The organism is Lactiplantibacillus sp. YT640 (genome assembly GCF_049745435.1).
In the GTDB taxonomy this organism is placed as follows: Bacteria; Bacillota; Bacilli; order Lactobacillales; family Lactobacillaceae; genus Lactiplantibacillus; species Lactiplantibacillus plantarum.
On record NZ_JBMNVY010000013.1, the window covers coordinates 1 to 57671 of the forward strand.

The window sequence follows — 57671 nt, forward strand, 5'->3', positions numbered from 1 at the left end:
AAGTTGTGGTGACTATATTTTACAAGGACTCAGGCTGTGAGTCTTCTTTTTGATCATTTGTTGCACTTCAATTGTAAATTCGTCACCTAAATTTAGAGAGGAGCAATAAAGATGGCAGAAGATAATCCAGTTCCAACACCTGAACCAGTGCCGGTTACTGATCCAGTACCGACTCCTACGCCAATTGATACTAAACAGGTAGCCACAGAAGCGCGTACCGAATTATTAAAGTCACTTGGGTTCGATAACGAAGATGACTTGAAAGGTGTCGTCGAACAGCATAATAAAGATGTGGCGGCTAATCAGAGTGCATTGGAGGCTAAATCCGGTGAGTTAGACAAGGCTACCAGTAAGCTTGCAAAAGAAACCAGTCGTGCTGACACTGCAGAAGCTCAAGTAGCTGCTCTTAAACAAGGAGTTGATGCTGACCATCTGAGTGATGCGCTGGCGCTCGCTAAAGCCGACTTGGTGAATAAAGCTAATGGCGTTAAAACAATCGATGAGGCATTAACAGGTGTTTTGGCACGGAACCCATCGTTTAAAGGTGCAGAAGCCGCACAAGGAACAGCCGTTGCTGGTCAGAACCTTAGCGGTGGTCAAGGTAACGTTGCGGTGCCAGATTTGTCAAAGATTAGCTATGGTGAAGCTGCAAAACTGAAACTAGAGCACCCTGATGTTTACAAGCAAGCTGTTACAAAACTAACAAATAATTAGGAGGAAATAACACATGGCAGATGAAACAACTGTATTAGATAACCTGATTGATCCACAAGTTATGACTGCGATGATTAGCGCTAAATTGCCTAAGGCAATCCGGTTTAGTGCTATTGCACCTGTTGACACTACACTTGAAGGTCGACCAGGCACTGATGTAACCGTACCTCGATACAAGTATATCGGAGATGCGACGGATGTCGATGAAGGTGGCGCTATTGATTATGCCAGACTAGCAACAGACACCGACATGTTCACGATTAAGAAAGCAGGTAAAGGTGTCAAGATTACTGACGAAGCCGCTCTATCCGGATACGGAGATCCAGTAGGCGAAGGCCAGCGACAAATTACGATGGCAATCGCATCTAAGATTGACAATGACATCTTGGCTACTGCAATGAAAGCACGGCTTACGCTAAGCACTGGCGTTGATGTTACGTCATTGGATATGGTTGATGCAATTGAAGCTGCATTTAATGATGATACGAGTGAATACGCGGTAGAAGATGATTCACCGACCACCGGCGTCTTGTTTATGAACCCTAAAGATGTCAATAAACTACGTAAGGCTGCTGCTGAGAACTGGACGCGAGCAACTGATTTAGGCGACAACATCTTGATTAATGGCACATTTGGTGAGTTACTCGGATGGCAAATTGTGCGGTCACGTAAGATCAAAGAAGGCTCCGCTGTGGCAGTTAAGCCGGGTGCAATGCGTACCTACATGAAGCGGAATGTTCTCTCTGAAAAGGGTCGCGATATGGATCATAAGATCACTAAGTTTAATGCCGATGAACATTATGGTGTTGCAATCTATGATGACACTAAGTTGTTAGTCATTAATCCATTTGATGTCGAAGGCGGTACTGTTATTAACCAAAACGTAACCAGCACTAAGGATGCTACGGTTAAAAAATCCAATAAGGGTAAAGCTGTGGCATCTGATACGCCGTCAAAATAATGCCACCGTCTAATGTTAAAGTAATGCCTACGAATGACGGTGCGAAGATCACAGCAAAGTAGGCAATTAAAATTAGGAGGAATGTAGAATGGCTAAAGTGTTGAATGCTTATCAAAAGGGCAACGAAACGGCAATTGCGACTGGTGATGCAACCAGTGTGGCAATTACTGGCTTAGCAGCTGGCACAGTTGTCGCTACTGGTGACTATCAGGTTGCCTATGTGGACGGTAGCCAAGTGAGTGACAAGGTAGATGTTCTGGGATTTACGGTTCTTGCTGCCAAGCCCGCTGATCCACAAAATGTTAAAGCTGCAGCAACCACTGATGGTGCCAATGTAACTGCTGGTTAGAGGTGATTAGATGCCGATAGTAGATCAAGATTTTTACGCTAACACTTATTTTGGCGAGCAAGTACCAGTAATTATAAATTTTGGACGTTTGGAAATGCGAGCCGAAGAGATGGTCAATCAATACGCAAATTATTATTTCGATTCGCATAATCTTGATGATTTGCCACTTGAGGCTGACCGAATTAACGTGAAGAAGGCTGTCTGCGCTCAGATTGAATGGTTTATTGATTCTGGTGGGGTTGAAGAGCTAGCTAACGCTAAACAATCGGCTAAAGGGATTAGTCATGTAACGATAGGCAAATTTAGTTATGAGAAATCAGCGCCCACAACGCTGCCACGTGGTACGGCACAACGCTCCAATGCGGCAATCAACTACTTACGACCAACTGGCCTATTGTATCGTGGGGTGCATTAAATGGATGATATTATTGATCCAATTCCCATCGAGTTGTTAGATGATGCCATCAAAGTGACACCCTACGACGCTAATAAAGCCAAACAGGATTCATGGATTATAAGCTCAGATAGTAATGGATCTGATGACTACACGATTAGACATGTACGAGTCGAACCTGCAACCTCAGTGTCGGTTCAATCCGTTGGTGGTAATGCTAGTGCACAGGTTGTCACCGGGGCCTATACACTAATTGTGGATTCAACTAACTCGACGCCACTAGATAGGTTGCCCAAGATTAACGACAAGGTTGAAGTACAAAGTACTCACCAATCGCTAATCGTGAAGAGTCTTGATCCTATTTATGATTTCGGTACGCATGTTCATCATTGGGAAGGGGTGCTGCAATGACTAACAAAGTAGACTTGTCACCATTAGTTACACGTTTGAATAATCTTAATGTGCTGACAAACCGACTAGCAGATGTGATTGTGCGTGATTCTGACCAATATGTGCCATTTCTAAATGGTTATTTAGCTGGCCATGTATCGAGAATTCAAACCGGTACTGGCGTTACTATTGTTTGGACAGAACCGTATGCGGCCTATATGTACGGTGGTAAAGTAATGGTGAAGGCACCTGATACAATGGGTCAGCGGAGAGGCTATCACAAAGTAGTGACGAATCGGCCTTTGAATTATAACCACACTAAGCATGCGTTAGCGCAAAAGGGTTGGGTTGATAAAGCCTATTTGGTTAATGGTCACAATTGGGCAGCGCTCGTGGCACACGGATTGGGGGCGACGTAGTGAGTCAAGTTGACCTTGATCTGGATGTTCGGGTTGCTAATTATATTAGTGCTAACGTTAAGCTGTTTGATACGTTAACACTTGGCAATGACTATGCTCCTGGAATGTCACTGAGTTATACATTGCAACCCGCTGGACCGGCAACGCGATATTATGACGGTCGCCGCCGCCGTAGTTTTGCATTTGCAATCACTGCTAAACATCCACACGGAATTGTTTGTATTAACACTCTCAGTGCCATTATGGACATCATGGAGAATGCAACGCCGATATCAATCAAAAGTGAGAATGGAAGTTTCAAATTCATGAGCGCTAAGATGACAACCTCACCGGAGTTTCTAGCCACTGTTCAGGATGACGATGGTCAAGATGCTCAAAAGTATGGCGTCTATCAAGGCGCTTTTAGTGTACAAGTAATTATTTAATTTAGGAGGAATGCAAAATGGCTGATGTTACAACGCCAACAAATGATCCTACCGATAAGAATTATCAAGGATCAATTCAAGAAAATTATTTAGATGAATATTGGGTAGGTAAGACTGGGACAGACAAGACGATTACTTGGATGTACTTAGGTGATGGTATTACAACTTTCACACCTAAATATACTGATAAGAAGAAATCTGCCGCTTATTATAATGGTGGCGGTCAGGAACGGCAGACAGTGACTGGGGTAACGTCATCGTATGATATTTCTGGTGACCGTTCAATTGGTAATCCGGCCCAAGATGATATTGCTGGTATGAAGCAAAAAACCGGCGGTCAACGTGAACGGATGTTCCGGAAAGTACAATGGTTGCAGGAAGATGATGGATCACTTACCCCTAACATGATTGAAACAGGGATGGGAACCTTTACCGATATTGATGATGGTGGTGGTGCCGCTGATGATAATGGTAGTTTCAAAACTACTATGACGTATAACGCTGCTCCAGGTTTAATTGCAAAAACACAAGCTGCTGATATGAAAGCTGCTTTAGCAGATACACCATGTCAAAATGCGCTTATCTTGCATGTCAAAGCTAATTTACCAGATGGCACGTCAAAATAGTAGCACCATCAAGTATCAATGCAATGCCTACAACTGATGGTGCAGTGGTAACAAGTATGTAGGCAAGTGGCGGAGTAATCCGTCATACATAGCACTAAAAATATTAGGAGGTACCAGCATGAGTGATGTAATTAAATTAGAGGTTCCTAGTGACAGTATGACTTTTGAAATTGGTGATAAGAGTTACACGGTGAGCTTTGCGGATAAATCGTTTGCTGTTTTTACAGATCAATATAATGATATTAAAATGGCTGAGGTGAAATTACAGCAGGAGTTACATCATCGATCAGTTGAGTTAACTGATAAAGAAGCTCAATTGGAAAAATATATGATTAATGAGCCAATGACGGCATTAGATCATAAGAAACAAGTCCTACAACGACGCTATTTGCGAATGTACGATGATATTCAGAACAAATATAAGATTGAAGCTAAGGAACGCTTTTATCAATTACTTGATGGCATGTTTGGTAAAGATGCTGGCAAGAAACTATATCATACTTGCAATGATTCCATGGTGGTATTTGCTAAAGTTGTCGCTCAAATCATGGTTAACGTAGAACAACATACGGATATTTCCGATTATCGCGATAAGTACTTACAGTCCATTACAGAATTGCGGAAGAATGAACAATGAGTTTTACCGAGATAAACACTAACAGCATCGTATTTCGGAAACATCGGTATCGTTTAGACCTTTCATTTCGCATGGTGTTGCTCTATTTTAAAGCGATCCGGGATGAAGGTCTCACTATACCAGAGCGTGTAGAAGTCAGCTTAAAAGCGCTGGTATTAGACGATACGAGCAAGCTACGTTTTGAGGACAAGGGTCAGTTACTGTCTGAAATATTTAATACAAAAATCAATAATGACCGCGATCGGGTTCGAGCTAAGGTGCTCAAGTCTGGTAAGCGGTCTTTTGATTTTGATGAAGACGAATCGTTAATCAAGGCTGGGTTCCAACAACAATATGGTATCGATTTAGATCGAGATAGTTCTAGTTGGGAACGATTTACAACAATGTTAGATGGTCTGAATGAAGATACGCAATTTAAAAAAGTTGTCAGATTTCGACTGGCTAAGGTTAGTGATGATATGGATGCTGATACGCAAACTTATCTGAAACAAATGAAGCTGATTTATGGATTAAAGCAAGCTCACACCGATGGCGACGGCAAGCTGACACCAGATGAACTATCTATCGAGCTAGCTAATTTAGATATGCCACACAAGGCGTTACGGATGAAAGAGTTACGGGAGCAAGGGAAAATATAGAAAGGATGTGTGTAGATGGCTGATATTGCTGGTAGTGTCAAGATTAACGTGGACTTAATCGCTAAAGAGGCACTTGCACAAGCCGAAGTTCTTAAGCGAACATTTAAAGACGTGGATGTTAGCCCGAAAGCAGCTACCAATTTAAAAGTGTTGAATCAAGGGTTAGAGACAACTGCAGCCAGTTATAGTAAGCTATCAGCCGCTCAAGAACAAGCAGGGCTGCACATGTCTTCTCAAGTTTCTAAGTTGAACTCTTATAAAGCGCAGTTGCAAGCTAACCGACAAGAGATGACAGCAACAGCTGGTGAAATTGGTCGTCTGTCACGAGCAGAAGGTGATAATTCTGCTCAAGTAGTAGCAGCTAAAAGTAAATATGCTGCCCTTGAACGTGAACAGCAAGCTCTGGTTTTGTCAGCAGGCAAGTTGCAAAAGGGTGTTGGTGCATTAACACCTGAAATGGCTGCCGCAGCTGACAAAGCCATGATAATGGGTACTAAGATACAAAATGCTGGTGAAAAGATTAGCTCTCTTGGAAGTAAGGCCACTATTGGTTTTACGGTACCTATTGTCACAGCACTGGGTGTAGCAACTAAAGCCGCTTCCGATTATCAATATCAATTAGCTGATATCCGTAAGGAAGTTGTTGCACAAGGATACTCTGCTAGCCAAACAAGCTCAATTATGAAGAATCTATCTTCAGACACATTAAAATGGTCCAAAGAATTTGGTGTTGGTACCAAAGAAATCAATGATGGTATGTTTGAATTGGTTTCTAATGGTTACAATGTCAAACAAGCCATGGGAATGATGCCAGAGTTGTTAAAGACTATGACCGCTAATTCCGATCAGTCTGGGGAGTCTATTAAACTGACCGCTTCTATGCTTGAACAATTTGGTCAGAACTTGGGTTCAAACAGTACTGTAATCAAGAATGGTAATAGCTTGATGAATCAGATGACTGAAGCCACCCATAAGTCAGCCATGTCATTAGACGATTTGAAAGAAATTAGTGGTAATGCTGGTGCTGCAATGCACGCCATGGGCGTTAAAACATATGAATTTATGGCAATTGCAGGGCGCTTAAAGTCTGCTGGTATTGACGCTAGTTCTGTTGGTACGGGGCTGTCATCATTGATGACACGAGTTGGAACAGGGACAGGTCAAGCAGCTAAGGATTTAAAGAAATACAATATTCAAGTATTCGATAGCAAAGGCAAAATGAAAGACGTCTTTGATATTCTTGGACAAATGCAGGGTGCCTACCAGAAGATGAATGATAAGCAGCGCCAGTCATTTATGTATAACGTTGTTGGTCAAGAAAATATGAAGGTTGGTATGACCTTGATGGACGCTAATCTTGACCGGTACAAATCGTTATCTAATGAGATCGAACACAGCAATGGAACCGTTGATAAATACAACAAAACCATGCGTAACACGAGTCAGTTCACCATGGCCCAATTTAAATCTAGTTTAAACGCTTTAGAGATTGAATTTGGGCAGAAATTCCTACCAACCCTCACGCCCATTATTCGTGAGTTAAAGAATATGCTAGACCGTTTTAGCGACTTAGATCCGGCAACGCAGAAGCTAATTCTTAATACAGGCTTAGCTGTTGCAGCTGGTGGTCCATTGATTAGCATGTTTGGCAAATTGACCTCTGGTGTAGGGCTACTAACTAGTGGATCTATGAAACTATTGGTTGGTGCTGCTAAACTATCACCGTTATTTGGCACTTTAGTTAAAGATGGCGGTGCGGCCAGTACTGTCATTGCTGGCCTTAGTGGTGGCGCAGAAACAGGTTCAGCATCCTTGTTAGGTTTAGGCGGGTCAGCATTAGGTACAGTTTCAGGATTGGGCGCATTGGCTGCGGCTGCCGCCCCGGTCGTGTTAGGTGTAGCAGCTGTGGGGACAGCAACTTATTTTGCGATTAAAGCCGGCAAGGAGCATAGTGACCAGTTGAAGCGCCAACGTGCTTCGATGGACGAATATGGTGCCAATATTAGTCAAAACTCGCAAAAAGCAATTGGCTCATTCAACGAACTACATCAAAAAGCCAAGAATGATATGGCACTATTGGACACCGCGGTAGGTAAGCAGTCTAAACAATTATCTAGCGATGTGGTTACTAAATACAGTAAGATGGCTGATTTGGTTGAACAACAGTTTTCCAAGACTAAAAAGGCCGGGATGGATGCACTATCCGACTTATCCGGAAGCTTTGGAAGTGCTGGCAATAGCTGGGTAACGCAAGTTGAAAAGGGCGTTGATAAGCGGGCTGATGGGCAAACTAGTAAGCTTGAAAAAGCTAAAAAAACGATGGAGAGCATTTTAAAGTCAGTTGACGGTGACTTCTCAAAGCTGTCTACTACTCAAAAGGCTAAACTAAATGAGGCTGAGGCTTACATTGATTCGCAGATTTCTGCGTTTGGCTTGGCTTACAAGGACCAACAAGCCTTGTATAAAGCTTATGCGCAACAGCATGGAACTATTACAGATGGCATGTATAAGGCAGACGTGAAGTCAGCAGATTCGGCATACTCTAAGACTTACGGCAAGGCAAGTGATAGTTACAAGAAGAGTCTGTCTGAGCTGAAATCGCTAAGAAAAAATGACCAAATTAGCAAAGACCAATACGACCAAGCACTTGCCATGCTTGACGCTAAGCGTAACAAGCAACAAACTCAAGCTTCATTGGAATACATCAAAACTGAAAAGGCGGCTGGCGATGCGTATAACAACAATGGTCGTGAAAGCTTGCGTACTAAGCAAACGCTTGATGATGAATACACGAAAACGATTACCGATGAGAATGGCAAAAAGGAAAAGCTTTATTGGGACGATGTCAGCAACAGCGAAGAATCTGCAGCTAAGTGGATTGCTGATCATAAGAAAGACAATCAGAAGTACATTGATGATCAAGTCAACGCGCATGGGACCATTGAAAAGAATATAGCTAAGTTCCAGAAGTCTCAGGAAAAAGCCTATGAGGCAATGGGGATGGATGCTGACCAAGCTGTTGCTCAAGCCAAAGTTGACGCTGATGACTTACTAGCAACCACTACTAAGTCGGGTGCTGATAACGCCAAAGCGGCCGCTAAGATTCATAGCGATTATATTAAGGCACTGAACAACGGAAGCCTGGGCAGTGCTACGGCAGTTGCTAAGCAATGGGGTCTGGATCTTTCAGACACAACTAGCAAGATTGATCTTGGAAAGTATGGTAAGAAGACAGCTGCCTCGTTTTGGAGTGATATAAAATCGGGATCTAAAACTGGCTTTGAAGAAGCAAAATATTATTTTGCGTCTATTCTTCATGAATTTGAAAATGATGGAAAAGATCAGATAGGTGATTTGTCTAAAAGCGAGATTGAACAATTACGATCCGGTTTATCATCGGGAGTATTATCGCTTAAAAGTTTAGCACCTACGTTTGGTCATTCAATTGTTGGCTTGTTCCCCAATGATATGTCTAAAGTAAGCGATCAGGAAATGAAGACTCTAAAGCAAGGCCTCAAAGATGGCGTAATTACATTATCTGACCTAAATGGACAATTCAATGGAAAAATCATGGGGCTGTTTCCTAAAGACTTATCACAGCTGGGTAAAGATGATATTTCAACATTGAAAAAAGGTTTGAAAGATGGCTCAATTACAGACTCCGATTTAAAGGGTAAGTATGGCAAACAATATGCTGCTATTTTTAAGCAGGATTTATCTAAGCTGGGTAAGAGCGATATTCAATCACTCAAATTAGGCTTGGATCTTGGAATTATTACCAAGAGTGGTTTAAAGACACGTTATGGTAAAGCAATTTCTAATATTTTTGATCATAACTTGAAAAAGATTGGGCAAAAAGATATTGATACTTTAGCAACAGGTATTGAATTGGGTATCCCTGGTGCTAAATCTGCATTGAATAAGCTAAAGTCAGCTGTAAAGAGTGGGGCTAAAATCAATATCACTGGCGAAGGGTCATGGACCATGGATACCCTTAACAAGGCTTATGCTGATAAAAAAATTTCAACTGAAAACTACTTGAAAGTATTAGCAGCGATGGTTAAGGGGAAGACTAATATCGATATTGGTGAAAGCGGCCGTAAGACCATGGATAGTTATAACGATGGTATCAACGATGAGAAAAAGGTGCCTATTAATTCAGTTACAGGGACTGCTCAAACCATCAAAGATGTTATGACTTTGGGGCAAAAAGCTGTTGGTGCTGGTAACGATACAATGGAATCATTCAATCAAGGCCTAGTTGAGAAAGCTGCCGACCCCTTGAAGTCTGCTGGCGGAGTTGGAAAGGGTGTGGCTCATAACCTCGATCAAGGTGGAGCTAGCGTTAATGCATTGTCTAAAGCTGTTGGTGGCAAGAGTTCTTACACAGCAACTGAAAACAAGTTAAGTATAACGACAGGGATACCACATAAAACCGGTACTAATGGTAAAATCACAAGTCCTGAAACTGCAATAGTCGGTGATGGTTATAAGCCAGAATTGATTGATTACGGTAATGGATCATTAGGACTGTCACCGGCTGTTCCAACTGTGACCCACTTGCCTGTCGGTGCTCAAGTCTTTTCAGGTGAGGATACTGAAAAAGCGGCACCATTCCTTAAAATGATGGGGTTACCGATGTTTGCGACTGGTTCTGGTGGTAACATCGTTGATTGGATCAAGAACCTATTTGGTGATGCTATGAAGTTCATGGAGCACCCGATTAAGAACTGGGAAAAATTAATAGATTCAAGTTTTGATATGAACCTATTTCCGGGTGGCTCACAGAACCAGTTTGGCCCAGATACTAAGGACTGGGAAAAGAAACAAACCAATTGGCTAAAGAAACTAGCCATTGAGGGTGCTGGTAATCCGGGTGGCGCTGGTGTAACACGGTAGATTCCGTACATCAAACGAGCCGCCGCTGCTATGCACGTATCGATGCCTGAAGATGGCGTTAAGAAAATCCTTAATACCATCAATCACGAGTCCGGTGGTAATCCAACAGTATTTCAACATGGCTATGTGGATGTCAATACTGGTGTTGACCCTGCCCAAGGGTTGCTTCAATTTATTGGACAAACATTCCGGTATTACGCGGTTAAAGGCCATGGAAACCGTGCTAATGGTTATGACCAATTATTGGCGTTATTTAATGATTCCAACTGGTACAACGATTTGATGTGGAATCGCGGCTGGGCGCCCAGTGGTCATCGTCGTTTTGACAAGGGCGGTGAGTCCTATGAGAAACAGTTAGCATGGGTATCTGAGCATAACCAACGTGAAATTCATATCCCGGATGATCAGTCGAATTACAGCAAGTATTTAACGGACCAAGCTGTCAAGATGTCATTTGGTCAGCAGGCCTTCGTTGCTACAAGTGCGGAGCAGGCCGCTGGATTAAATAGTACCATCCCCTTAGATGTTCCTAAGAACGGTGGGCCCGTCGCAGTCAGTGGTACAGTGGCGAACGGAACTGGTGAGGTATTAGGTGTGGTCAAGTCATTAGTGGACGCAATTACTAGCAAGACAGTTAACATCACTGCCAAACTAGATAATGGCGTCCTTTTTAATGCCCAGTATCCGTTAATTAAGCTGGCTCTAGGCCAAGATGTTGTCATTGATCGAGCGAGAGGAGGCAAATAGATGGAGTTAGATATTCAAGTGATTCAACAGGATGGCAGTAATTACTGGCTATCTGATTTGGGTATTCAAGTAGAAAAGTTTTCACCACCTGCACCAACGTTCACTCGAACTTACACGTCAGTTGGTAAGTACAATGTAGCTTCATCTGAAACACACACGAGTGAACGCAAGATACCGCTAGTTTTTGACGTTAAAACAATTGACTCAGTTGACCAAGAACTAATGCGGTTGAAGCTGTTTGATTTATTTCGTGGTTACGAAGATTTTTATGTTGTTAGTAGCGTCATTCCATCGATTCGTTGGCCAGTCCATGCGGATGATGGTTTTAATGTAGACCCTTATGAAGCGTCACCTATTATGACGGAGGATATCACAGTTAACCTAGTTGTTACTGGTGGATTTGGTGAGACGATTAACACTACTGCTAACATGGAGAATAACATTCCATTAGGATTTGATATTCCGTTTGCATGTTTGCCGCCGTATCGTTTCACCAATCAAAGTGACGTCAAGGTGTTTGTTGGTGGCTCAATTCCGCTGCTGGCTGATGGCAAGACGGCCACATTAACCTTCCATGGAGATGTGGCTAGTCAATTATCGATTACTAACAAAACTACGGGACAAGTGTTTCAGTTAAATCAAGCGTTGAAGAAATCCCAAACTCTAATTTTATATGGCATGGTTCCAGTTGTGGATGGCGTGAATGTCTACAGCAAGGGGAATCATGCCTATTTAGATTACGTCAAAGGGATTAACGAGCTACAAATTGCAGGCGCAACTAATTATGATTTGGAATTTGATACACGGTATTACGTTTAGGAGGTGTGAAAGTGTTTTATTTACGTGATGTAACAGGTAACGAACTACCAGTTATCCCAATTTCAGCACAATTGACTGAAACCGTGAATCAAGTGGCGCAGTTGGAATTGACGTTCATTAACACGGGTACGAATGCGTCTGCCGTAGGCATGTTGCAACCACGCACGCTTTTGCTAGATTCTGATAGTGGTGAAGCTTATCGTATTCAGACCATGAATGGATCTAACATCGGTGGTAGTCGCAATGTTAAAGCAACGTTTCTAGGCGCTGTGCACGATTTAAATGACCATTACGTTGAGAAGAGTATAAAGGGATCCCAGTCGCTCGATAGCTGTATGCAGCTAATTACTGAAGGCACTGGTTTTACGTATACGATTCATGATGATTTCAATCATTATGATTTTCCTGAAGATTTCGGTACTGGATTAGCATTTGATTTATTCTTAAACACTTTGATGTCGGACTTCAATTTCGAATGGACTAGTACGGGCAAGCACATTGATATTTATAAACAAGTCGGTAAGCGTGATGCTTTCGTTTGGTTAGATGGATTGAATCTTAGCTCGTTGACCGATGAGAGTGATTACACGACGATTGCAACTCATATTAAAGGTACAGGTAAGTTAGACGACAAAGAAAAGCCATTGGCTACTGCTGAGTACACGAGTCCTAACGCAACAACGTGGGGTGTAATTGATGCAGAGCCAATTTCTGATGAGCGGTTCACGAATAGTGATTCCCTATTGGCATATTTGAAATCAAAATTACAAGATGTGCCGTTGATTCAGCGAACTGCGACATTGAATGATTTCAAGACTAACTCGGTATCTGGAATGATTAATAACAGTGAGGTTGGAAATTATGGCTATATTCGGGATCGCAATGGTGTTGATGTTGAAACTCGAATCAGTGAAACCGTGATTGATTTGGTTAACCCAGCGACGACTAGCGTGACATTTGGCAATATGACCAAAAGCTTTACACAAATCACCGCGGGATTGCAGACTGCTCATAGTGATTCTGGTAAGCAAATCGCACAGCTAAAGGCCGGGCTTGATGCTGTAGACGGCAATGATTTGATTACTGATGCGAGTACACTAGCAAGACTTAATGCATTGGGTGGTGCCGCGAATGGATAAAATGACGGTGCAACAGGCTATTAATATTCTTTCAATGCAGTTTCCAATTAGCTGGGAGAAGATTGCCAATAAACCAGAGTTAGTTACTAGTGATGACTTGGACCAACGACTAAGTTTAATTGGGCAGTTGACGTCACCAGATGGAACGGTATGGGAACCTGCCATTGATAATGACGGGAAAGTGACGTGGCAAAAGAAGGAGGCGGTTGAATGAGCATTAAATTATTCGCTAATGAATTATCTGCTGTGTATGATGCTCCGCTACGGGAAATGCTGATATCTAATTTTACGATAATTCAAGATGCTTTAAATGAAAACGACTGGGAAACAATCAAATCCCAAGTTAATGATTTAGAAAAAGAGGTCAATCAATTAATTATCCAGCCAGAACAGCTTGAAGCGTTTAAAAACGAGCTATGGGGAGAAATACGAGCAATTGTTTTGCCTGACTTATCACCACTTCAAATTACACAAGAAGTGTTGACGTTTAGAACTGATTCACAAGGCCAGCAACAAGCTTCAATGAGTGACCGGCTGATGGCTGAAATTAACTATCTTAAAGGTATCACCGAGATATGGCAACGACCCATCACGGTTGACGATGCGGGCCGAATTAGCACTGATTACTTGGCGCTTTCTACTACTGTTAAAAATGCTAAAAATATTGGCATTATCGGCGATAGTGTCGCACATGGTCATCTTGCTGACGTCAACTTTGGGGATGTTTTAGTGAAAGCTTCCGGGGCCAAGATTAATAACGTATCAAGCAGCGGTGCTCATATGATGAACAATGATGATAACAGTATTTACGCTCAGAGTAAGCAAATTGCTGGCTGCGATTTAGTAATCATTCAAGGAACTGATGATGATTGGTTAGCAAATTCCCTCGTCGGTACTAAGTCAGACGATGAAAAAACTTCTTACATTGGTGCCTTTTACCGTGTCGTTGACAATATTCGCTCGCTTAATCCACAAGCTAAAATTATTGTCATGACAGCGACACTGCAAGTACCGGTTAATGGTACTACAATTCGACGGACAGACCGCACCAAAAATGATCTAGGTAAGGATTTGCATGATTACATGGACGCACAAAAGTTAGCTTGCACCGATTTGGATTTACCATACGCCGACTTCATGCAACCGGCATTATTTCAGCCGATGAACCCAGCCTTTCGGAAAAAAATGATGCCAGAAGGCTTACACCCGAATAGTGTTGGTCATCAGCTTATTGCCCAAGAATTAGCCAAGCAACTATATTATTTCTATGGATAGGAGTGAACTAAATGGCAAACCAAGATTTAGTGTATGACATTACTAAAGTACCAGATAACCAAGTGACCAAGCAAGCCATTTATGCCAGGGTTGGCGATGGTGGCCTCAAGGCTGTTACCGTGAAGCTGGTTTCTAATGGTGGAAATTATGATCTGACTGGAATTAACGTCGTGTTTGAAGGGGTCAAAGCTGACGATACTCATATTATTGATAATAACGGTGGAACTGTCTTAGACCCACAAGGCGGCATCTTTAGGTACGTATTCCCGCCGCAAGCTTTTACGGTTAAGGGGGATTACAAACAAGCATTTTTCAAATTAATGCGTGGCGATCAAGTCGATACGACCGTTGATGTGGCCATTCATGTTGATTCAAACATTGTTGAAATGGGGATTAATAGTAAAGATTATCTCAGCGATTATGATGCTTTGGTTGCGAACGTTCAAGCCAAGTACGATGCTAGTCTTAAAGATTTACTAACACAAGAAAATAATTTTGCCACCCAAGTCAAGGGTGTCCAAGACGCTGCCAAGAATGCTCAAGACGCAATTGATAATTTGAACGTTCAAATTAAGGCTGGCAACATTGTCAAAACCAGCGATTTAGACACTAAATTAGCTCCATTTGACACGGTAATTTCTTATGATCCAAATCAGAGAAAGCTAGTGTAGGAAGGAAGTTTTAGTAAATGACACAAGAATATTTCGATCAACTCGTCGATAAGGATGGCAATCCAACCAATCCTTATACCTTAACGCAAGCGATTAAGGACGCAACTGATAAATTAGTCATGACTAGCGGTAACCAAATGGCGATTGGTGGGACGAAGAACTTCACCGATCAACTAACGGTTAATGGGCGTAATGTGCTACTAACTGGGGACGCTTTCAAGGATGCGGTAGCCGTGCCAAACAATGATATTCAAGCGATTAATGAAAGTGGTTTATATCACTACCACAGCACTGAAAATAATTTGCCACATATGGATAATGAATATGCTAATGGATTTATTGTAGCTGTGTTTACTGATGACGGTGATTATGGCATTCTGCTGTTTATTGGTAGTCTAACCTATATTGAAAAGTATCAGGGTAAGTGGCGAGATCCTCATTCTGTTATGCCCGTCAAATTGTGGGAAGGTTCAGCTAAGCTTGGCGATACAGTTAATTTAAAATCATCTATCAATGAATTTGATGATTTACAATTTTTTGTGAATACAGCATTAGGTCAAACACGCCTGAGAACTTCAGCAACAAATGGTAAAACGCGTTATATTACACAAGTCGGCCAAACTCATGATGGTAAAAATACCCGTTCACTTGAGCTTACGATAGACCAGAGTGATGATGGTAACAGTATGACGATTTCTCAAGTATTATTTAATCCGTCACCAGGAAATTCAACTCAAGTTACAGATACGGTTTTACAACGAATCGAAGGAATTAGGGGGTAACGTGATGCAGTTATTAGTCGATCAACAACAACAAATTACGAGCTATGCGTCTTTTGGAAGCTTGACAGGGGGAATCGATTATACGGGTCAAATCCCGGACGAGTTTACGGTTGACTTTCAGCCTGGACGGTATTTATTAAAGCAGAATTTGATTGTCATTAATCCAGACTACACGGCGCCAACAGAGACACCGGCAATGCCCACAACTGAGCAACAATTACTGATGCAACAGGAAAAAGACATTATCCAATTAAAACAATTAGCCATGGATCAAGAAGCAAAGATTGCAACTTTAAGCAAAGGGAGTGCTAAATAATGACTATTTATGAAGAATGCCAACTGTTTAAATCTTGGGGTCAAAATGACGCTAACTACTATAAGGTGTTTGTGGGATTCGGCTTGACAGCCGATCAATACAAAGAAATCACTGGTGAGGATTATGTGGCACCAACCACTAAATAACAGGAGGCGATGACATGACAAAGACACTTGAATTTGCGTATGAAACACCGCAAGAGGTTAAAGTCGGCGATGATGAAACCACGTTTACGCTGGTCTGTAAAAATGAAGACCTACCGGTTGACCTGACAACGGCGAAATTAATTACTGTCAAGATTGGTAACCGTAGCGGTTATCTACGTGGACAGCTAATTAGTATTGATAGTTTAGCAAAACTACCAATTGGACAATTCAATTTTAGCTTTGACAAGGACACGCTGGATAATTTTCCAACCGGTAATTACTGTTTAGAAGTCTGGGTGACGGACGACCAAGGGACTAGCATTTATCCTAGTGGCAACCCACTCAACTTTATAGTAACAACCAACATCGAAAATAGTTCGGGTGCCACGATTACGACCATTACATTTGACGATTTTGTGGAAGAACTGAATAAAGCCGCAAGCACGATTGCCAAAGGTGATAAAGGTGATAAAGGCGATAAGGGTGACAAGGGCGATAAGGGGGATAAAGGTGATACTGGAGCAACTGGTATTCAAGGTCCTAAGGGTGACAAAGGTGACAAAGGCGATACAGGGACTGTTGATAACACTGGGTTAATTAGTGCACCGGCATTCCAGAGTTTGCAGAGTCAGGTTAATAACTTGCAGGTCGGCGGACAAAATTACCTTTTAAATTCTGCCACGTTAAATCCCAATTGGTCTCAAAACTTACATGACAAAGCAGAAATTTTTGAATTAATCACTGAAGCTGGCGTCGATAATACAGTATTGCATATCAAAAATAGTCTTGGAAGCGCTGCAATTGGCTTGTATCAATACCCGACTCATAAATTTGAAGTTGGTGAAGCTGTTACCCAAAGTGTTATGGCTCGTGGACATGGTCAATTATATTTAAGTTTTGACGGTATGGCTAAAACGTTTACGATTGATAGTGATATCTATACTAAAATTTATCTGCCCGGAATAGTAACAGATGATACGGTTGGTGTATTTAAGCTGTATGTGAATGATATTGGTGAAATTTGGTGCCACTCGCCAAAAATCGAAACGGGTAGCTTAGCTACCGATTGGAGTCCTAATCCAGAAGAAATTTTGACGCAATCGGATTACGCAAAAATAAAAGCGGCTATTGTAGCGCTAGGGGGGTCTTTGTCATGAGTTTTGATTTGAGCGAATTTTTAACAGAAGGATTAATTAGCAGTATTAACAATGGATTGATTCCATCGGACTTAGCAACTGTATACGCTGGCAATTATCTAGTAAAATCACTGATTACCCAAACTCAGGTTACTCAAGTATCCGATGCAATTACAGCCTACAAAGCTGCACAGGTATCAGCTACCGCAGATAATAGCAGCGTACAATAGGAGGCAGACAATTGAATAAGCGCAAGTTGAAGGCACTCATCTTAATGGTGGGCGCCATTTTTATGGCCTTTTTGATGGTCAATGCTACCAGTCAGGCTTCAACTAGCCGTGACCAAGGGGTTGATTGGTCTAAATATAACGGTAATAGTGGGACATTTGGCTACAACACTGATAAGTTTGTACTATCACAGGCAGGTGGCTTCTATGGCGGTACTAATATCCCTCAAACCACGTATAACAGCCAAGTTAAAGCAGCTCAGCAGGCTGGTAAACGGGTACACACCTATTTGTGGGATGGTGTCGGTGGCAATATGACCAATGCCAAGGCTATGATGGCCTATTACTTGCCACGTGTTAGGACGCCCAAGGGTAGTATTGTAGCGCTAGACTATGAGGACGGGGCTTCTAATAGTGTGACAGCCAACACTAACGTCATTAAAACTCAATTTAAGTTAATTAAGGCGTATGGCTATACCCCAACGCTTTATGGTGGCAAAGATTATTTAAATGCACATGTTAATGTGAGTGCCATTGTACGTGCCTACGGTAGCTGTTTATGGCTAGCTGAATATCCGGACTATCTGGTTAGAACTAGTCCTGATTATAACTGGTTTCCTAGCATGGACGGCGTGGCTATATTCCAGTTTACGAGTATGTATCGGATTACTGGCTATGTGAATGGCGTTCCACAAGGATTAGACGGCAACGTTGATTTAACGGGCATTACCAAGTCAGGCTATACAACTGCTAGCAAGGCTAAAGCTCAGGCCAATGTTAAGCAGGCTCAAAAGGCTCAGGCAGCTAAGAAGGCCACCTTTAAGGTTGTTAAATACAACCAATGTGGGGTGTTCTATCCTAATCGGACTCTGGCCGTACGATATACGGATAGCGACAAAGTTAGTCAAGTGGCTACCTATTACAAGGGTGAGAGTGTGATTTACAACGCGGTTATTATTGAACACGACTATGTATGGGCACGCTACACCCGTTCAAACGGCCTGTATGGCTTTATCAAGCTAGGTGTCACCAATGGGCCAGCTTACGGGAAGCGAGTTACTGGTCAGCTGGTTAGTCATACGTATTACACAGTCAAGTTTGGCGACAGCTGGTGGTCAATCGCTCAGCACAACGGCCTAAGTATGACTACATTAGCTAGTCATAATGGCAAGACAATTTACACCACTATCTATCCTGGCCAGAGATTGGTGGTGCGGTGATTGCATACACTATTAGGTTTAGGTTGGGATGAATGGGGATCGATTGCTGCAATTGTCACTAGTATTTGTGTATTAGCTAATTGGATTCTCAATAAGACGGTCCGCATTCCACTTAACAATTTAGGCAAGCGGCTTAGCCGTTTTACTGATGAAAGTTTAAAAGTACGACAGCAAAACGCCGAAACAATTAACGCAATTGAAAATCGGGTCATTAAGGTAGAAGACCGGTTAGATGGTCATGACATTGAACTTAAACATCTATATGAAAAGGAAGCCAAATCAAATGAAAAAGATTAGTTTTAAGAATGCCGATGGAAGCTTGAATGGTAAGTTGATTGCTGGGATTATTTCGTTGCTGATCGTTTTAATTCAACAGGTACTAGCTGTATTTGGCATCAAGTTTGCCGGTGATTGGTCAGCCATTGTTGCTGTTATCAACACTGTATTAACGATCCTTGGTATGCTGGGCGTTATTACTGACGTTCAAACGGTGACGGCACCAACGACTGATAACGATGAGGAAAGTCAGGTTGAAGCGACCGCTAATCAGGCCGCTGACGAATTACAAGCACCCACGTCTACAGTCGCTGTAGTGAATAGTTCTGCATCATCTGATACTGAAACGGCGTCAGAATCCGCCTCACAAGCGGCAAAATAGTGCTATAATAACTACTGGCTATAACTTGATATAGAGTTTCATTAATTGTGGAGCTTGATCATTGTGCAACTTTTCCCCTGCGCTTCGGCGTGGGGGATTTTTTGCGTAAAAAGCCGCCTGCTGTAAAGGCAGACGGCTAATACATAAGAGAAAGTATCTTAGCGAAAGAGGAAACCAGATTATTACTAGGTTCCATTATTATCATAGGAATACATGAGAAATCGTGCAACTTTAATACTCACTACTGTGAAACTACATTACTGGCAATTGGCAGGTGGTATTCTAAAGCTGGTTATTCTCACACGTATTATACAGTCAAGTACGGTGATTCATGGTGGGCGATTGCTCAACGCAATGGCTTAAGCGTCTACGCGTTGGCAGCGCAAAACGGTGATAGTATCTATTCAACGATTTATCCGGGCACAAAATTGATTATAAAATAGACGAAATCCCTACACTAGCAATTGCTGGTGTAGGGATTTTTTAGTTTGTTGTGAAATTTATGCTTTCATTGTATAAGTGTTGTAATGATGAGAGAATGCTGGTGCAACAGCAAAAATTAATTTTTAACTACGAAAGTTGTAATTTTAGACAAAACAATAAAATCCCACACTGACCTTAATTGGACAGTTTGGAATTTTTGATTTATATGTAAGATAAGACTTTTTGACATAATGTATACAGGGGGTGTATACTAATTTTGTATCAATTATTGTCTAGGAGGAATACATTATGTCTGTGAAGGTGAAAATTAAGTCGTTTATATGCTTTTCAACAATAAAGTTTTAGAATGGGGTGGATTATTATGTTGTTATCCGCAAAGATTGTTAAATTAGGCAACTCGCAAGGAATCAGACTAAAAAAGTCAATCCTCAAAGAGATTGGAATTGTTAACCCAATTAATACGCCAGTTCAAATCTCTGTAGAGGATGGCAAGATTTTGATTTCACCACAAAAGGAAGAGTCACGATTGATGCAACGGTTTGCAGGGTTCGATGTACATGATTATTTGGCTAGTCAGGATCAAGCTGAATTTGACTGGGGTGACCCAGTAGGAAATGAAATTTTTTAACCAAAAAAACACTTGCCCAAACATGCTGGGAGTTATTGATGTTTGGGCAAAAAAATAAATGGAATCAGGTGTTTGAATTGGAAAAAAATTTCGAACGTGGAGCGATTATTTGGGCAGATTTAGGTCCAGTGAGGGGGCATGAGCAGGATGGACGACGACCAGTACTAGTGCTATCTATCTCAGATTTTGAGAAAGTAAGCAGATTAGTACACGTGGTACCCATTACGACTAATACTAAGAACTTCCCCTTACACCTGCCTTTAGATAGTCGCACTACTACCAGGGGTTGTGTTTTAACGGAGCATTTATTAACGCTTGACTTGAGTAAGCGTAATCCCGAATTTATTGAAATGTGTCCACCGGATATTTTAAAAAAGGTGCAAACTATGATTAACGAGACATTTCAGCAATAAAAAAAGCGATATCCATTTGAATATCGCTTAGCATATGTATGAGAGATAATTCCTTGACAAGATTATCTTCTCATACTTTTTTTTTATTAGCAAGTTTAATTTTGTTAGTGTAATATCAATAGATCATAATTTACACTGGCTATGTTCTTTCTTTACCTAAACAAGCGTAAGCCTGTTAATTTGAAGCACCGGCAATATAATAAAAATTTATTTTAACTGTATTCTGGTACGGTTCTGGTACAGTCCCTGTTAAACTACTGTCATAGAAGCAAATAATACTGTTACCCTTAAGTAATTATTTACTTAACGGAACGTCATCAGACCACACCCTACTATGGGGTGTGGTTTTTTTTATCTCTGAATGTGGCTTTGGTGTGAATCATCACGTGCATGACCACGCATATAACGATTACTGAGAATTTATACTTAGGCTAAGTGTTAGTGCAATTTGATATCAACCACCGTATGATTACGGTGACTTGGCGTTAGAGGCGTAACCGTATTGGATTAAGCAAGTCAAAACAAGCCCAACAGAACGTCGCATAGTACGTCTGTTGGGCTTGTTTTAAAATTTCACTTGGGTTGAACTTCTGGTCAACAGGGCACTATCACTTTTGTGGCTGCTGCGTGATAGGCTGAATACGATGATCAATGATCGTTAGTGACTGACCTGACTAGTGCCATCAGTATAGTTCAAGGTCATACCGGGCTGGATATTGAAAATATAGACATTAAAACTAACAGTATTGCTACCAACTGACTGACCACGCATTTGAACACCGCGGGCTAACAATTCGTTACCTTTGAAAATGGGGGTCACTTGGTAGCGGACGTAGTTTTTCGGACTTTCTTTCAAATAGGCCGCAACTTGGTTTTCATAGGTCGTCATTTCAGGGTCATTCAAAGAACGGGTTCCGGTCATGAGGTTCTTGATATTGTTGTTCTGCCCCGTTAATTGATAGCCAATCAGATGACTGCGGTTGTAAAGCCAACCGCTACTGATGCGTTTGTTATGCCAACCAGTTGGTCGAACATTCAAGGCCTCACGTTCAGCTTTGGGCATCAGTGACTGATTTAAGAGGGCATTAGCAGCCGTCACCCGGTTAAGTGAGTCTAAATTGCCATATTGTTGCCAGGCACCCTGACTCGTACTGAGCTCCTTAGCGGTAAATGCGGGCTGATTCTGATTAATCGTGATCGTTTGTTGACCGTTGTAAGTTTTACTAGCCAACGCATTGTTACTTGGGTTATGGTCAGAATTGACCTTGGTTGGTGCTGTTGTCGAAGTTGCGCCAGCTTGCTTGTTCGTAGCCTTGAGCTTGTCAATATGTTGTTGACTACTCGAAAGTTTTTTCGCAGCCTGCTTTAAGCTGCTAGCAGAAGCACGATTGGCAGCTTGAAGTGCCGTCAGTTGCTTGTCATTATTAGCCGTTACTAAGTGGGTCTTAGTAACGGTCTTTGTCTTCACAGTTGGCTGAGTGGATTCATCAGATGTGCCGAGAATACTAAAGCTGACGAGCAATGCGATAATGGCCGGCCAACTATGCCGCCACCATTGACGCCCACGGTAGCGCCGATGTAAGCGCCAGAACCAGTACAGGGTTGCAAATAATAAGATGGTGCCGATCAATGCCATGAAGTGATCCTCCTATCGAAATGACTTACGGAAACCAGCGGCCCGCGCCGCGTCTTCCGTACTAAAGTAAACGGCATTTTTACCGGCCATCCGGTAGTTTTGATCCGTTTCAACGTGATAAATTTTGGAATTACGGTTACCCACGATGCGTCCAGTTTGGGCGGTATCGGTATCGCCAGAAAAATTATTCTGCCGACTCGTGGTTGCGGTACTAGTTTGAGTTTGTTGACTTTGAGCAGCTGCTTGACTGCTGGCCTTGACCGCTTGCTTAGATTGGCTAGCGGCTGCGACGGCCGAAGCGGACTGGGCTTCTGACTGGGAGCGTGATTGTGCGGCCGCTTCACTAGCAGCTGATTTGGCGGCAGCCTGTGACGCTGATTTTGATGATGCCATTGCGTCGTCATGTTTTGCTTTTAGTTGTTCGGATTGACGCTTAGCCTGACTAGTTGCAATTGCGAGTTGGGTCGTGTTTGAACTAAGAGCTTTGGCTGAGGCCGCGTTAGCCCGACTAGCGGCCCTTGCTTTTGCCCAGGCGGCTTTATTAGCAGCAGTCCGTTTCTCAACCCGAACCGTCTTGGTTTTGACACTGGTATGGTTGGCGGCTTGTTGATTACCAGTGGTACAGCCGGTTAAGATGAGTAGACTCGTTAGTGCAACGACGAGTTTTTTTGCATGGTGCATAAGAAATTCCTCCTTATTTATGTATCACTTTAATTATACATAAACGGTAAAGGTTGGTAAAGCAAGTTTGGTAACTAAAAATCAATTAATATTGGTTTATGCTGGTATTAATTTCGACAATTAATCATAATTAGTGCTAACTACTAACACCCATTCGGAACAATTTAGTAGTAGATATTTAAAATGTTCATAGCTTAATACGGCGACAAATCAGACCTGTGGGGGTTATTAACGACCTATAACGGTTGTATAAACAGGCTAAGATTGCGATAATAGAACAAACACACCAATGGGGGAATTTTTTTGAAGGCAACGTTACAGAAAATCGGGACGGCACTCAATAAACGCATGGGGATCATCAAAGCATTATTTGTATTCTCTGTCCTGTTATTTGTGATTACGGAAGTCGGCAAAATTGCGAAGGAAGTCAGTGGCGCGCAGTTGGCGAATGCGCTTGCTTCGCAAAGCTGGTGGCATCTGTTAAGCATGGTCGTGATTGGTATTATCGCAGTGACACCAATGCTGACGTATGACGTCATGATTACAAAGTTTTTACCCAACCACTATTCACTTGGCTATATCTTAAAAGCTGGATGGATCACCAATACATTTACGAATATCGGTGGTTTTGGGGGCGTGCTGGGCGCCTCACTGCGTGCTAACTTTTATAATCGCGAAGCCACTAAGAAACAAATCGTGTTTGCCATTTCCAAGATCGCTTTGTTTTTAGTTTCGGGATTGTCATTATATTGTATGATTTCACTCGTGCTAGTCTATGGCTTTGGCATTGGGAACATGTATGGCAGTTACTGGATCTGGCTCGTCGGTGGTGCACTGTATTTTCCAGCCATCTTTATTTTTACACGAGTCAACGATTCGGAATTCTTCGATGGCCTTACGCTCGGCAACGTCGTTCGGTTATTGAGTGGGTCGTTTGGTGAATGGACTGGCTGTGTGCTGTTCTTCTTATTAATTGGAAACTTTATGGGATTACCCATTGATTTTGCAGCGGTCGTGCCGTTATTCGTGATTGCTTCGGTTGTCGGTGAAGTGTCAATGGTACCCGGTGGTATTGGGTCATTCGACGTTTTCATGATTTTTGGCCTCGGTGCGGTCGGAGTTTCTCGACCAGACGCAGTCGCATGGCTCTTATTTTACCGGTTATTCTACTATATTATCCCGTTTGCCATCGGGTTGGTCTTATTCATCCATGACACCGGCCATCGCTTAAACGTGCGCTTAGCGGGTATTCCTAAGCAGGCATTACAACGTGTTGCTCAGATGGTACTGACGGTTTTTCTCTATTTTTCTGGTTTTCTGATGTTGTTGATGTCAACGGTCCCTAACTTTGCATATAACAATAAACTCTTCTTACAGTTTTATCCGTACACCTTTTTCTTTATCAATCAGGCCAGCAGTATTATTATGGCCTTCTTACTGATTGGGGTGGCGTTGGGAACTGCTGGCCGGGTCAAAAAAGCTTTTTGGCCAACGGTGATTGTCCTGCTGATTGCAATTTTGAATACGATTCGCTGGCTCGTCGTTTATGATGCAATTTCGATGAAATTTGTGATTTTCTTGATTGTGATTCTAGCGCTAGTGGCTTTGTCGCGGCATGCTTATTATCGTGATCGGTTGGCTTTTTCGTGGGGGCAAACGTTGTGGGTTAGCTGCGTGTATGTGGTGACCTTTATCTTGTATACGATTGTGGGAGTCTATAACGCGCCCCAAATTCATCATCGGCATGCGGTTCCTGAAGCTCTGTTCTTCCCATCACAAAAGCTCTGGTTATTTGGAGTGATTGGGTTAGTCTTAGCGGCAATGATTTTGATTATTATGTACCGCTACTTTGCGAGTGGTTATAACGCCCGATTACGTCAAAAGATGGATGCGGCTCGGGTCAAACAAGTGATTGAAACTTATGGCGGCAATGAAATCTCACACTTGGCTTATTTGAATGATAAGTTAGCATATTACTATCAAGTCGATGGGGTCGATCAACTGATTTTCTTATACCAACAGAAGGCCGATAAACTGATTATTATGGGAGAGCCATTCGGTAATCAAGCGGTATTACAAACTGCCTTGGAACAGTTATTGGATGACGCAGATAGTGACGGTTGCTCGCTAGTCTTTTACGAAATTAGTGAGATGCTGACGATGCGCCTACACGAAATGGGCTTTGACTTTATCAAAACTGGTGAAGAAGGGCACGTTAAATTGGCAGACTTTAGTTTGGCTGGTAAACGGCTACGGGGTGAGCGGGCCCTAATGAATAAGTTTACCCGTGATCACTATGAGTTTACCATCTTGCAGCCACCGTTCAGTGCCGACGTTATGGCTGAATTACGAGCCGTTTCGGATAGTTGGTTAGCAGGTGAGACGGAAAAAGGATTCTCGCTCGGATTTTTTGATGAGCAGTATCTCAATCAGGCACCCGTAGCGGTCGTTTATGATCCTGACCACCGAATTGTCGCGTTTGCGAATATTATGCCGCAGGGAAATCATCAGACGACTTCAATTGACTTAATGCGGTCAAGCAAATCGGCGCCATCCGGCATTATGGACACGGTCTTTGTGCACCTATTTGAACAGGCGCGTGACGATGGCTATGCTTATTTCAATATGGGAATGGCACCATTATCCGGTGTAGGGGTTTCACGCTACAGTTTTATTCAAGAAAAAATTGCTCATTTAATTTACGAATATGGCTACCAGTTATATGGTTTTCAGGGATTACGGTCGTACAAAGAGAAGTATGTGACTGAGTGGGAACCGAAGTACATTGCGTACCGAAAACGTAATTCACTAATCTTCACCATTTTACAATTGCTACAAGTCGTTAATACCCGGGTACACAAGTCTGAGCGGCACCGGCCAGTATGGTTGTTGAAACGATTGAAATAACTGAATAGTATGTCATAAAGTAAGTATCGTTAATGACATAGCAAAATGCCCCATCACTGCGAGAAGCAATGATGGGGCATTTTATGATGACTTTAGAATTCAGCCGACTAATATGATGAGGGCTGAACTAATTGTGGCAGAAGCACTAGAGCTGTTTTGCGTAGGCTAGATTATTTAGTTCGTATACTTAGGCGGTAACACATGTTTGAAATCATGGAAACCAGCGAAAATTTCATCAAGATCATGCCCATTAATGAATAGGTCGAGGTTAGCCTCGGGGGCAAACCCTAAATCGGCGGTCTTTTGTAGCATGGCGACTAGATCGTCGTAGAAGCCGTCGATGTTGTAGAGCGCAATCGGCTTTTGGTGAATATCCATTTGACTCCAAGATAACATTTGTAAGAATTCTTCAAAGGTGCCAAACCCGCCAGGTAAAACGATAAAGGCGTCAGCGAGGTGAAGCATCTTTTCCTTGCGTTCGGTCATCGTGCGCGTTTCGATAAAAGTCGTGACGTCCTTAAATGCAAGTTCTCTTGCGACCAGAAAATGCGGGATGATCCCGATAACGCGGCCACCAGCATCCATAGTTGCTTTGGCGACTTTCCCCATTAAACCATGGTCGCCACCGCCATAGACGAGTTGGTAATCATTAGCGGCCAAGTATTGACCGAGTGCCACCGTTTTCTCACTAAATGCGGGATCTAAACCAGAATTAGACCCACAAAAAACACAGATATTATGAATTGCCATTCTAAACTACCCCCAAGATAAAATTTTCTAGCAAAAATGCGGCCCGGATAGGCGCCGCATTTTTGTGAACTAACGTGTTGATTAATCGTCTGGATTACCAATATCGTAGTCGGTGTCTTGCATTGCTTCAACTTGACCCAAGCGGTAACCATTCCCAACTTGTGAGAAGAAGTCATGGTTAGAAGTCCCCGTTGAAATCCCGTTCATGACGACCGGGTTAACGTCTTCCGCAGTATCTGGGAAGAGGGCATCTTGGCCGAGATTCATCAAGGCTTTGTTGGCGTTATAACGACTAAAAGTCAAGACTTCATCAGACCAACCAATTTGATCGTAAACTAAATGAATGTAGTTTTCTTCATTCTCATAGAGTTTGTATAAGAAATCGAACATCCAGTCTTTAAATTCTGCCTGCTGCTTTTCAGAACGGTCTTTGAAGCCTAATTGGAACTTATAACCAATGTAAGTGCCATGGACACTTTCGTCCCGCAAAATCAATTTAATGATTTCGGCAACGTTTGGCAATTGGTTGTGGCCCAAGTAGTACAGTGGCGTATAGAAACCAGAATAGAACAGGAAAGTTTCCAAAAAGACGTTCGCAACTTTTTGCTTCAATGGATCTTCGTCGATGTTATCGTAAAGCTTGTAGATCCATTGGGCTTTTGCTTGCAAGAATTCTTCACTGTCACTCCAGTCAAAAATTTCATTAATTTCGTCCGGCGTATTCAATGTTTCAAAAATTGTTGAATAACTCTTTGCATGAACGGATTCCATGAACTGGATGTTATTCAATACGGCCGTTTCATGTGAGGTTAAGACGTTGCGGCGAAGTGCTTGCAGACCGTCTTGTGATTGTAACGTATCCAGCAGCGTCAAACCGCCGAAAACGTGTCCCACGACCCACCGGTGATCATCATCTAATTCACGCCAGTCTGCCATGTCGTTGGAAACTGGAATCCGGGTGTCTAACCAAAATTGTTCGGTTAACTTTTCCCAAGTACTTTTATCAATTGCATCTGAAACTCGATCCCAGTTAATTGCCTTATAGTTGCCATTACTGAGCAGTTTTTGGTAGTAAGCCAAGTCTGTTGCCATTTGTTATCCTCCTAGAGATCTAAGATACTAAATTACGCAGCTTTCACATTCGTTAACACCGACTTCGCCATCGTCGTCCGTAAAGGTCCGAATATAATAAATCGATTTGATCCCTTTGCGGTAGGCGTAGTTCCGTAAAATGTTTAAGTCCCGCGTGGTCATCTTATCAGTGCGACCATCTTTCCATTCGTATAAGCCAGCTGGAATAGTTGACCGCATGAAGAGGGTCAAGCTCATTCCTTGGTCAACGTGTTGTTGAGCAGCCGCATAGACATCGATAACTTTACGCATATCAGTATCGTATGCTGACTTATAATAGTTAATTGTATCATTAGATAGGTAAGGAGCGGGATAATAAATCTTACCAATTTTCTTTTCTTGTCGTTCTTCGACCCGGTTGATGATTGGGTGTAGGCTGGCAGTCGTATCGTTGATGTACGAGATTGACCCATTTGGGGCGACAGCCATCCGGTTTTGATGATAGAGACCATCACGCATAACGGCTTCTTTGAGGTCTTCCCAATCAGCTTTGGTTGGAATGAAGATACTGTCAAACAGTGCAGCGGTCTTGTCATATTTTGGTTGCCAATCTTGGGTGGTGTACTTGTCAAAGTAAGAACCATCGGCATACTTGGATTTTTCAAAATTAACGAAGGTTTCGTGACGTTCACGCGCAATTTCGTTAGAAGCTTTTAAGGTCCAGTAGTTTAAGAGTAAGAAGTAGATATTGGTAAAGTCAACGGCTTCTTTACTGCCGTATTCCATCTGATTCTTCGCGAAAAAGGCATGGAGCCCCATGGCACCTAACCCAATGGTATGGGCTTGACGGTTCCCTTTTTGGATGGAAGGAACGACGTCGACGTTAGAGTGGTCAGTAACAAAAGTTAACGCGCGCACCATGGCTTCAACAGAATGTCCAAAGTCTGGAGAGGCCATTAAGTTAACAATGTTAGTCGAACCAAGGTTACAACTAATATCAGTTCCCAACTTCTCATACTGTTGTTGGTCATCAATTAATGATGGGGTTTGCACTTGCATCACTTCTGAGCACAAGTTACTCATCACAATTTTACCGTCGATAGGATTTTCGCGGTTCGCGGTATCAATGTTGACGACGTATGGGTAGCCAGATTCTTGTTGTAACTTGCTGATTTCATTTTCAAGGTCACGCGCCTTGATCTTAGTTTTACGGATGTTCGGGTTCTTAACCATATTGTCGTATTCTTTGGTGATATCGACATATGAGAACGGTACCCCGTATTCGCGTTCAACGCCGTAAGGACTGAAGAGATACATATCAGCGTCAGCCTTGATCAACTCGTAAAACTTGTCGGGTACGGTGACACCGAGTGAAAGCGTCTTGAGCCGAATCTTTTCGTCGGCGTTTTCCTTCTTAGCAGAAAGAAAGGCAATAATATCTGGATGAAAGACACTAAGGTAAACGACCCCGGCACCTTGACGTTGACCTAATTGGTTAGAGTAGGAGAAACTGTCTTCTAATAATTTCATGACGGGTACGACCCCACTAGCAGCGCCATCGATATGCTTGATTGGATCACCGGCACCCCGTAAGTTGCTGAGGTTAATACCGACCCCGCCACCGATCCGAGAAAGTTGTAACGCGGAGTTAATCGTCCGGCCGATTGAGTTCATATCATCGGTCGATTGAATCAAGAAGCAAGAAATCAATTCACCACGCCGGGCCCGGCCAGCATTGAGAAAACTGGGGGTGGCTGGTTGATAACGTTGGTGAACGATTTCGTCGGCCAGGTCCATCGCCAAGTCTTCATTACCATCAGCAAAGTAGAGGGCGTTCATTGCCACACGGTCAATAAAGTTTTCCAAGTAATAGTCGCCATCATCCGTCTTTAAGGCGTATTGGGCATAAAATTTGTAAGCCGCCATAAACGTCTTGAAGTGGAAGTCTTGCGACCGCAAGTAATCGTAAAGTTTTTCGATAAAGCTAAAATCATACTTATCAATGGCAGGGGTTTCCAAATAGTCGTGTTCACGTAGGTAGTCAAAGCGCGCCTTAAGACTATCAAATTTCATCGTGTTCGGTTCAACATTTTGTTCAAGGAAAGCGGCAAGTGCCTCCTGATCCTTGTTGAGCGGAATCTGATTGTTAACGGGAATATTGATCTCATTATTTAAGTCGTAATACGTGACGTCTTTTAAATCTTTTAAGGTCATAAGGAATCCTCTTTCTATCAGTATAATTGTGGCTGGCAAAATCGACGACCCACAATCAGTAGGTTGATGATTGTGGGTCGTTTATCATATTTTAAAGGGTAAACCAGCTATGTAACCACGCAAAAAAGCGTGAACAAACTAAACAGCTAATTGTTTTAAAGCATCCGGACGGAAGCCGGCAATGCTGTCTTCGCCATTGATTTCAACGACCGGAACAGCATGGAAACCTTGATTCTTCAGGTAATCGACGTATTCAGGATTCGTATTGATGTTCTTCTCTTCAAAGGCAATATTGTGCGCCGTGAGGAACTTCTTAGTCATCTTGCATTGCATGCAGTTGTTTTTAGTAAATACAGTAACTTTTTTCATTTTTCATCATCCTAACTCGTTTTTCTGATAAATTTAGTATACAACATGTGGTGAAAAAAACAATCAAAAAACACAACATCTAGGGTGTGGTAAAAATCACAAGTCCTAGATGTTGTGTTAGTGTCAGCTTTTAACCGACTAAAAAGTTTTTTAAATTATTTGTGGTTCACTCGCTGAATCAGTTATCATAGATATAGACCAGAAATTTAGAGGAAAATAAATATGACCAACTATTATTATACACACAATCCGGATATTGTGCATGATGAAAAGCAATGGAATTTTGAAATTTTTAATCACTCGTTTAAATTTACGACGGACAACGGTGTCTTCTCCAAGCGTACCGTGGATTACGGCTCACGAACACTACTTGCAGCGTTTGATCCAACTGATTTGCCAGCGGGCCCAATGCTAGATTTGGGAACCGGATATGGTCCCATTGGGATGGCGCTCGCGTATCAATCACCCGAACGAACGGTTGATATGGTCGATGTGAACGAGTTAGCGCTAAGCTTAGCGCGTAAAAATGTTGCTTTGAACCAAATTACGAATACCAATATTTTTACGTCTGATGTCTATCAACAAGTGACCGCGACTAATTACGCGGCGATTGTCACCAACCCACCGGTGCGCGCAGGTAAGGCAGTGGTGGATGCGATGTTAACGGGGGCCGTTTCACGGCTAGTCGTTGGTGGAACACTCACCGTCGTTTTACAGAAAAAGCAGGGCGCACCATCTGCGAAGAAATTGATGCAAACGACCTTTGGTAATTGTCAGGTGATTAAGAAGGACAAAGGGTATTACATCCTACAAAGTGTAAAGGAGGGATAGTCGTGACGGAACCAACAGCGGAAGACTGGATGCAAGAAGCATTACATGAAGCGCGGATGGCCTACTTAATTGGCGAAGTGCCGATTGGGGCCGTGATCGTTCACCAGGGTGAAATTATTGGCCGTGGTCACAATTTACGGGAGCATGGTCAGGATGCAACGATGCACGCGGAAATTATTGCGATTCAGGAAGCTTGCGAATATTTGCATAGTTGGCGATTAGCCGATTGTCAGCTATATGTCACCTTGGAACCATGTTTGATGTGTAGTGGGGCTATTATTAATGCACGGCTACCTGAACTCTACTTTGGTGCCCGTGATCCCAAGGCTGGCGCCGTTCGTAGTTTGTATCAGGTGATGGATGATACCCGGTTAAATCATCAAGTAACGGTTCATGAACGCATCTTGGCACGTCCGGCCGGCGAGATGTTGGAAAACTTCTTCCGTGGGATTCGTAAACGGAAAAAGGCGGCTAAAAAAGCACGACGTGAAGCTGCTGAAAAAAATTAGGCCGATGGCTGGTAATTGTGGCGCAAATCATGTATTATAGTATTTGCCGCAAGGCCAAAAGGCAAGGGTGGATTTACGAATCGTGTCAGGTCCGGAAGGAAGCAGCACTAAGTTTGCTTCATCTTGTGCCTTTTGTTTTTATGAAATGTAACAGCTCTTAGCCATTCGGTTGAGAGCTTTTTATTTAAATTAAATATTGAGTGCTAGTTTTGAACGTGCTGATAGGTTGGTTTATTTTTATTTACCTATTATTATAGTAGTAATACGTTATTTGGGTGATGCTTTTCAGGCTGATAGTTAAAGCCACTGCTTGTTGAAGGAATAACCAAACGCCTAACAAAGGTGGTTAAAGGCCTGGGCATCGACTCGTTGGCAAGTGCGCTTAGATGCTTAATTTGCATAACTGACACTGATCGTTAGTGGAAGCAGCACAACCAGGAAGCTAACTGTTCAGGACGTTTAAACAATGGCTTATAATAAGTAATGATAACCAAAGTATGACTGATGTAAGAAAGGAAGAATCGCATGTATCGGGCACTATATCGGGTTTGGCGTCCCCAACGCTTTGATGAGATTGTCGGGCAACAGATGATTACCCAGACACTAAAAAATGCCATTATGACCCACCAGACGAGTCATGCGTATCTGTTTACCGGTCCCCGGGGAACTGGGAAAACGTCGGCAGCAAAGATTTTTGCCAAGGCAATTAACTGTCACCATCTTGTTGATGGGGAACCTTGCAATGAATGTGAGACTTGTACGGCGATTACCAAGGGGCAACTAAATGATGTCATCGAAATTGATGCGGCTTCTAATAATGGCGTGGAAGAGATTCGTGATATTCGGGACAAAGCGAAGTATGCTCCAACGCAAGCGGACTATAAAGTCTACATTATTGATGAAGTTCATATGTTATCGACTGGCGCGTTTAATGCGTTGCTCAAAACGCTAGAAGAACCCCCGGCTAACGTTATATTTATCTTAGCGACAACGGAGCCCCATAAGATTCCATTAACGATTATTTCACGGACGCAACGGTTTGATTTTCGGCGGATTACGGCTAAGGATAGCTACGATCGGATGGTGTACATCCTCAATGAGAAGGATGTGACCTATGATGAAAAAGCGCTACGCGTCATTGCAGCGGCTGCTGAAGGTGGAATGCGGGATGCTTTAAGTATTCTGGATCAAGTAATTTCGTTTGGGGATAACACGGTTACGTTGGATGATGCGTTAATGGTGACGGGAAGTGTGACCAAGCAGTTGCTGGCTAACTATGTCAGTGAGGTCACCGACCATGATACGAAGCCGGCACTAGAGACGATGCGACAAATCTTACAAGAAGGTAAAGATGCGAACCGTTTCATTGAAGATTTGATCAGTTATACGCGTGACGTGTTACTCTATCAACAGGCCCCTGAAATGGTCGATAGTGTGGCGATGGGCGAGGATGATCAACAATTTGAAGCATTTGCCAAGCAAATCGATGCTGAAGTCCTGTACCAAATGGTCAAGACGTTGAACGATATTCAACAACAAATGCGGTTCACGACGCACCCCGACGTTTATTTAGAAGTGTTGACGGTCAAGCTAGCTCAGTTGGATGGTCAAGCGGCCGTTCAACCGGTAGCTGCGGCAACGGTCAATCCTGAAGATCCCACTGTGCATAAACTGGCACAACAAGTTGAACAGTTGCAAAGCGAGGTCAAAACGTTACGTTCTCAAGGTGGTAGTATCACTAAACCTGCACCGGCTAAGCCGCGGTCGAGTAATGGCCCGGTTGTTAAGAAGGTTAATGTCAGTCAGATTTATCCTATTCTGGGAGCGGCAACGAAGAATGATCTCATTAAGGTGCGCGATGTTTGGACTGATTTGATGAATATTTTGAGTGTGACGCAGCGGGCCCTAATGCACGTGGCCCAACCAGTTGCGGCCAGTTCAGAAGGTGTTGTGGTTGCGTTTGACTATGCGTTTGTTTATCAAAAAGCGATTGATGACCAGACCTTGATCGATGCACTCGGAAATGGTTTGGATCGGCTGATGGGACAGGCACCCAAGATTGTCTGTGTGCCTAAAGAACAGTGGCCACAAATTCGTAAGGATTATTTGGCCACTCACCAGCCAGGAGGTGCAACATCAGAGCAACAAGCACCGGCCAAAGAACCGGTCGTTGAAGAAGCTAAGAATATGTTCGGTGATTTAGTTGAAGTACAGCCGGACTAAAGACGAAAGGAACTGATAATTATGATGCGTGGAATGGGCAATATGCAAAGTATGATGAAACAAATGAAGAAGATGCAGGCGCAAATGACAGCCGAACAAGCGGCTTTAAATGAACAAACCTTCACGGGTGCGGCGCCAGACGACATGGTCAAAGTCACTTTTACTGGTGATAAGAAGATGAAGGATATTACGATTAACCCTGATGCTGTTGATCCTGATGATGTGGATATGTTACAGGACTTAGTCGTTGCTGCGGTGAACGACGCATTGACTAAGGTCGATGAACAGACACAAAGTACAATGGGAAAATATACTAAGGGATTACAGTAAAAACGAGGTAAGTACATGCAGTATCCAGAACCAATTGCTAAGTTGATTGATAGTTATATGAAGTTGCCCGGCATTGGTGGCAAGACTGCGACGCGGCTGGCGTTTTATACAATTGATATGAACGGTGATGACGTCACCGAGTTCGCTAAGTCGCTGATTGCGGCCAAACGGGACCTGCATTTTTGTAGTATTTGCGGTAATATCACCGAAGATGATCCGTGTGTGATTTGTAAGGATAAGTCGCGTGATCAAAGCACCGTTCTGGTTGTTGAAGAGGCCAAGGATGTCATGGCAATGGAAAAGATTAAGGAATACAACGGGCTGTATCACGTCTTACATGGGGTATTGTCACCCATTGATGGCAAAGGTCCGGAAGATATCAACATTGCCAGTTTATTGAAACGGCTACAGCAAAATGAAGCCATCAAGGAAGTCATTATTGCCACCAACGCTACGCCTGAAGGTGAAGCAACAGCGATGTACATCTCGCGGTTAGTTAAGCCGGCGGGAATCAAAGTGACCCGATTGGCGCACGGTTTGTCGGTTGGTAGTGATATTCAATATGCGGATGAAATGACCTTATTCAAAGCCGTTGAAGGTCGCCAAGAAATGTAATTGGAGGTGCCACCATGTTTAAACGTAAACAGAAGATCAAGCATCCCAAGGAAGTTTTTGATGAACAGTTATTGTCGACCCTGAATGCCGCTAAGTTGGACTGGGACCGTGCGAAGCAGAACCAAGAAGCGGTTTATGATAATAATACGAGTGAACTAGTTACGCAGACCGCCTTAGCGCGTGCTAAGTATTTATATCTGTATCGTGAAGCACGTTTACGTCAAGTTCATGGGCAGACGATTCAGCGCTCGGTCATTGATAAATAGACTGTTAGTGATTTAAGAGATAACTTGTTTCAAAATAAAGACGCACGTCGTTGATTTTTGTAAATCTACGGCGTGCGTTTTTGATTTAGAACCCTAGCATTATTTTACCAGTTAATCTGTCATGCATTGTGATTAAGACATGCTAGGTGCGGCAATTGGAATAGAAGATGTGTATCTACTAATGAATAACAAACTAAAATCGGTATTTATCAATCGTGGGTAGTACTACCTAATAACTTTTTAGCAATTCACCGAATAAATCATCAAAACCACAATTGGTAGTAGCCGACCCACGTAAAAATCGTGAAAAAGTACCCTCACTAGTGGTAACCGTATTAGACAGGTACTCAAAAATCAAGTACAATTGCTACATATAAGAAAATAGATGGGATTGGGAATGTTGACAGGAAAATTAGTTACTTTTGAAGGGCCAGACGGTGCCGGCAAAACGTCAGCTTTAAACGCGATTGTGGCCAAATTACAGCCACAATTAGGGGATCGCTTAGTTGTGACGCGTGAACCGGGCGGGAATCAAATCTCAGAAGCAATTCGAAAAATCATTTTAGACCGTCATAATACGGCGATGGACGACCGTACGGAAGCGTTACTCTATGCGGCAGCACGGCGACAACATATCGTCCAAACCATTCAACCAGCATTGCAGAACGACCAACTTGTCTTGTGTGATCGCTACATCGATAGCTCGGTCGCTTATCAGGGGGCTGGTCGTGGTATTGGGGAACAAGCGGTTTATGATATGAATCAGTTCGCGACCGCGGGGCTAACCGCAGATTTAACGTTGTATTTTGACGTAGATGCTGCCGTTGGATTAAACCGCATTCAACAACATCGCCAAAATGAAATTAATCGCTTGGACGTGGAAGCCTTAAGTTTCCATCACCGGGTGCAAGCAGCGTATTTGAGATTACTGGCTGATCATCCTGACCGTATCAAGCGCGTCGATGCAAGTCAGCCATTGGACCAAGTTGTGACGCAGGCCTTAGAGATTATGGCGTCACAGTTACCGGCTTATGTGGCATCCAAGGGAGGGGAAGACCAATGAAATTAATTATTGCAATCGTTCAAGATAAGGACAGTAACCGGTTGAGCAGCCAGTTCATTGAAGCCAATGTTCGGGCCACGAAGCTCTCAACGACGGGGGGATTCCTACGTTCAGGTAATACCACTTTTATGATCGGTATTGATGATGACCGTGTGGATGAAGTTTTAGCCATGATTAAAGAAACGAGTCATGCGCGGGAACAGTTTATGACACCACCAGTCAATCTAGACGTGACGATGGATGGCGCAGCTGCCTATCCAGTTGAAGTTCAAGTCGGTGGCGCCACGGTCTTTGTTCTACCAATTGAACAATTTCACCAATTTTAATGAAGGATGATTATTAATGGCAACAACCGAGTCATTTGCGCAAACGTTAGCGGCGAAACAGCCCCGCTTATTAGCGGCATTTAAACACATCATCGCCCAGAACCATCTGGCCCACGCGTACTTATTCGCGGGGATGGAAGGCGCTGGACAACCAGAACTGGCCCATTGGATTGCGCAACGGTTGTTCTGCCTGCATATTAATGATGGTGAACCAGATGGCACTTGTGAGGAGTGCGTCCGGATTGCTAATGGGTCGCACCCTGATATTGTGACAGTGGCTCCCGAGGGTCAGCGAATTCACGTTGATCAGGTTCGTTACTTAAAAGCTGAATTCTCTAAGAGTGCGGTCGAAGGTAACCGGAAACTGTTCATCATTAATGATGCGGAGAAGATGACAGCGAGTGCTGCCAATAGCTTATTGAAGTTTATTGAGGAGCCAAGTGGTAACGTCACGGCCTTGTTATTAACGACTAATAAGCAACTGATGCTACCAACGATTATTTCACGAACCCAGGTGATCGAATTCCCACCATTAAATGCGCAGGCGTTACAGCAGACGTTTGAACAGGCCGGGATTGCGCCAAACCAAGCGCAGATGTTACGGGGCCTGACAAATAGCGTGACCCAGGCGCAGGCGTTGCTAGCGGATGATTGGTTACCACAAGCTGCGCAAGCATTGTGGCGGTGGTTTGACCAGGCTGTTAAGGGTGATCCACGGAGTTTTGTGGCTGTGCAGGTCAATTTAGTTGGTTTGGCTAAGGACGCTGATCATCAGCTGGTTATGTTGGATTTAATTGCGGCCTTGTTCCAAGATCTATTGCAATTACATTTTGAGGTGGCAACGACAGCGTTAACCTTTGGTCAGTACCAAAAAGAATTGGCCGGGTTAACGGCTGAAGTCAGCGATGAGCAGTTGATTGCGGCGACAGAACTAGCTTTAACGGCCAAGCGCCAGCTAGCTAGCAATATTAGTTTTCAAAATGTCTTAGAAGGCTTAACGTTAAAGTTATGGCCGATTTTTCAAACAAACGCTTAAATAAAGGAAAACGAGGGTGAGCGCGTGGATAAGCGTGATTTATACGATAGTTTCGGTGAGATGGAACAACAGATGCAACAAATGCTAGACAAAATGGCTAAGTTACGCGCCGATATGACAACGGTGTTAGAGAAAAACGCGGAATTGGTCATTGAAAATGAACATTTACGTGAACACATGGTCGAAATTGAAAATGAATTGCCGAAAAAAGCGGCTAGCACGACCACGCTCTCAAAGTCACGGCAAAACTTGGAAAAACTCTATGATGAGGGCTTCCACGTCTGCAACCAGTTTTACGGCAAACGGCGTGACGATGACGAATCCTGCGTTTTTTGTTTGGAAGTCATTTATGGTGAACGTGAACGCGCATAGTCGAAAAAGTCTGGGAGTAGTCCCAGACTTTTTGTGCTTTTCACCACGAGTCACTCATAGGAACAAGTCACGGTCGAGAGGATTGTTAGGAGGACGTTTTGGAAACACAACAAAGTTTTGCAGATCATGCGGGTATCGGGACCTTGTACTTAGTACCGACGCCAATTGGCAACTTACAGGATATGACTTATCGGGCAGTGGCGACGCTTAAAACGGTTGACCTAATTGCCGCAGAAGATACCCGGAATACCCAAAAGTTATTGAATCATTTTGAAATTACAACGAAACAAATTAGCTTTCATGAACATAACACCCAAGAACGGATTCCCCAGTTAATTGAAAAATTACAGACGGGCGTTAACTTAGCACAAGTTAGCGATGCGGGGATGCCGTCAATCAGTGATCCCGGCAAAGAACTTGTGGCAGCCTGCATTGCCGCGAATATTCCAGTCGTGCCACTACCAGGTGCCAATGCCGGCCTGACTGCGCTGATTGCTTCTGGCCTAGTGCCACAGCCATTTTATTTCTACGGCTTTTTACCGCGTAAGAAGAACGAACAAAAAGCTGATTTAGCTAAATTGGCTCGGCGACATGAAACGGTGGTCTTGTACGAATCGCCATTCCGTGTTGCCAAGACCTTGACCCTCCTAGCGACCGTCTGTGAAGGGACGCGGCCAATTGTGGCGTGCCGGGAATTGACTAAGCGTTACGAGGAGTTTGCGCGCGGAACCTTGACTGAAATGGTGACGTGGGCGCAAGATCATCAGTTAAAGGGCGAATTTGTCCTTTTGATCGGTGGTAATCCGGATAAGGATGAACCAGAAACAATGGACGAATTGGCACAGTTGCCAGTCAAAGCCCAAGTCGAAGCGTTGATTGCAGCCGGAGATAAGCCCAACGTGGCCATTAAGACGATTGCGAAGCGACGGAATATTCCCCGGCAAAGCGTTTATAATCAGTTTCATGAACTAAATACCAACGATGAGGAGTCTTGATGAATGGCAACTTTAGGCGCAAATGCGAGTCTTTACAGTGAACAGCACCGGATTACGTATTATGAATGTGACCGCACTGGTCGCGCAACCTTAACGACATTAATTGATATTGCCGTACTGGCATCAGAGGATCAAAGCGACGCCCTTGGTTTAACGACGGAAATGGTGCAAAGCCATGGTGTCGGTTGGGTCGTCACGCAATATGCCATCGATATTACACGGATGCCCCGCCAAGACGAAGTCGTTACGATTGCCGTTCGGGGTAGTGCTTATAATCCATATTTTGCTTACCGTGAATTTTGGATTCGGGACGCAGATGGTCAACAGTTGGCCTATATTACGAGTATCTGGGTCATGATGAGTCAAACGACCCGGCGAATCGTAAAAATTTTACCAGAACTGGTCGCGCCGTATCAGTCGGAAGTCGTCAAGCGCATTCCGCGCTTGCCACGACCGATTAGTTTTGAAGCGACCGATACAACGATTACGAAGCCGTACCATGTCCGCTTCTTTGACATTGATCCCAACCGGCATGTTAATAATGCACACTATTTTGATTGGCTCGTAGATACGCTACCCGCGACGTTCTTGCTTCAACATGATTTAGTTCACGTTGACGTTCGCTATGAAAATGAAGTCAAGTACGGGCAAACGGTGACTGCTCATGCGAACATCTTACCGAGCGAAGTGGCCGATCAGGTCACGACGAGTCATTTGATCGAAGTTGATGATGAGAAGTGTTGTGAGGTCACGATTCAATGGCGGACTTTACCAGAGCCGATTCAGTAATTTGCTGGGTTGGTATTTACACTAGTGTGTTAATGATGTGGTCATGAGCGACTTGGTCGATTAGAACGCACGTTTTTATTAGAGTCGCTAGCGATTCAGTATGCTATGATTAATACATCCATACAGGGGAGGTTCATTATGTCAATTTTAGTTTTAGGGGGAGCTGGCTACATTGGTTCTCACATGGTTGATCGGTTAGTAGAACACGGTACGGACGTCGTGGTCGTTGATAATTTGGTCACGGGACACCGTGCTGCTGTTAATTCGGCGGCCAAGTTTTATCAGGGTGATTTGCGGGATGCGGATTTTTTGAATCACGTTTTTGATACTGAGGATATTGAAGCTGTCGTGCATTTTGCTGCCTTTTCAATCGTACCAGAATCAATGAGTAAGCCACTGAAGTACTTTGATAACAATACTGGTGGGATGATCACGTTACTTGAAACGATGCAGGCCCATGATGTGAAGCAAATCGTCTTCTCATCAACGGCCGCTACTTATGGGACACCTAAGCAGATTCCAATTAAAGAAACTGATCCACAGTTACCAATCAACCCGTATGGCGCTAGCAAGTTAATGATGGAACAGATTATGCACTGGGCGGACGTCGCCTATGGCATTAAGTTTGTCGCGTTACGTTACTTTAACGTTGCGGGTGCCAAGCCAGATGGCAGTATTGGCGAAGATCATGGCCCCGAAACACATCTGGTTCCAATCATTTTACAAGTTGCGCAAGGAAAACGCGATGAACTTAAAATCTTCGGCGATGACTATAATACGCCGGATGGGACGAATGTGCGTGACTATGTGCATGTTATCGACTTAGCTGATGCACATATCTTGGCTTTGAAGTACTTGGCTGCAGGAAATGAAAGTAATGCCTTTAACCTGGGTTCTTCAACTGGTTTCTCTAACAAACAAATGTTAGCGGCTGCTCGTGAAGTTACCGGGCAACCAATTCCAGCTAAGCTAGCGCCACGGCGGCCTGGTGATCCAGACTCATTGGTTGCGGCGAGTGATAAGGCGCGTGACGTGCTAGGTTGGCAACCAAATTATGACAATGTTAACGATATTATTGAAACAGCGTGGGCTTGGACGCAGAAGCATCCCAATGGCTACGATGATCGTGACTAGTATCGGTTAGCTGATAATTGAAAGCGGCTTTGAAATCTCGTCAATAGATTTCAAAGCCGCTTTTGTGGTCGTCAAAAAAGGTGCATGTCAGGATTGAGTCCTTGGCACGCACCTTTTAGATTGATCAATGCAGTTAGCGGTGAAGTTGTTGATAATCACCGATAATTATTAAGAGTCGTTGAATATCAGTTGTATCAACATCACCGATGGTACCAATTCTGAAGCTAGGGATATTTGAAACCTTCCCAGGATAAATGACGAAGCCGCGTTGCTTGATGAACTGATAGAAGTCAGCAAAATCAAAGTCGCCGTTCGGGTATTTGAATGACGTAATGATGGGCCCTTGAATGGCTGGATCAATCACTAATTCAAAACCTAGCGCTTGTAAGCCGTCGCTAAGGAGTTGTTGACTAGCACGGTAACGTTGGTAGCGTGGTGTCACGCCGCCTTCTGCTTGCAATTCAATGAGTGCTTGCGCAAAGGCATGTACCACGTGGGTTGGCGAAGTGAAGCGCCATTTTCCTGGTTGCTTGGTCATGGCTTGCCATTGGTCGTAGAGATCTAGACAAAGTGAACGAGCGTTGTCAGCAGTGTGGGCCAAGGTCGCTTGTTTTGCAATGATGAACGCAAAACCGGGCACGCCTTGCACACACTTGTTGGCACTACTAATCAAGTAGTCACAATCCAATTCATCAATGCTAATCGTGACGCCACCTAAACTGGACATGGCATCGATGATCGTTACGATCCCGTGTTCATGCATGATGGGCATTAAAGCTTCGATTGGGTTGAGAATCCCAGTTGTCGTTTCGCTATGAACGGTTGCGAAGTGGGTAATCTCCGGATGATCAGCTAAGGTTGCTTCAATCCGAACCGGATCGACGGCTTCATCTTCGTTGAACACAACGTCGATATGTGGAATATCGTAATATTCTGCGATTTGACTGATTCGATGCCCATATGCGCCGTTAATGCCAATCATTAAAGTTGCATCGGTCCGTGGTACTGCTGTGCCAATGGTGGCCTCAACACCAAAACTGCCGCTTCCTTGTAGTAGGACGGTCGTATAGTTTTCTGGATTGGCTTGGGCCATAGCTAAGATTTGTTGCCGAATGGTTTCGGTGACGTGCCGATAGTCACTATCCCAAGTACAATAATCAATTTGCATTGCGTCCTTAACACTGGCAGTCGTACTGAGTGGACCGGGTGTTAGGAGTAAATAAGGTTGTTTCATAAAAATCGGGCTCCTTGTCTGCTAATGATCAGTGGCAACCGGTTGATTGATTTGATCAAGCAATGCCGGTAATTCAGCCATCGATTGTAAAATGTAATCGGCACCAGCGCGTTGATAAGCGGCAGTGACGTGGGCTCGTCGTTCAGCTTGTTCGGCCGGGCTAAGGGCGTTGAAGGCTAACTCCGAAAGTCCCATGATGTTGCTACCATCAATAATCCCTACAGAGACTGCGTCGGCGTTGTTGCCTTCTAAGATATCATTAACGGAATCCCCAATTTTCATGACGGTCGTTGGATCAGTGACTGTGAGCTGTTCAGCTGCTAACGCAAGCATTGCCGGCGCTGGTCGACCAACACCGCCAGTTTGTTCTGAAGTGATGTTGACGGCGGGACGATAGCCTTGCTTAGCTGCGATCGGTAAGACCAGGGCTAACATTTCAGCGTCATAGCCGGTGGTCGTGCCATAGCTGATATTGTGAGCGGTCAAATAGTCAATTACAGCTGACATGCCGGGCTTTAATTGTCCGAATTCAGTCAGGGAGCTAAGCAAGATTGCCTTGAAGTTGCTAAAGATTTGATTGCAGTCGTCTTCAGTCGGTAAGACTTGGAAACGCGCCTGCCAGTCGTTTTGAACGGCCGGTAAATCCATGATTTTATGGATATGGGTGTACTTATCTAGTCCCATATCTTGGCGAATCTCAGCTTCAGAGATTTGAATACCAACGTTGGCAAAGGCTTTTTGGAAAGCCACGATGGGCGCCCGGCTGCCATAGTCAATGGTCGTGCCGGCCCAGTCAAAAATTACTGCTTTAATTGTCATTGATGAAAACTCCTTTGAATTTACTTAGTTGTTCTTTAAGTAGTGGCCACGTAACCGCATAGAAACCAGTTCGAGCACGATTGCGACACCCAAGAGTAGGTAGACAATCAAACCAACTTCATGGAAATCGAAGTAGAAACTGCCAGCCATGAAGAGGTAGTAACCGATATCGTCAGCACCAGCTGCAGCACCAACGGCGACCGCATTGGCAAAGTTAATTTCAAACCGGATAAACGTCCAGCTAAGAAGTGCTGGAATGATTGACGGGAGAATGGCCTGAAAAACAATTGGCCAAAAACCCACGCCACTCGCCTTTAACGCTTCAATCGTATCTTGCGAGGTTTCTTCAATACTTTCAGAATAAGCCTTAACCAAGTACGCTACACTGTGGAAGGTCAAGCCGACCACGGCGGCACTAGCACCTAATCCCATGACTACGGAGTAAATTAACACCCATAAAATCGTTGGAATGGCACGAATAAAGGCCATGACTGCTTTAATACTAGTAGCTAACCAACTGGGTGCTAAGTTACGGGCAGCACCGACGGCAATGAAGAAGGCGATTAGCGCTCCTAACAAAGTTGTCAACATCGCTAATGAAACACTAGTCATTAGGGCCCGTAAGAGTTGCCCCAGTGTGTCTTGACCAACGCTAGGGTGTAAGAACATAGCATTCAGGTTGAGACCTAAGCTATGCAAAGCGTCAATGATGTTCAGGTTGGCATTATTGAGTGTGACTAATGAATAGACACTGATAAGCGTTAGGCCAATCATAACGGCTCGCAGGATTTTGCGGGGCCGAGTCACCAACGAAATCGACCGGGTTGGTGGTGCTGACGGTTGAAGTACTTGTGTTTTGGGTTGACTGTTTTCAATCATGCAATTGCCCTCCGAATTCGATTAGATGTCAATTCTAAAACAATGACTAAAATCGCAATTAACAAAACAATTAGACCAGCAGCGTCATAGCGGAACGCCTTAAAATAGTAGTCAAAGAGAAAACCAACACCCGTACCCGTCAAGAGTCCGACCAAGGTTGCGTCCCGTAAGTTGTTTTCAATCATGTAGAGAATCCAACTAGTCAAGGTACTAGCGGCTTCGGGTAACACCCCACAGAAGACACATTGGAAATAGTTGGCGCCAACGGCTTGCAGTGCTTGAAGCTTTTCGGCATCGAGGTCCTCAATAGTTTCAGTAAAGGCCCGTGTTAGATAGCCTAGCGTCATAAAGAACAGTGCCAAGAAGCCCGTAAAGTCACTCTGTTTAAAAGAAAACAGAAGAATCATCGCCCAAGCGACCACCGGAATATTACGTAAGAGTGAAGCACCAAAACGAATAATCCAGCGGAGGACAGGCGTTGGGGTGGTCGTCTTAGCACCGAGAATCGCAAAGATCAGGGCGAAGAGACTAGCGACCATGGTTGATGAAATTGCCACGAGCAAGGTCCGCCACAGCTGATAAAGAATCGGTCCCAGATAAGAAATCGAACGACTTGTCGGAATAAAGTTGGTAAATAACCACATTAAGCCCGCTGGAATCTTACTGATCGAAGCCCACGCCTGAAAATTAACGAGGGCCATGGATAAGACGTAGATGCCAATTAAAATGAGCAAAACAACTGATAATCGCAACCGACGTTGCCGAAAAAAGCGTTGCGGTGTCATTGGATTAGTTTTCATTGGCAGCCACCGCCGTTGATTGGTCAGGTTGGCGATAAATGTGTTGTAAGACCGCGTCGTCAACTTCATTAGTGGCGCCTTCGAAAACGATGGCGCCGCTGTTAATGCCGACGATATGGTCGGTGTACGCCATTGCGATATCGACCTGATGTAGATTAATGAGGATAATCAGTTGTTTTTCCTTTGCCAATCGCCGTAGAATGTCCATGACAATGGTCGTTGATTTGGGATCTAGGGAAGCAATCGGTTCATCACATAAAATCATCTTAGGATGTTGCATTAATGCCCGTGCGATCCCGACCCGTTGTTGTTGGCCACCACTTAATTGATCGCAACGTTGGTAGGCGTATTCTTTTAACCCTACTTCGTCGAGTAGTTGTAGCGCCTCTTGTTTTTCGGCGCTACTGTAAAGGCCGAGCATGCCAGCAACCGTTGATTTAGCGCCTAAGCGGCCATGCAGAACATTTTCAAGGGCCGTTAACGGACTGATCAGATTGTAGTTTTGGAAAATCATGCCGATATGATGACGAACTTTGCGTAATTCAGCTTTGTTCGCTTGACGAATGTCAGTGTCATCGAGCAAAATTTGACCACTATCATCGCGGATCAACTGATTGATACTCCGTAAAATAGTTGTTTTACCAGCACCAGACGGGCCGATGATGGCAGTTACTTCGCCCGGTTTAGCTGTGAAGTTGACTGCTTTGAGCGAATGCTTATTGGAACCATATGTTTTATCTAGCTGAATAACCTTGAGCATTGGCAAATCCTTTCATTGTGAACTAATGGTACGTGGTTTAGTAACCTACTAACTTATGCGTTGGCGCGTACCACTTGTCGGTAACATTAACTAATTTGGACTTTTCTGATTTCTTAGGGAACATCATTGGTGTCTTCGCATTTGGTTCAGAGAAGATCTTTTTGTTTTGGGCAAAGGACTTCGACGTGAACTCAGTGGCGATCTTCTTTTGATCATCCTTGCTGAGGGCCTTGGTATTGTATACCCATGGGCCTTGTTGAACAGGCATCATGGCAATGTTAACGACCGACTTGCCGGCTAAACTTGTAAATGGCGCTTCGGCGTTATCCTTAACAGTGAAAGTTGAGCCGACCTTGTCCCATGATCCCTTGGTAACGTTTAAGTATGGCATTAAATCAGCATCATCAAAGGCAGCGACATCCGCATCCCCCTTGATTAAGTTGACCGCGGAACCCTGATGAGAGCCACCATAGAGCACTTTACTAAAGAATGATCCGCTTTGAGTTAATTTATCTTGGTCAGCGGTTTTGATGTTGAATTCACGTGAGATTTCAGCCGTTGGTACTAAGAAGCCTGAAGTTGAACTGTTGGAAACATAAGACATCTTCTTGCCTTTGACGTTCTTAATACTGTACTTACCGTTTTCTTCATACTTTTTGGCATCTTTTTGTTGTACCATTAAGTAGGAGTTATAAGTAGCGTCTTTCAAGGTACCTTTAGCATCAGATTGTGCGGCAAAAGGTACAACATCTTTGCTCTTGTGGTGTGCTTGGATATAACCGTTAGCCCCCATGTATGCGACTTGAGCTTTGCCGGATGCAATTGCTTGAATCGCAACGTTATAGTCGGTCGTGGTTTGTAATTTAACCGTCTTACCCGTTGCCTTTTCAACTGCTTGCTTAATGGCCGTACGGGAACCAGCAAAACTCTTGGCTGATTCGTTAGGATAGAAGACCACCGTGATGGTTTTGCTGCTATCCGTACTGCTACCACCAGATTTAGCACTGGTTCCGCTAGCGCAACCTGCGAGTCCTAAACCTAAAACCGAAATGAATGAAAGACCTAATAATGACTTACTAACTTTTGACATAGTTTCCAATTACCTCCAAGTAATTTTAGTTACTTGTGTAGCATAACAAGGTATTGTAAATGTGCGGACAAGGATTAGTGAAGTATATGTATAAGTTATGTAAATAATATTTACATTCGGTTTTCAATTCAGTGATTGGTAAGTATGAGTGGAAACTGGTCAGGATAGTTGTTGATTGTTTCTGGATTGAATTGGTTGGTTACTACCGTAAAGCTTTCAAAGTAAGTAAATTATGATAAGATATGTGAAGTAATTCAAAATGAGGAGTTTTTTAAAATTATGAAGTTGTTGGCGATTGATACTTCGAATCGGCCATTGAGTGTCGCGGTATTAGAAGATACCCAGATCTTGGCCACAACGACCACTAATGTTGGCCGTAACCACAGTAGTACATTATTACCGATTATTGAACAAGCCATGGCTCAAGCTAAATTGGCACCAGCTGATTTAGACCGGATCGTCGTTGCTGCCGGACCAGGGTCGTATACGGGGTTGCGAATTGGCGTGACGACTGCTAAAACACTTGCCTTTACATTAGATAAAGCCTTAGTTGGTGTATCGAGTTTGGCCGTGTTAGCTGGCAACATTGTGACGGAAGGCCAATTAGTGGCGCCGTTATTTGATGCGCGTCGTGACAACATCTTTGCCGGGTTATATCGGATTAAGAACCAGCGTCCAGTTGCCGTTATCGCTGATCAACATATCAGTGTGACCGAGTGGGGCCAACGATTAGCTAGTTATGATGAACCAATTACCTTTGTCGGCGCGGATGTCGATCAATATGCGGATGCTTTGCAGCAATCGTTAGCCAAGCAGTTCGTTCGTGCAGCCCCACAACTTGACTTGCCCCAAGCCGTAGTACTAGGTTTGATGGGTCGAACGCTGACACCCGTGAGTGAAATTCATAACTTTGTGCCGAACTATTTGCGTTTAACGCAAGCTGAACGTGATTGGCAAGCCAAGCACCCAGAAAAGGAACATGCGCCCTATGTTGAGAAAATTTAAGGAGTACTTTCAAAAAATGACCACCGGTGGCAATCAACGTCGCCAACGTGTATTGGCCATTCAAAATCACATCGTTAAAGTGGGCGAAGTCAATTACTATGTCTCACGCGCACTGATTACCGATGTGCCCGAGATGCTAGCCATTGAACGGGCCGTATATGCGGGACAGACACCGTGGGATGAAAATGCGTTTAAGACGGAACTTCGCCGACAGAGCGGTCGTTTCTATATTGTGATGCGTCATGAAGATCGCCTCGTCGCTTTTTGTGGTTGTGTCTTTGATGATCGCCGCCAAGATGCACATATCACCAATATTGCTGTACATCCTGATGTTCAAGGCCAAGGACTAGGCCATTTTATGATGCAAGTCATGATGAAGCGGGCGCGTAAGTTGCATTACCAAACGGTGACCCTTGAGGTTCGTTACAGTAATACGATTGCGCAACAACTTTACCGCGATTTAGGGTTTGAAAAGACTGGTATCAAGAAACGGTACTATTTTGGCGACCATGAAGATGCTATTGATATGACTTATCGTATTCCGGTAGCTACGGATGACTGAACGACAGCTTGTCGCCAGTACGCAGCTTGACGCGGGTCGGGCCGTCCAAGTTTGTTACCAGTTAGCGACATTAGCATATCCCGGTGGCGCACCTTGGCGGCAAGCGACGTTTGCGGCGGACATGGCGTTACCAACGGTACACTATGATTTATTACGGTGGCAGGATGAACTGATCGGGTTTGTCAGCCGCTCGACAGTGCTTGATGAGACCGAAATTACGAATATTGCAATTGATCCGGCCTATCAGCGTCAAGGGCATGCGCGGTGGTTATTAACAGCCTGCTTAGCACAATTATCGGCAGGGTCCGTATTCCTAGAAGTCCGGGCTAGTAATCTCGCCGCCCAGCGCTTGTATCAGCAATGCGGCTTTGACCAGATTGCCACGCGTAAGGAATATTATCATGATCCCGAAGAAGATGCGTGGATCATGCGTAAAATGATTAATTAAAAGGATGGGAACCGTGGAAAAACAAAACTTGATTTTAGCGTTTGAGTCCAGTTGTGACGAGACTAGTGTGGCAGTGATCAAAGATGGCCATGAGATTTTATCCAACGTGATTGCAACGCAGATTAATAGTCACAAACGGTTTGGTGGCGTGGTTCCTGAAGTTGCCAGCCGTCATCATATTGAACAAATTACAATTTGTATTGAAGCCGCACTTCAAGAGGCACACGTGACGTATGCTGACCTTGATGCTGTTGCCGTGACGTATGGCCCCGGTCTAGTGGGGGCACTGTTAGTCGGTGTTAATGCAGCTAAGACAGTGGCATACGCGCACCAATTACCGCTGATTCCAGTTAACCATATGGCCGGGCACATTTATGCCGCTCGGTTTGTTAAGCCATTCGAATTTCCGCTAATGGCACTATTAGTTTCTGGCGGTCATACTGAATTGGTCTACATGCAAGCAGATGGGCAGTTTGAGATTATTGGTGAGACACGTGACGATGCGGCTGGAGAAGCTTATGATAAAATCGGTCGGGTATTGGGTGTTCCATATCCGGCAGGTAAAGTCATTGACGAGATGGCACATGCAGGTCACGACACTTTCAAATTTCCGCGAGCAATGATTGATGAAGATAATTACGATTTTAGTTTTAGTGGGCTGAAGAGTGCGTTCATCAATACGGTCCATCACGCAGATCAAATTGGCGCGACTCTGGATAAGAACGATTTAGCGGCTAGCTTTCAGGCCAGCGTGGTTGATGTTCTGATGAGTAAAACGTTACGAGTCCTCAAACAATATCCAGTTAAGCAATTAGTCTTAGCCGGTGGCGTTGCAGCTAATCAGGGGCTACGTGAACGGTTACAACAAGATTTACCAACCGCTTTTCCTGACACCGAACTAATCTTAGCGCCTCTAAAGTTATGCGGTGATAATGGTGCCATGATTGGTGCTGCGGGCTATGTTCAATATCAGCATCACCAATTCGGCGACGCGGCGCTGAATGCCGATCCAAGCTTAGAATTTGATTGGATGCCAGGTATGTTGAAGTAATGAAGCAGTTATAAACGGGTGTGAAAAGTCAGTCCTTTTCACACCCGTTTTAGTATCTTTTCATTAATTATGATTGAAAGGTGCCGGTTAGGTGGATTCCTGTTCGTCAGCAATGCGCGTCCGATTCCGACCTCCGGGGCTGGGTGACAATTGCTGGAACGTAAGCCGACGTCGATTTGAGCTAACGCATAACCCGCGTCATCTCAAATACGAGTCTTATTCTAAGCCGGAAGCAACCCACTTCCAGCTAAGAATAATTTGGCTACTGAGCATTGTCACCCAGCCTCTCCAGTCGGGAAGCCGCTCGAATGGCTGATGAACGGCCACTGAACTCAGTACAATTTGTCGTTGGCTATTTTGATACTGAACCCTTTAAGTTAAATATCAGAGTGCCTTCTCCACTTTTTCGAAATATTCAATTATTACTACGGTAATTCAGAAATAGTGAGTTATCACAAGACCTTTTCAATCTGACAGTTGATTGATAAAATTAACGTTTATGAAAAACAACGACAAATTCAGCAAAAGTTGGGTATATCCTTGTCAGCCATTCGAACGCTATCCCGACTGGAGGTCGGTGTAGGACGAACTAACTAAGCAAGTTTACACTAACTTGAACTGTTTCCAGCGGGCTTAAGCTGGTCATTTTTGATTCTAGGAATCATCCTCTTTCAATCATGATTTATGCCGCGGATAGGGGCAAAATAATAGTCGCCTCAAGAATTATATTAATTCTTGAGGCGACTATTATTTTTATCTGATGAGTCGTTGGAAAATTAGCTCAATTCTTCTAAAGCTTCAGCTTGTTCGGTCCATTCGGTTTCAACTTGTTCTTGTTGAGTATTGATGGCTTCAAGTTCTTTTTGTAGGTCTTGTAGTTTACCAACATCGGCCGATACTTCAGGTTGCGCCATTTCAGTTTGAATCTGTGTGGCTTGTTCATCTAAGGCAGTCATCTGTTCTTCCAGGGCGGCAACTGAGCGCTCAAGCTTGCGTTTTTCACGTTGTTGCTGCTTGCTGGCTTGGTAATTTTGCTGGCCTTTGGAGCGGGGAGCAGCAGTTGTGGCACTGGTTGAATCCGCTGCACCGGCTTCAGCAGCTTTTTCGGCCGCTTGGCTAGCAGCCGCAGCCGCGATTTCAGCTTGCTCTTGTTTCTTGTCGATGTAGTAGTCGTAATCACCTAAGAAGAGTTCCGTGCCTTCCGGAGAAACCTCTACGACACTCGTGGCGACTTGGTTAATGAAGTAGCGGTCATGTGACACGAACAAAAGGGTGCCGTCAAAGTCGTTGAGGGCGACTTCCAAAACTTCACGGCTATCGATATCCAAGTGGTTAGTTGGTTCATCTAAGATTAAGAAGTTGTCATTTTGCATGGCAAGTTTGGTCAACAGTAACCGGGCTCGTTCTCCACCAGATAGGGCATGAACGGGTTTATCAACATCTTCACCAGTGAAGAGAAAACTGCCCAAAATGGTACGAATGTCTTTTTCAGGAGTGGTGGGATGTTCATCCCAAAGTTCACTGAGGACGGTTTTTTTGTCGTTTAAATTACGTTGCTCTTGATCGTAGTAGCCCGTAACGACGTTGGTGCCAAAAACGGCCTGGCCTTTAATGAATGGAATCTGTCCCAAAATACTCTTTAGGAAAGTCGATTTTCCAATACCGTTCGGTCCAACGATGGCAATAGCTTCATGTTTCTTAATATTCAAGTTGTCGGGTTCCGAAAGAATCTGACCATCATAGCCCACGGCTGCATCTTTGACGGTCAACACAATGTTGCCGCTTTGTTTAGCCGCATGAAAGCCAAAGTGGGCAGTCTTCTCGTCACTATCAGGGCGGTCAAGGCAGTCCATCTTTGCTAACTGCTTACGCCGAGCCTGGGCCCGTTTTGTCGTAGAAGCACGCACGATGTTACGATTAACAAAGTCTTCAAGCTTGCTGATCTCCGCTTGTTGCTTTTCATAATGTTTCCATTGTGCTTGGATTCGAGCCGCTTTTTCTTGCACAAACTGGTCGTAGTTACCAGTGTAGTGCACCATTTCATGGTGTGATAAGTCATAGACTTCGTTAACGACCCGGTCTAAGAAATAACGGTCATGGCTAACGATTAGCAGCGCACCAGAGTAAGACTGGAGATAGCTTTCCAACCAAGTAAGGGTTTCGACGTCCAAGTGGTTCGTCGGTTCGTCAAGGATAAGCAAGTCCCGTTTTTCAAGTAACAACTTGGCCAAGGCCAACTGGGTCTTTTGTCCACCGGATAGTGCCGTCACCGACTTATCGTACACATCGGCGTCGAATTGGAAGCCGTGCAACACGCCCCGAATCTCAGCTTGGTAGCCGTACCCGTTTTTTTGTTGAAATTCAGTTTGAATCTGATCATAGGTTTTCAGGGTCTGTTGATAAGCCTGCTCATCATTCATGATTGCGGGGTCGCTCAATTGATTTTCGAGCTGGTGCATCCGTTTTTCGATGGCATGTAACTCAGCAAAGACACTACTCATTTCTTCCCAAATCGTATTGTTACTATCCAGTCCTTGGTCTTGCGCCAAGTAACCGATTGTTAAGCCCTTGCGCATTGAAATATGGCCTTCGTCCGGTACCGTTTCGCCGGCAATCATTTTAAGTAAGGTTGATTTTCCGGCCCCGTTTCGACCGACAAGGGCCACCCGAGCGTGTTCTTGAATATCCATTTGTACGTTATCGAACAAGACATCGGCGCCAAAACGCCGCATAACTTGCTGTACTTGTAGTAAAATCACGCTTTATTAAGCTCCTTTCACATTTAATTCGTGACATAATTGTAGCATATTGTAACGGCCTGACCCAATTATTCGGAATAATAAGTAATTATTATTTCACAAAGTCACGCGTTATGCTAGAATAGTGTCAGCAAATTCACAAACTTTTAATTAGGAGGACACGTCCGAATGGCAGAAACAAAAATTCCACGGGCAACGGCAAAACGGTTACCGATTTATTACCGCTATTTAAATATCTTGCTAGATGCAGATAAGAAGCGGGTCTCATCGACCGAGTTGTCCGAGGCGGTTAAAGTAGATTCAGCAACGATTCGGCGAGATTTCTCGTATTTTGGGGCGCTCGGCAAACGAGGGTATGGATACGATGTTGAAACGTTACTTGCATTTTTCAAAAAGATTTTAAATCAAGACACCTTAACGAATGTTGCTTTAATTGGGGTCGGTAATTTGGGCCACGCCCTACTGAACTTTAATTTTCACAAAAACAGTAATGTCCGCATTTCAGCAGCATTTGATGTCAACGAGGCGATTGCCAATACAGTCCAAAGTGGGGTTCCAGTGTACCCAATGACGGAGCTCAAAAAGCAATTGATCGAACAACAGATTGAGATTGCTATCTTAACGGTGCCAACCACGGTTGTTCAGAAAATTACCGATGACTTGGTTGATGCAAACGTCAAAGGAATCATGAACTTTACGCCGTTACGAATCTCCGTTCCTGAGACAGTACGGGTTCAGAACGTTGATTTGACCAACGAATTACAAACATTGATCTACTTCATTGAACATTACGGTCAGCAATTAGGTGACAATGGTAATGACGATGAAAATGAGACTGAAGATTAATAACTCGCTTTATCTTTGAAATTAAATGGCTATAAAAAGGCCTCTCTGAATTATTCAGGGAAGCCTTTTTAACATACTTAGATCACGAATCATTGATTGTAACGTATAAATATTCGGTGAAAATTAACGTTGAAACGCTAGGTTAGCGCTACCTAGTAATGATACTAGTGCAGTAAGCCTAATAATGTGGGTAACACAACCGATGCGTTCATTAGGATGTGAGCCGTCATCGATGTTTGAATCCGACCGGTGTGCTGGTATAACCAGCAGAATAATAACCCGATAAAGGCATAGAGGATAAAGTGACCATCCGCATGTGCAAAGCTAAATAGCACACTAGAAATCAAGGCCGCCCCAATCTGACCAGTAACCGCACTTAGATTGCCAAAGATAACTTTGCGGAAGACGATTTCTTCCATAATCGGGGCACCGACAATGATGGCTAAGAAGAAAGCGGGATATTGTTGCCCAACAGTTAAGAGGGTGGTCGTGTTGGTTGACGCTGTTGACTGTCCCAGTAAAGCCGTCATTTTTAAAATGATGACTTGACCAACGATGACTAGGACAAGACCGATCAATCCCCAGATGAACGTCATGAACCAGTTACTTGGTTGTTTTTCAACAACGTTTTTTGTCCGCATGCGACTCGCCAACCAGATGAGTAGGATTGCACCGACTAAGTAGTCGACCGTTTGAATCACGAATACTTGGGCCCCTAGCTGATGGAAAGCAGTCACAAGGACGCTCGGTAGTGCGTAAATAATAAAGTAGATGATAAGAATAAAGATTGATTGGCGGCGATTAACCATCAAGTCACGTCCTTTTAAAAGTTTGATTTAAGATTTATTGATACTTCAATAGTATTCATTATAGTCGATTTGACATTCTTTGACTAATAATTGACAAATCACTTGCAATCTTGAATTAAAATGATATAGTTGACAATGTAATTAGCACTTGAGGTTGAGGAGTGCTAAAAAAGAATAAATGGAGGGATTCACGTGTTAAAACCATTAGGAGATCGCGTTATCTTGCAACAACAAGAAGAAGAAGAACAAACAATTGGCGGTATTGTCATTGCCAATAACGCTAAGGAAAAGCCCCAAAGCGGTAAGGTTGTTGCCGTCAATGACGGTCGTGTTTTAGATAACGGGACAAAAGTTGACCCCAGCGTGAAGGTCGGCGATCAAGTATTATTCGATAAGTATGCCGGTACCGAAGTCAAGTATCAAGGTGCTAAGTATTTGGTATTGCACGAAAAAGATATTGTTGCAATCGAAGACTAATCCATTTAAATTGCGCAACTTAAAATAAATTAAATTCATGAGGTGAATAGAGATAATGGCTAAAGAATTAAAGTTCTCTGAAGATGCACGTTCAGCGATGCTAAAAGGTGTCGATCAATTAGCTGACACAGTTAAGTCAACGTTAGGTCCTAAGGGTCGCAACGTTGTTTTGGAACAATCATATGGTTCACCAACAATTACTAATGATGGTGTAACGATTGCTAAGGCGATCGAATTAGACGATCATTTCGAAAACATGGGTGCTAAGTTAGTTTCTGAAGTTGCTTCAAAGACTAATGACATCGCTGGTGATGGGACGACTACTGCAACGGTCTTAACACAATCAATCGTTAATGAAGGTATGAAGAACGTTACGGCCGGTGCTAACCCTGTTGGCATTCGTCGTGGGATTGAAGAAGCTACTAAGACGGCGGTTGACTCATTACACGCTATGGCACACGAAGTTAAGACGCAAGAAGATATTGCGCAAATCGCTTCTGTATCTTCAGCAAGTGAAGAAACTGGTAAATTGATTGCCGAAGCCATGGAAAAAGTTGGTCATGACGGTGTTATCACGATTGAAGAATCACGTGGTGTTGATACTAGCTTAGACGTTGTTGAAGGGATGCAATTCGACCGCGGCTACTTATCACAATACATGGTTACTGATAATGATAAGATGGAGGCGGATCTTGACAATCCATATATCTTAATTACTGATAAGAAGATTTCAAACATTCAAGATATCTTACCACTATTACAATCCATCGTTGAACAAGGCAAGCCATTGTTGATCATTGCTGATGACATTTCTGGTGAAGCTTTACCAACCTTAGTCTTGAACAAGATGCGTGGGACGTTTAACGTTGTCGCCGTTAAGGCACCCGGTTTTGGTGATCGGCGTAAGGAACAATTACAAGATATCGCTATCTTAACTGGCGGGACGGTTATCACTGACGACCTTGGCCTTGAATTGAAGGACACGACCATCGATCAATTAGGTCAAGCCAACAAAGTTACGGTTACTAAGGATAACACCACCATTGTTGAAGGCGCTGGTTCCAAGGATGCTATCTCAGAACGGGTTGAATTTATCCGTAACCAAATCGGTGAAACAACTTCTGACTTTGACAAAGAAAAGTTACAAGAACGTTTAGCTAAATTAGCTGGTGGGGTTGCCGTTGTTCGTGTCGGTGCCGCTACTGAAACTGAATTGAAGGAACGTAAATACCGGATTGAAGATGCTTTGAACGCAACTCGGGCCGCCGTTGAAGAAGGCTTTGTTGCTGGTGGTGGTACTGCTTTGATTAACGTTATCAAAGATGTTGCTGCATTGAAGGAAACTGGTGACGTTCAAACTGGGATCAACATTGTTAAACGTGCTTTGGAAGAACCAGTTCGCCAAATCGCTGAAAATGCTGGTTTGGAAGGCTCTGTTATCGTTGAAAAGATGAAGGAACAAAAGCCAGGTGTTGGTTTCAACGCCGCAACTGATGAATGGGTTGACATGATCAAAGCTGGTATCGTGGACCCAACTAAGGTAACGCGTTCTGCTTTACAAAATGCCGCTTCTGTTTCAGCCCTTCTCTTAACGACTGAAGCCGTTGTCGCTGAAAAACCTGAAGAAAATGCACCAGCTGCACCAGCCGCACCAAACCCAGGTATGGGCGGTATGATGTAAACAAATCGTAACATTAAGCACTTACTCGGCTGAGTAAGTGCTTTTTTAGTGCTGTTAGGGTGTGAATCGACTAGAATAAAGGTATTGATTTATCCATATTAGAGCGGTAGGATTAGTCGTTAACGCAAAATGTGGGTGCGGTGAAGCACCCGACATTTAACTGGTAGTATTTGGCAGGGTAAAGTAGTAGAATCTACTTTGACTCAGTTTACTTTGGGATAATTATTTTGGAATAAAGGAGTTATTATCATGTGGCGTTATTTAAAGCGGTTAGTTATTGGGAAACCGTTAAAAACCATGGACGAGGGTGGGCAAGCACTCACCAAGTTCAAGGCACTGGCGCTGCTATCGTCAGATGCGCTATCATCGGTGGCTTACGGTACTGAACAGATTACGACCGTTTTGATTACACTTTCAGCGGCCGCGTTGATGTATCAATTGTACGTGGCGGCGCTTGTGTTAGTGCTGTTGTTTGCTATTACGATGTCGTACCGACAAATTATTCGGGCTTATCCATCTGGCGGTGGCGCCTACGTGGTGGCAAGTACGAACTGGGGGCGGCCAGCCGGATTAGTTGCCGGGGGATCACTGCTGGTTGATTATATGCTGACCGTAGCGGTTTCCGTCACTTCTGGTACTGAAGCAATCACGTCGGCGATTCCGGCGCTAGCTAATTATCAAGTATTGATTGCCGTACTGATTGTCATCGCCATCATGGCGTTAAATTTGCGTGGAATGCGCGAATCCGCATCATTCTTAACGTTTCCCGTTTATTTTTTCATTATTATGATTATCGGCATGATTCTATGGGGCGTTATGAATATTGCGAGTGGTAACTTAACTTACCACGCCTCCGCAGCAGTTGGAGCACCGGTTCAAGGGATGACCTTGGTGCTGTTCTTACGGGCCTTTTCTTCCGGTTCGTCTTCGCTGACTGGGGTGGAAGCAATCAGTAATGCGGTGCCAAACTTCAAACGACCGAAACGCAAGAATGCGGCGAACACGTTAGCAATTATGTCATTAGTCTTGGCCGTCTTCTTTGGTGGTATTACTTATTTAAGTTATTACTTAGGCGTTAAACCACAAGTAGACAATACCGTCTTGTCACAAATTGCTACGGCGGTCTTTGGTCACGGCTTATTCTACTACTTGTTACAATTATCGACGGCGTTAATTCTGGCCGTTGCGGCAAATACTGGTTTTTCAGCCTTTCCAATTTTAGCTTATAACTTGGCTAAAGATAAATTTCTACCACATGCTT

General features: G+C 43.7%; 63 protein-coding genes, 1 other RNA gene and 1 pseudogene (1 of these 65 running past the window's edge). 51 read left to right on the forward strand and 14 right to left on the reverse strand.

All coding sequences use genetic code 11. From position 1 onward, the window contains the following. Positions 1-111: 111 nt before the first annotated feature. From ACOV1R_RS09360 to ACOV1R_RS09495, 28 genes and pseudogenes are all read left to right on the forward strand, one after another. Positions 112-714 carry a hypothetical protein gene (locus ACOV1R_RS09360; protein ID WP_063722333.1) on the forward strand — a complete coding sequence of 201 codons (603 nt, stop codon included), beginning with the start codon at positions 112-114 and terminating at the stop codon, positions 712-714. A 13-nt stretch (positions 715-727) separates the two neighbouring features. After that, positions 728-1675 carry a N4-gp56 family major capsid protein gene (locus ACOV1R_RS09365; RefSeq protein WP_217203272.1) on the forward strand — a complete coding sequence of 316 codons (948 nt, stop codon included), beginning with the start codon at positions 728-730 and terminating at the stop codon, positions 1673-1675. A gap of 88 nt (positions 1676-1763) precedes the next feature. Continuing rightward, a complete protein-coding gene (locus ACOV1R_RS09370) occupies positions 1764-2024 on the forward strand; it encodes a hypothetical protein (protein ID WP_063722334.1) in 261 nt (86 codons plus the stop codon). A 10-nt stretch (positions 2025-2034) separates the two neighbouring features. Continuing rightward, positions 2035-2439, forward strand: coding sequence for a hypothetical protein (locus ACOV1R_RS09375; protein WP_063722335.1), 405 nt, complete (start codon positions 2035-2037; stop codon positions 2437-2439). After that, a complete protein-coding gene (locus ACOV1R_RS09380) occupies positions 2440-2829 on the forward strand; it encodes a putative minor capsid protein (RefSeq protein ID WP_050339426.1) in 390 nt (129 codons plus the stop codon). Next, entirely contained in the window at positions 2826-3227 is a 402-nt protein-coding gene (locus ACOV1R_RS09385; RefSeq protein ID WP_046947889.1) for a minor capsid protein, read from the forward strand. Before ACOV1R_RS09380 ends, ACOV1R_RS09385 begins: the two co-directional genes overlap by 4 nt. After that, on the forward strand, positions 3227-3652 hold the full coding sequence (locus tag ACOV1R_RS09390; RefSeq protein ID WP_063722337.1) for a hypothetical protein: 426 nt from the start codon (positions 3227-3229) through the stop codon (positions 3650-3652). The genes ACOV1R_RS09385 and ACOV1R_RS09390 overlap by 1 nt, the downstream gene beginning before the upstream one ends. A 17-nt stretch (positions 3653-3669) precedes the next feature. Continuing rightward, on the forward strand, positions 3670-4278 hold the full coding sequence (locus tag ACOV1R_RS09395; protein ID WP_064972010.1) for a phage tail tube protein: 609 nt from the start codon (positions 3670-3672) through the stop codon (positions 4276-4278). Between the two features lie 118 nt (positions 4279-4396). Continuing rightward, entirely contained in the window at positions 4397-4915 is a 519-nt protein-coding gene (locus tag ACOV1R_RS09400; RefSeq protein WP_217203270.1) for a hypothetical protein, read from the forward strand. Continuing rightward, the gene (locus ACOV1R_RS09405; RefSeq protein ID WP_217203268.1) at positions 4912-5553 is read left to right on the forward strand and encodes a Gp15 family bacteriophage protein; all 642 of its coding nucleotides are present in this window, start codon (positions 4912-4914) and stop codon (positions 5551-5553) included. Before ACOV1R_RS09400 ends, ACOV1R_RS09405 begins: the two co-directional genes overlap by 4 nt. A 15-nt stretch (positions 5554-5568) precedes the next feature. Then, on the forward strand, positions 5569-10452 hold the full coding sequence (locus ACOV1R_RS09410; RefSeq protein ID WP_217203266.1) for a phage tail tape measure protein: 4884 nt from the start codon (positions 5569-5571) through the stop codon (positions 10450-10452). A gap of 30 nt (positions 10453-10482) precedes the next feature. Next, positions 10483-11199 (forward strand): hypothetical protein, encoded by a 717-nt coding sequence (locus tag ACOV1R_RS09415; protein ID WP_217203264.1) that lies wholly within the window; start codon positions 10483-10485, stop codon positions 11197-11199. After that, positions 11200-12018 (forward strand): phage tail domain-containing protein, encoded by an 819-nt coding sequence (locus tag ACOV1R_RS09420; RefSeq protein WP_064972014.1) that lies wholly within the window; start codon positions 11200-11202, stop codon positions 12016-12018. Positions 12019-12029: 11 nt separating this feature from the next. Then, entirely contained in the window at positions 12030-13157 is a 1128-nt protein-coding gene (locus tag ACOV1R_RS09425) for a phage tail protein (protein ID WP_217203262.1), read from the forward strand. After that, the gene (locus tag ACOV1R_RS09430; RefSeq protein ID WP_047673688.1) at positions 13150-13371 is read left to right on the forward strand and encodes a PepSY domain-containing protein; all 222 of its coding nucleotides are present in this window, start codon (positions 13150-13152) and stop codon (positions 13369-13371) included. The genes ACOV1R_RS09425 and ACOV1R_RS09430 overlap by 8 nt, the downstream gene beginning before the upstream one ends. Beyond that, positions 13368-14432: an SGNH/GDSL hydrolase family protein gene (locus tag ACOV1R_RS09435; protein WP_217203260.1), complete on the forward strand. Its 1065-nt coding sequence runs from the start codon at positions 13368-13370 to the stop codon at positions 14430-14432. Before ACOV1R_RS09430 ends, ACOV1R_RS09435 begins: the two co-directional genes overlap by 4 nt. Before the next feature lie 11 nt (positions 14433-14443). After that, complete coding sequence (locus ACOV1R_RS09440; RefSeq protein WP_134992770.1) at positions 14444-15103, forward strand: phage baseplate upper protein; 660 nt, start codon at positions 14444-14446, stop codon at positions 15101-15103. Between the two features lie 17 nt (positions 15104-15120). After that, positions 15121-15885, forward strand: coding sequence for a hypothetical protein (locus ACOV1R_RS09445; RefSeq protein WP_217203258.1), 765 nt, complete (start codon positions 15121-15123; stop codon positions 15883-15885). A 4-nt stretch (positions 15886-15889) separates the two neighbouring features. Beyond that, positions 15890-16201 (forward strand): DUF2977 domain-containing protein, encoded by a 312-nt coding sequence (locus ACOV1R_RS09450; protein WP_217203256.1) that lies wholly within the window; start codon positions 15890-15892, stop codon positions 16199-16201. After that, positions 16201-16347, forward strand: a complete 147-nt coding sequence (locus ACOV1R_RS09455) for an XkdX family protein (protein WP_210716356.1) — start codon at positions 16201-16203, stop codon at positions 16345-16347. The genes ACOV1R_RS09450 and ACOV1R_RS09455 overlap by 1 nt, the downstream gene beginning before the upstream one ends. Before the next feature lie 14 nt (positions 16348-16361). After that, positions 16362-17504, forward strand: coding sequence for a collagen-like protein (locus ACOV1R_RS09460; protein ID WP_217203255.1), 1143 nt, complete (start codon positions 16362-16364; stop codon positions 17502-17504). Next, positions 17501-17713: a hypothetical protein gene (locus ACOV1R_RS09465; protein WP_217203253.1), complete on the forward strand. Its 213-nt coding sequence runs from the start codon at positions 17501-17503 to the stop codon at positions 17711-17713. The genes ACOV1R_RS09460 and ACOV1R_RS09465 overlap by 4 nt, the downstream gene beginning before the upstream one ends. Positions 17714-17724: 11 nt before the next feature. Continuing rightward, positions 17725-18930 carry a GH25 family lysozyme gene (locus ACOV1R_RS09470; RefSeq protein ID WP_219033505.1) on the forward strand — a complete coding sequence of 402 codons (1206 nt, stop codon included), beginning with the start codon at positions 17725-17727 and terminating at the stop codon, positions 18928-18930. Continuing rightward, on the forward strand, positions 18931-19227 hold the full coding sequence (locus tag ACOV1R_RS09475) for a hypothetical protein (RefSeq protein WP_158179004.1): 297 nt from the start codon (positions 18931-18933) through the stop codon (positions 19225-19227). Next, the gene (locus ACOV1R_RS09480; protein WP_158179005.1) at positions 19214-19588 is read left to right on the forward strand and encodes a phage holin; all 375 of its coding nucleotides are present in this window, start codon (positions 19214-19216) and stop codon (positions 19586-19588) included. The genes ACOV1R_RS09475 and ACOV1R_RS09480 overlap by 14 nt, the downstream gene beginning before the upstream one ends. Before the next feature lie 293 nt (positions 19589-19881). Next, positions 19882-20031: pseudogene (locus tag ACOV1R_RS09485) on the forward strand (LysM peptidoglycan-binding domain-containing protein); the annotation flags it as partial. 362 nt (positions 20032-20393) lie between these two features. Next, entirely contained in the window at positions 20394-20660 is a 267-nt protein-coding gene (locus tag ACOV1R_RS09490) for an AbrB/MazE/SpoVT family DNA-binding domain-containing protein (protein ID WP_063486137.1), read from the forward strand. 38 nt (positions 20661-20698) lie between these two features. After that, positions 20699-21073, forward strand: a complete 375-nt coding sequence (locus ACOV1R_RS09495) for a type II toxin-antitoxin system PemK/MazF family toxin (RefSeq protein ID WP_068874386.1) — start codon at positions 20699-20701, stop codon at positions 21071-21073. A 658-nt stretch (positions 21074-21731) separates the two neighbouring features. On the opposite strand, the gene ACOV1R_RS09500 is transcribed toward ACOV1R_RS09495, so the two are convergent. Both ACOV1R_RS09500 and ACOV1R_RS09505 read right to left on the reverse strand, forming a co-directional pair. Further along, the gene (locus tag ACOV1R_RS09500) at positions 21732-22709 is read right to left on the reverse strand and encodes a DNA/RNA non-specific endonuclease (RefSeq protein ID WP_003640946.1); all 978 of its coding nucleotides are present in this window, start codon (positions 22707-22709) and stop codon (positions 21732-21734) included. Positions 22710-22721: 12 nt separating this feature from the next. Next, positions 22722-23390, reverse strand: a complete 669-nt coding sequence (locus ACOV1R_RS09505) for a hypothetical protein (protein WP_021357290.1) — start codon at positions 23388-23390, stop codon at positions 22722-22724. A 303-nt stretch (positions 23391-23693) separates the two neighbouring features. On the opposite strand from ACOV1R_RS09505, the gene mprF reads away from it, so the two are divergent. After that, positions 23694-26297 (forward strand): bifunctional lysylphosphatidylglycerol flippase/synthetase MprF, encoded by a 2604-nt coding sequence (gene mprF / locus ACOV1R_RS09510; RefSeq protein ID WP_016510976.1) that lies wholly within the window; start codon positions 23694-23696, stop codon positions 26295-26297. A gap of 174 nt (positions 26298-26471) precedes the next feature. On the opposite strand, the gene ACOV1R_RS09515 is transcribed toward mprF, so the two are convergent. The 4 genes from ACOV1R_RS09515 to ACOV1R_RS09530 all read right to left on the reverse strand — a co-directional run bounded on the left by ACOV1R_RS09515 (position 26472) and on the right by ACOV1R_RS09530 (position 30701). Continuing rightward, entirely contained in the window at positions 26472-27047 is a 576-nt protein-coding gene (locus ACOV1R_RS09515) for a TIGR00730 family Rossman fold protein (RefSeq protein WP_003643936.1), read from the reverse strand. Between the two features lie 81 nt (positions 27048-27128). Further along, complete coding sequence (gene nrdF, locus ACOV1R_RS09520) at positions 27129-28139, reverse strand: class 1b ribonucleoside-diphosphate reductase subunit beta (RefSeq protein ID WP_003640950.1); 1011 nt, start codon at positions 28137-28139, stop codon at positions 27129-27131. Positions 28140-28166: 27 nt separating this feature from the next. Beyond that, positions 28167-30332 carry a class 1b ribonucleoside-diphosphate reductase subunit alpha gene (nrdE, locus tag ACOV1R_RS09525; RefSeq protein ID WP_128485085.1) on the reverse strand — a complete coding sequence of 722 codons (2166 nt, stop codon included), beginning with the start codon at positions 30330-30332 and terminating at the stop codon, positions 28167-28169. Positions 30333-30470: 138 nt separating this feature from the next. Then, on the reverse strand, positions 30471-30701 hold the full coding sequence (locus tag ACOV1R_RS09530) for a redoxin NrdH (protein WP_003640952.1): 231 nt from the start codon (positions 30699-30701) through the stop codon (positions 30471-30473). Between the two features lie 222 nt (positions 30702-30923). On the opposite strand from ACOV1R_RS09530, the gene ACOV1R_RS09535 reads away from it, so the two are divergent. From ACOV1R_RS09535 to galE, 14 genes are all read left to right on the forward strand, one after another. Then, positions 30924-31532 (forward strand): class I SAM-dependent methyltransferase, encoded by a 609-nt coding sequence (locus ACOV1R_RS09535; RefSeq protein WP_003640953.1) that lies wholly within the window; start codon positions 30924-30926, stop codon positions 31530-31532. A 2-nt stretch (positions 31533-31534) separates the two neighbouring features. Then, positions 31535-32041 carry a tRNA adenosine(34) deaminase TadA gene (gene tadA / locus ACOV1R_RS09540; protein WP_003640954.1) on the forward strand — a complete coding sequence of 169 codons (507 nt, stop codon included), beginning with the start codon at positions 31535-31537 and terminating at the stop codon, positions 32039-32041. Positions 32042-32094: 53 nt separating this feature from the next. Further along, positions 32095-32181: signal recognition particle sRNA small type (gene ffs, locus ACOV1R_RS09545), an RNA gene on the forward strand. Between the two features lie 385 nt (positions 32182-32566). After that, a complete protein-coding gene (gene dnaX, locus ACOV1R_RS09550) occupies positions 32567-34264 on the forward strand; it encodes a DNA polymerase III subunit gamma/tau (RefSeq protein ID WP_003643940.1) in 1698 nt (565 codons plus the stop codon). Between the two features lie 21 nt (positions 34265-34285). Next, complete coding sequence (locus ACOV1R_RS09555; protein ID WP_003640956.1) at positions 34286-34594, forward strand: YbaB/EbfC family nucleoid-associated protein; 309 nt, start codon at positions 34286-34288, stop codon at positions 34592-34594. Between the two features lie 15 nt (positions 34595-34609). Beyond that, positions 34610-35209 (forward strand): recombination mediator RecR, encoded by a 600-nt coding sequence (recR, locus tag ACOV1R_RS09560; RefSeq protein ID WP_003637790.1) that lies wholly within the window; start codon positions 34610-34612, stop codon positions 35207-35209. Between the two features lie 14 nt (positions 35210-35223). Further along, positions 35224-35475, forward strand: coding sequence for a YaaL family protein (locus ACOV1R_RS09565; RefSeq protein WP_003640957.1), 252 nt, complete (start codon positions 35224-35226; stop codon positions 35473-35475). Positions 35476-35872: 397 nt separating this feature from the next. After that, entirely contained in the window at positions 35873-36538 is a 666-nt protein-coding gene (tmk, locus tag ACOV1R_RS09570; protein ID WP_016510978.1) for a dTMP kinase, read from the forward strand. Beyond that, on the forward strand, positions 36535-36864 hold the full coding sequence (locus ACOV1R_RS09575) for a cyclic-di-AMP receptor (protein WP_003640965.1): 330 nt from the start codon (positions 36535-36537) through the stop codon (positions 36862-36864). The genes tmk and ACOV1R_RS09575 overlap by 4 nt, the downstream gene beginning before the upstream one ends. A 16-nt stretch (positions 36865-36880) precedes the next feature. Further along, positions 36881-37900: a DNA polymerase III subunit delta' gene (gene holB, locus ACOV1R_RS09580; RefSeq protein WP_003640966.1), complete on the forward strand. Its 1020-nt coding sequence runs from the start codon at positions 36881-36883 to the stop codon at positions 37898-37900. A gap of 24 nt (positions 37901-37924) precedes the next feature. Beyond that, positions 37925-38272 (forward strand): DNA replication initiation control protein YabA, encoded by a 348-nt coding sequence (locus ACOV1R_RS09585; RefSeq protein ID WP_003640967.1) that lies wholly within the window; start codon positions 37925-37927, stop codon positions 38270-38272. A 98-nt stretch (positions 38273-38370) separates the two neighbouring features. Continuing rightward, positions 38371-39267 carry a 16S rRNA (cytidine(1402)-2'-O)-methyltransferase gene (gene rsmI, locus ACOV1R_RS09590; protein WP_016510979.1) on the forward strand — a complete coding sequence of 299 codons (897 nt, stop codon included), beginning with the start codon at positions 38371-38373 and terminating at the stop codon, positions 39265-39267. A gap of 3 nt (positions 39268-39270) precedes the next feature. Then, entirely contained in the window at positions 39271-40056 is a 786-nt protein-coding gene (locus ACOV1R_RS09595; protein ID WP_003640969.1) for an acyl-[acyl-carrier-protein] thioesterase, read from the forward strand. Positions 40057-40194: 138 nt separating this feature from the next. Continuing rightward, positions 40195-41190 (forward strand): UDP-glucose 4-epimerase GalE, encoded by a 996-nt coding sequence (galE, locus tag ACOV1R_RS09600; protein ID WP_016510980.1) that lies wholly within the window; start codon positions 40195-40197, stop codon positions 41188-41190. A 133-nt stretch (positions 41191-41323) separates the two neighbouring features. Here galE and phnW read toward each other — a convergent pair whose 3' ends face one another. The 6 genes from phnW to ACOV1R_RS09630 are packed head-to-tail and all read right to left on the reverse strand — an operon-like array spanning position 41324 to position 46772. Beyond that, positions 41324-42424: a 2-aminoethylphosphonate--pyruvate transaminase gene (phnW, locus tag ACOV1R_RS09605; RefSeq protein WP_021357345.1), complete on the reverse strand. Its 1101-nt coding sequence runs from the start codon at positions 42422-42424 to the stop codon at positions 41324-41326. Between the two features lie 21 nt (positions 42425-42445). Continuing rightward, on the reverse strand, positions 42446-43243 hold the full coding sequence (phnX, locus tag ACOV1R_RS09610) for a phosphonoacetaldehyde hydrolase (protein ID WP_013355242.1): 798 nt from the start codon (positions 43241-43243) through the stop codon (positions 42446-42448). Between the two features lie 24 nt (positions 43244-43267). Continuing rightward, positions 43268-44122 carry a PhnE/PtxC family ABC transporter permease gene (locus ACOV1R_RS09615; RefSeq protein WP_003640973.1) on the reverse strand — a complete coding sequence of 285 codons (855 nt, stop codon included), beginning with the start codon at positions 44120-44122 and terminating at the stop codon, positions 43268-43270. Continuing rightward, positions 44119-44922, reverse strand: coding sequence for a phosphonate ABC transporter, permease protein PhnE (phnE, locus tag ACOV1R_RS09620; RefSeq protein WP_003640974.1), 804 nt, complete (start codon positions 44920-44922; stop codon positions 44119-44121). The genes ACOV1R_RS09615 and phnE overlap by 4 nt, the downstream gene beginning before the upstream one ends. After that, complete coding sequence (phnC, locus tag ACOV1R_RS09625; protein WP_003640975.1) at positions 44912-45682, reverse strand: phosphonate ABC transporter ATP-binding protein; 771 nt, start codon at positions 45680-45682, stop codon at positions 44912-44914. Before phnC ends, phnE begins: the two co-directional genes overlap by 11 nt. 37 nt (positions 45683-45719) lie before the next feature. After that, positions 45720-46772, reverse strand: coding sequence for a phosphate/phosphite/phosphonate ABC transporter substrate-binding protein (locus ACOV1R_RS09630; protein WP_003643945.1), 1053 nt, complete (start codon positions 46770-46772; stop codon positions 45720-45722). A 279-nt stretch (positions 46773-47051) separates the two neighbouring features. Between ACOV1R_RS09630 and tsaB the strand changes: the two genes are divergently transcribed. From tsaB to tsaD, 4 genes are read left to right on the forward strand one after another with little or no spacing between them, the layout of a single operon-like run. After that, positions 47052-47777, forward strand: a complete 726-nt coding sequence (gene tsaB / locus ACOV1R_RS09635) for a tRNA (adenosine(37)-N6)-threonylcarbamoyltransferase complex dimerization subunit type 1 TsaB (protein WP_003640977.1) — start codon at positions 47052-47054, stop codon at positions 47775-47777. Then, positions 47761-48339: a ribosomal protein S18-alanine N-acetyltransferase gene (gene rimI, locus ACOV1R_RS09640; protein WP_011101142.1), complete on the forward strand. Its 579-nt coding sequence runs from the start codon at positions 47761-47763 to the stop codon at positions 48337-48339. Before tsaB ends, rimI (ACOV1R_RS09640) begins: the two co-directional genes overlap by 17 nt. Beyond that, positions 48332-48787 carry a ribosomal protein S18-alanine N-acetyltransferase gene (gene rimI, locus ACOV1R_RS09645; protein WP_003640979.1) on the forward strand — a complete coding sequence of 152 codons (456 nt, stop codon included), beginning with the start codon at positions 48332-48334 and terminating at the stop codon, positions 48785-48787. Before rimI (ACOV1R_RS09640) ends, rimI (ACOV1R_RS09645) begins: the two co-directional genes overlap by 8 nt. A gap of 4 nt (positions 48788-48791) precedes the next feature. Then, a complete protein-coding gene (gene tsaD / locus ACOV1R_RS09650) occupies positions 48792-49838 on the forward strand; it encodes a tRNA (adenosine(37)-N6)-threonylcarbamoyltransferase complex transferase subunit TsaD (protein WP_003640980.1) in 1047 nt (348 codons plus the stop codon). A gap of 776 nt (positions 49839-50614) precedes the next feature. Here tsaD and ACOV1R_RS09655 read toward each other — a convergent pair. Further along, positions 50615-52597 (reverse strand): ABC-F family ATP-binding cassette domain-containing protein, encoded by a 1983-nt coding sequence (locus ACOV1R_RS09655; protein ID WP_054519018.1) that lies wholly within the window; start codon positions 52595-52597, stop codon positions 50615-50617. Positions 52598-52765: 168 nt separating this feature from the next. Between ACOV1R_RS09655 and ACOV1R_RS09660 the strand changes: the two genes are divergently transcribed. Continuing rightward, complete coding sequence (locus ACOV1R_RS09660; RefSeq protein ID WP_003640983.1) at positions 52766-53443, forward strand: redox-sensing transcriptional repressor Rex; 678 nt, start codon at positions 52766-52768, stop codon at positions 53441-53443. A 164-nt stretch (positions 53444-53607) separates the two neighbouring features. Here ACOV1R_RS09660 and ACOV1R_RS09665 read toward each other — a convergent pair whose 3' ends face one another. Next, a complete protein-coding gene (locus ACOV1R_RS09665; RefSeq protein ID WP_003640984.1) occupies positions 53608-54252 on the reverse strand; it encodes a CPBP family intramembrane glutamic endopeptidase in 645 nt (214 codons plus the stop codon). Positions 54253-54444: 192 nt separating this feature from the next. Between ACOV1R_RS09665 and groES the strand changes: the two genes are divergently transcribed. From groES to ACOV1R_RS09680, 3 genes are all read left to right on the forward strand, one after another. Further along, on the forward strand, positions 54445-54729 hold the full coding sequence (gene groES / locus ACOV1R_RS09670) for a co-chaperone GroES (RefSeq protein WP_003640985.1): 285 nt from the start codon (positions 54445-54447) through the stop codon (positions 54727-54729). Positions 54730-54784: 55 nt separating this feature from the next. Continuing rightward, on the forward strand, positions 54785-56410 hold the full coding sequence (gene groL, locus ACOV1R_RS09675) for a chaperonin GroEL (protein ID WP_003640986.1): 1626 nt from the start codon (positions 54785-54787) through the stop codon (positions 56408-56410). 249 nt (positions 56411-56659) lie between these two features. Next, positions 56660-57671 carry the 5' portion of an APC family permease gene (locus tag ACOV1R_RS09680; RefSeq protein ID WP_003646071.1) on the forward strand. 824 nt of this gene lie beyond the right edge of the window, so 1012 of the gene's 1836 nt are visible here — the first part of the coding sequence; the start codon lies at positions 56660-56662; the stop codon falls past the right edge of the window.

Coding starts and splice junctions, on each gene's coding strand:
- ACOV1R_RS09380 (WP_050339426.1), top strand. CDS start 2,440: ATGGATGATATTATTGATCCAATTCCCATCGAGTTGTTAGATGATGCC.
- ACOV1R_RS09660 (WP_003640983.1), top strand. CDS start 52,766: ATGGCAGAAACAAAAATTCCACGGGCAACGGCAAAACGGTTACCGATT.
- phnX (WP_013355242.1), bottom strand. CDS start 43,243: ATGACAATTAAAGCAGTAATTTTTGACTGGGCCGGCACGACCATTGAC.
- ACOV1R_RS09395 (WP_064972010.1), top strand. CDS start 3,670: ATGGCTGATGTTACAACGCCAACAAATGATCCTACCGATAAGAATTAT.
- ACOV1R_RS09445 (WP_217203258.1), top strand. CDS start 15,121: ATGACACAAGAATATTTCGATCAACTCGTCGATAAGGATGGCAATCCA.
- ACOV1R_RS09480 (WP_158179005.1), top strand. CDS start 19,214: ATGAAAAAGATTAGTTTTAAGAATGCCGATGGAAGCTTGAATGGTAAG.
- ACOV1R_RS09665 (WP_003640984.1), bottom strand. CDS start 54,252: ATGGTTAATCGCCGCCAATCAATCTTTATTCTTATCATCTACTTTATT.
- ACOV1R_RS09400 (WP_217203270.1), top strand. CDS start 4,397: ATGAGTGATGTAATTAAATTAGAGGTTCCTAGTGACAGTATGACTTTT.
- groL (WP_003640986.1), top strand. CDS start 54,785: ATGGCTAAAGAATTAAAGTTCTCTGAAGATGCACGTTCAGCGATGCTA.
- ACOV1R_RS09615 (WP_003640973.1), bottom strand. CDS start 44,122: ATGATTGAAAACAGTCAACCCAAAACACAAGTACTTCAACCGTCAGCA.
- nrdE (WP_128485085.1), bottom strand. CDS start 30,332: ATGACCTTAAAAGATTTAAAAGACGTCACGTATTACGACTTAAATAAT.
- ACOV1R_RS09410 (WP_217203266.1), top strand. CDS start 5,569: ATGGCTGATATTGCTGGTAGTGTCAAGATTAACGTGGACTTAATCGCT.
- ACOV1R_RS09565 (WP_003640957.1), top strand. CDS start 35,224: ATGTTTAAACGTAAACAGAAGATCAAGCATCCCAAGGAAGTTTTTGAT.
- tsaD (WP_003640980.1), top strand. CDS start 48,792: ATGGGAACCGTGGAAAAACAAAACTTGATTTTAGCGTTTGAGTCCAGT.
- phnW (WP_021357345.1), bottom strand. CDS start 42,424: ATGAAACAACCTTATTTACTCCTAACACCCGGTCCACTCAGTACGACT.
- holB (WP_003640966.1), top strand. CDS start 36,881: ATGGCAACAACCGAGTCATTTGCGCAAACGTTAGCGGCGAAACAGCCC.
- ACOV1R_RS09420 (WP_064972014.1), top strand. CDS start 11,200: ATGGAGTTAGATATTCAAGTGATTCAACAGGATGGCAGTAATTACTGG.
- ACOV1R_RS09360 (WP_063722333.1), top strand. CDS start 112: ATGGCAGAAGATAATCCAGTTCCAACACCTGAACCAGTGCCGGTTACT.
- ACOV1R_RS09535 (WP_003640953.1), top strand. CDS start 30,924: ATGACCAACTATTATTATACACACAATCCGGATATTGTGCATGATGAA.
- ACOV1R_RS09495 (WP_068874386.1), top strand. CDS start 20,699: ATGTTTGGGCAAAAAAATAAATGGAATCAGGTGTTTGAATTGGAAAAA.
- tsaB (WP_003640977.1), top strand. CDS start 47,052: ATGAAGTTGTTGGCGATTGATACTTCGAATCGGCCATTGAGTGTCGCG.
- ACOV1R_RS09405 (WP_217203268.1), top strand. CDS start 4,912: ATGAGTTTTACCGAGATAAACACTAACAGCATCGTATTTCGGAAACAT.
- ACOV1R_RS09415 (WP_217203264.1), top strand. CDS start 10,483: ATGCACGTATCGATGCCTGAAGATGGCGTTAAGAAAATCCTTAATACC.
- ACOV1R_RS09515 (WP_003643936.1), bottom strand. CDS start 27,047: ATGGCAATTCATAATATCTGTGTTTTTTGTGGGTCTAATTCTGGTTTA.
- phnE (WP_003640974.1), bottom strand. CDS start 44,922: ATGAAAACTAATCCAATGACACCGCAACGCTTTTTTCGGCAACGTCGG.
- dnaX (WP_003643940.1), top strand. CDS start 32,567: ATGTATCGGGCACTATATCGGGTTTGGCGTCCCCAACGCTTTGATGAG.
- ACOV1R_RS09530 (WP_003640952.1), bottom strand. CDS start 30,701: ATGAAAAAAGTTACTGTATTTACTAAAAACAACTGCATGCAATGCAAG.
- ACOV1R_RS09455 (WP_210716356.1), top strand. CDS start 16,201: ATGACTATTTATGAAGAATGCCAACTGTTTAAATCTTGGGGTCAAAAT.
- ACOV1R_RS09555 (WP_003640956.1), top strand. CDS start 34,286: ATGATGCGTGGAATGGGCAATATGCAAAGTATGATGAAACAAATGAAG.
- rimI (WP_011101142.1), top strand. CDS start 47,761: ATGTTGAGAAAATTTAAGGAGTACTTTCAAAAAATGACCACCGGTGGC.
- ACOV1R_RS09450 (WP_217203256.1), top strand. CDS start 15,890: ATGCAGTTATTAGTCGATCAACAACAACAAATTACGAGCTATGCGTCT.
- ACOV1R_RS09440 (WP_134992770.1), top strand. CDS start 14,444: ATGGCAAACCAAGATTTAGTGTATGACATTACTAAAGTACCAGATAAC.
- rimI (WP_003640979.1), top strand. CDS start 48,332: ATGACTGAACGACAGCTTGTCGCCAGTACGCAGCTTGACGCGGGTCGG.
- tmk (WP_016510978.1), top strand. CDS start 35,873: ATGTTGACAGGAAAATTAGTTACTTTTGAAGGGCCAGACGGTGCCGGC.
- ACOV1R_RS09375 (WP_063722335.1), top strand. CDS start 2,035: ATGCCGATAGTAGATCAAGATTTTTACGCTAACACTTATTTTGGCGAG.
- galE (WP_016510980.1), top strand. CDS start 40,195: ATGTCAATTTTAGTTTTAGGGGGAGCTGGCTACATTGGTTCTCACATG.
- recR (WP_003637790.1), top strand. CDS start 34,610: ATGCAGTATCCAGAACCAATTGCTAAGTTGATTGATAGTTATATGAAG.
- ACOV1R_RS09430 (WP_047673688.1), top strand. CDS start 13,150: ATGGATAAAATGACGGTGCAACAGGCTATTAATATTCTTTCAATGCAG.
- ACOV1R_RS09370 (WP_063722334.1), top strand. CDS start 1,764: ATGGCTAAAGTGTTGAATGCTTATCAAAAGGGCAACGAAACGGCAATT.
- ACOV1R_RS09385 (WP_046947889.1), top strand. CDS start 2,826: ATGACTAACAAAGTAGACTTGTCACCATTAGTTACACGTTTGAATAAT.
- ACOV1R_RS09500 (WP_003640946.1), bottom strand. CDS start 22,709: ATGGCATTGATCGGCACCATCTTATTATTTGCAACCCTGTACTGGTTC.
- ACOV1R_RS09490 (WP_063486137.1), top strand. CDS start 20,394: ATGTTGTTATCCGCAAAGATTGTTAAATTAGGCAACTCGCAAGGAATC.
- ACOV1R_RS09465 (WP_217203253.1), top strand. CDS start 17,501: ATGAGTTTTGATTTGAGCGAATTTTTAACAGAAGGATTAATTAGCAGT.
- ACOV1R_RS09505 (WP_021357290.1), bottom strand. CDS start 23,390: ATGCACCATGCAAAAAAACTCGTCGTTGCACTAACGAGTCTACTCATC.
- ACOV1R_RS09575 (WP_003640965.1), top strand. CDS start 36,535: ATGAAATTAATTATTGCAATCGTTCAAGATAAGGACAGTAACCGGTTG.
- ACOV1R_RS09460 (WP_217203255.1), top strand. CDS start 16,362: ATGACAAAGACACTTGAATTTGCGTATGAAACACCGCAAGAGGTTAAA.
- phnC (WP_003640975.1), bottom strand. CDS start 45,682: ATGCTCAAGGTTATTCAGCTAGATAAAACATATGGTTCCAATAAGCAT.
- ACOV1R_RS09630 (WP_003643945.1), bottom strand. CDS start 46,772: ATGTCAAAAGTTAGTAAGTCATTATTAGGTCTTTCATTCATTTCGGTT.
- ACOV1R_RS09435 (WP_217203260.1), top strand. CDS start 13,368: ATGAGCATTAAATTATTCGCTAATGAATTATCTGCTGTGTATGATGCT.
- ACOV1R_RS09595 (WP_003640969.1), top strand. CDS start 39,271: ATGGCAACTTTAGGCGCAAATGCGAGTCTTTACAGTGAACAGCACCGG.
- ACOV1R_RS09365 (WP_217203272.1), top strand. CDS start 728: ATGGCAGATGAAACAACTGTATTAGATAACCTGATTGATCCACAAGTT.
- nrdF (WP_003640950.1), bottom strand. CDS start 28,139: ATGGCAACAGACTTGGCTTACTACCAAAAACTGCTCAGTAATGGCAAC.